The organism is Sphingobium sp. CFD-1 (assembly GCF_024611115.1).
GTDB lineage: Bacteria > Pseudomonadota > Alphaproteobacteria > Sphingomonadales > Sphingomonadaceae > Sphingobium > Sphingobium baderi_A.
In genome coordinates, this window is sequence record NZ_CP084403.1 from 1 (window position 1) to 43698 (window position 43698).

The 43698-nt window shown below is 45.3% G+C and carries 43 protein-coding genes; all 43 read right to left on the reverse strand.

What is annotated here, in order from left to right; genetic code table 11:
- Positions 1 to 330: 330 nt before the first annotated feature.
- Positions 331 to 819 carry a hypothetical protein gene (locus LDB26_RS21150; RefSeq protein WP_257542541.1) on the reverse strand — a complete coding sequence of 163 codons (489 nt, stop codon included), beginning with the start codon at positions 817 to 819 and terminating at the stop codon, positions 331 to 333.
- A 1753-nt stretch (positions 820 to 2572) separates the two neighbouring features.
- Positions 2573 to 2920 (reverse strand): D-Ala-D-Ala carboxypeptidase family metallohydrolase, encoded by a 348-nt coding sequence (locus LDB26_RS21155; protein WP_257542543.1) that lies wholly within the window; start codon positions 2918 to 2920, stop codon positions 2573 to 2575.
- A gap of 34 nt (positions 2921 to 2954) precedes the next feature.
- Positions 2955 to 3254, reverse strand: coding sequence for a hypothetical protein (locus LDB26_RS21160; RefSeq protein WP_257542545.1), 300 nt, complete (start codon positions 3252 to 3254; stop codon positions 2955 to 2957).
- A 24-nt stretch (positions 3255 to 3278) separates the two neighbouring features.
- Positions 3279 to 5126 carry a phage terminase large subunit gene (terL, locus tag LDB26_RS21165; protein ID WP_257542547.1) on the reverse strand — a complete coding sequence of 616 codons (1848 nt, stop codon included), beginning with the start codon at positions 5124 to 5126 and terminating at the stop codon, positions 3279 to 3281.
- A 66-nt stretch (positions 5127 to 5192) separates the two neighbouring features.
- The gene (locus LDB26_RS21170; protein WP_257542550.1) at positions 5193 to 5483 is read right to left on the reverse strand and encodes a hypothetical protein; all 291 of its coding nucleotides are present in this window, start codon (positions 5481 to 5483) and stop codon (positions 5193 to 5195) included.
- Positions 5484 to 5726: 243 nt separating this feature from the next.
- The gene (locus LDB26_RS21175) at positions 5727 to 5921 is read right to left on the reverse strand and encodes a hypothetical protein (RefSeq protein ID WP_257542552.1); all 195 of its coding nucleotides are present in this window, start codon (positions 5919 to 5921) and stop codon (positions 5727 to 5729) included.
- 12 nt (positions 5922 to 5933) lie between these two features.
- Positions 5934 to 6302 carry a hypothetical protein gene (locus LDB26_RS21180; protein WP_257542554.1) on the reverse strand — a complete coding sequence of 123 codons (369 nt, stop codon included), beginning with the start codon at positions 6300 to 6302 and terminating at the stop codon, positions 5934 to 5936.
- Positions 6299 to 8416: a phage tail protein gene (locus tag LDB26_RS21185; protein WP_257542557.1), complete on the reverse strand. Its 2118-nt coding sequence runs from the start codon at positions 8414 to 8416 to the stop codon at positions 6299 to 6301. The genes LDB26_RS21180 and LDB26_RS21185 overlap by 4 nt, the downstream gene beginning before the upstream one ends.
- Before the next feature lie 47 nt (positions 8417 to 8463).
- Complete coding sequence (locus LDB26_RS21190) at positions 8464 to 10749, reverse strand: hypothetical protein (RefSeq protein ID WP_257542559.1); 2286 nt, start codon at positions 10747 to 10749, stop codon at positions 8464 to 8466.
- Positions 10749 to 11504: a hypothetical protein gene (locus LDB26_RS21195; protein ID WP_257542561.1), complete on the reverse strand. Its 756-nt coding sequence runs from the start codon at positions 11502 to 11504 to the stop codon at positions 10749 to 10751. The genes LDB26_RS21190 and LDB26_RS21195 overlap by 1 nt, the downstream gene beginning before the upstream one ends.
- 54 nt (positions 11505 to 11558) lie before the next feature.
- Entirely contained in the window at positions 11559 to 14330 is a 2772-nt protein-coding gene (locus LDB26_RS21200; protein WP_257542563.1) for a hypothetical protein, read from the reverse strand.
- A 2-nt stretch (positions 14331 to 14332) separates the two neighbouring features.
- Entirely contained in the window at positions 14333 to 15013 is a 681-nt protein-coding gene (locus LDB26_RS21205) for a hypothetical protein (protein ID WP_257542565.1), read from the reverse strand.
- Positions 15014 to 15074: 61 nt separating this feature from the next.
- Complete coding sequence (locus LDB26_RS21210) at positions 15075 to 17420, reverse strand: hypothetical protein (RefSeq protein WP_257542567.1); 2346 nt, start codon at positions 17418 to 17420, stop codon at positions 15075 to 15077.
- Between the two features lies 1 nt (position 17421).
- A complete protein-coding gene (locus tag LDB26_RS21215; RefSeq protein WP_257542570.1) occupies positions 17422 to 17979 on the reverse strand; it encodes a hypothetical protein in 558 nt (185 codons plus the stop codon).
- A 415-nt stretch (positions 17980 to 18394) separates the two neighbouring features.
- A complete protein-coding gene (locus LDB26_RS21220) occupies positions 18395 to 19393 on the reverse strand; it encodes a hypothetical protein (protein WP_257542572.1) in 999 nt (332 codons plus the stop codon).
- Positions 19394 to 19405: 12 nt separating this feature from the next.
- Positions 19406 to 20188 carry a hypothetical protein gene (locus LDB26_RS21225; RefSeq protein ID WP_257542574.1) on the reverse strand — a complete coding sequence of 261 codons (783 nt, stop codon included), beginning with the start codon at positions 20186 to 20188 and terminating at the stop codon, positions 19406 to 19408.
- Entirely contained in the window at positions 20189 to 21727 is a 1539-nt protein-coding gene (locus LDB26_RS21230) for a portal protein (protein WP_257542576.1), read from the reverse strand.
- Positions 21727 to 22119, reverse strand: coding sequence for a hypothetical protein (locus LDB26_RS21235; protein ID WP_257542578.1), 393 nt, complete (start codon positions 22117 to 22119; stop codon positions 21727 to 21729). The genes LDB26_RS21230 and LDB26_RS21235 overlap by 1 nt, the downstream gene beginning before the upstream one ends.
- 620 nt (positions 22120 to 22739) lie before the next feature.
- A complete protein-coding gene (locus LDB26_RS21240) occupies positions 22740 to 25178 on the reverse strand; it encodes a DNA-directed RNA polymerase (RefSeq protein ID WP_257542494.1) in 2439 nt (812 codons plus the stop codon).
- Between the two features lie 9 nt (positions 25179 to 25187).
- On the reverse strand, positions 25188 to 25475 hold the full coding sequence (locus LDB26_RS21245) for a hypothetical protein (RefSeq protein ID WP_257542496.1): 288 nt from the start codon (positions 25473 to 25475) through the stop codon (positions 25188 to 25190).
- Complete coding sequence (locus LDB26_RS21250; protein WP_257542498.1) at positions 25468 to 25707, reverse strand: hypothetical protein; 240 nt, start codon at positions 25705 to 25707, stop codon at positions 25468 to 25470. The genes LDB26_RS21245 and LDB26_RS21250 overlap by 8 nt, the downstream gene beginning before the upstream one ends.
- A 110-nt stretch (positions 25708 to 25817) precedes the next feature.
- Complete coding sequence (gene thyX / locus LDB26_RS21255) at positions 25818 to 26474, reverse strand: FAD-dependent thymidylate synthase (protein ID WP_257542500.1); 657 nt, start codon at positions 26472 to 26474, stop codon at positions 25818 to 25820.
- Positions 26475 to 26704: 230 nt separating this feature from the next.
- A complete protein-coding gene (locus LDB26_RS21260; RefSeq protein ID WP_257542502.1) occupies positions 26705 to 28567 on the reverse strand; it encodes a hypothetical protein in 1863 nt (620 codons plus the stop codon).
- A complete protein-coding gene (locus LDB26_RS21265; RefSeq protein WP_257542504.1) occupies positions 28567 to 28875 on the reverse strand; it encodes a MazG-like family protein in 309 nt (102 codons plus the stop codon). Before LDB26_RS21265 ends, LDB26_RS21260 begins: the two co-directional genes overlap by 1 nt.
- Positions 28868 to 29257 (reverse strand): endonuclease domain-containing protein, encoded by a 390-nt coding sequence (locus LDB26_RS21270; RefSeq protein ID WP_257542580.1) that lies wholly within the window; start codon positions 29255 to 29257, stop codon positions 28868 to 28870. The genes LDB26_RS21265 and LDB26_RS21270 overlap by 8 nt, the downstream gene beginning before the upstream one ends.
- Before the next feature lie 16 nt (positions 29258 to 29273).
- Complete coding sequence (locus LDB26_RS21275) at positions 29274 to 30236, reverse strand: hypothetical protein (protein ID WP_257542506.1); 963 nt, start codon at positions 30234 to 30236, stop codon at positions 29274 to 29276.
- Complete coding sequence (locus LDB26_RS21280; protein WP_257542508.1) at positions 30233 to 30433, reverse strand: hypothetical protein; 201 nt, start codon at positions 30431 to 30433, stop codon at positions 30233 to 30235. Before LDB26_RS21280 ends, LDB26_RS21275 begins: the two co-directional genes overlap by 4 nt.
- 2 nt (positions 30434 to 30435) lie before the next feature.
- The gene (locus LDB26_RS21285; protein ID WP_257542510.1) at positions 30436 to 31356 is read right to left on the reverse strand and encodes a hypothetical protein; all 921 of its coding nucleotides are present in this window, start codon (positions 31354 to 31356) and stop codon (positions 30436 to 30438) included.
- A gap of 9 nt (positions 31357 to 31365) precedes the next feature.
- On the reverse strand, positions 31366 to 31791 hold the full coding sequence (locus LDB26_RS21290) for a hypothetical protein (RefSeq protein WP_257542512.1): 426 nt from the start codon (positions 31789 to 31791) through the stop codon (positions 31366 to 31368).
- The gene (locus LDB26_RS21295) at positions 31791 to 34079 is read right to left on the reverse strand and encodes a DNA polymerase (RefSeq protein WP_257542514.1); all 2289 of its coding nucleotides are present in this window, start codon (positions 34077 to 34079) and stop codon (positions 31791 to 31793) included. Before LDB26_RS21295 ends, LDB26_RS21290 begins: the two co-directional genes overlap by 1 nt.
- Positions 34064 to 34519: an HNH endonuclease gene (locus tag LDB26_RS21300; protein WP_306812075.1), complete on the reverse strand. Its 456-nt coding sequence runs from the start codon at positions 34517 to 34519 to the stop codon at positions 34064 to 34066. The genes LDB26_RS21295 and LDB26_RS21300 overlap by 16 nt, the downstream gene beginning before the upstream one ends.
- Positions 34516 to 34689 (reverse strand): hypothetical protein, encoded by a 174-nt coding sequence (locus tag LDB26_RS21305; protein WP_257542516.1) that lies wholly within the window; start codon positions 34687 to 34689, stop codon positions 34516 to 34518. The genes LDB26_RS21300 and LDB26_RS21305 overlap by 4 nt, the downstream gene beginning before the upstream one ends.
- A 426-nt stretch (positions 34690 to 35115) precedes the next feature.
- Entirely contained in the window at positions 35116 to 36078 is a 963-nt protein-coding gene (locus tag LDB26_RS21310) for a hypothetical protein (RefSeq protein WP_257542518.1), read from the reverse strand.
- Positions 36075 to 37331: an AAA family ATPase gene (locus LDB26_RS21315; RefSeq protein ID WP_257542520.1), complete on the reverse strand. Its 1257-nt coding sequence runs from the start codon at positions 37329 to 37331 to the stop codon at positions 36075 to 36077. Before LDB26_RS21315 ends, LDB26_RS21310 begins: the two co-directional genes overlap by 4 nt.
- Before the next feature lie 11 nt (positions 37332 to 37342).
- Positions 37343 to 37834 (reverse strand): hypothetical protein, encoded by a 492-nt coding sequence (locus tag LDB26_RS21320; protein ID WP_257542522.1) that lies wholly within the window; start codon positions 37832 to 37834, stop codon positions 37343 to 37345.
- A complete protein-coding gene (locus LDB26_RS21325; protein ID WP_257542524.1) occupies positions 37821 to 38567 on the reverse strand; it encodes a toprim domain-containing protein in 747 nt (248 codons plus the stop codon). The genes LDB26_RS21320 and LDB26_RS21325 overlap by 14 nt, the downstream gene beginning before the upstream one ends.
- A gap of 369 nt (positions 38568 to 38936) precedes the next feature.
- A complete protein-coding gene (locus tag LDB26_RS21330; RefSeq protein WP_257542526.1) occupies positions 38937 to 39575 on the reverse strand; it encodes a hypothetical protein in 639 nt (212 codons plus the stop codon).
- A gap of 11 nt (positions 39576 to 39586) precedes the next feature.
- The gene (locus tag LDB26_RS21335; RefSeq protein ID WP_257542528.1) at positions 39587 to 40024 is read right to left on the reverse strand and encodes a hypothetical protein; all 438 of its coding nucleotides are present in this window, start codon (positions 40022 to 40024) and stop codon (positions 39587 to 39589) included.
- Positions 40025 to 40440: 416 nt separating this feature from the next.
- Positions 40441 to 40767: a hypothetical protein gene (locus LDB26_RS21340; protein WP_257542530.1), complete on the reverse strand. Its 327-nt coding sequence runs from the start codon at positions 40765 to 40767 to the stop codon at positions 40441 to 40443.
- A gap of 556 nt (positions 40768 to 41323) precedes the next feature.
- A complete protein-coding gene (locus tag LDB26_RS21345; protein ID WP_257542532.1) occupies positions 41324 to 41614 on the reverse strand; it encodes a hypothetical protein in 291 nt (96 codons plus the stop codon).
- Positions 41615 to 41959: 345 nt separating this feature from the next.
- Positions 41960 to 42274 carry a hypothetical protein gene (locus tag LDB26_RS21350; RefSeq protein WP_257542534.1) on the reverse strand — a complete coding sequence of 105 codons (315 nt, stop codon included), beginning with the start codon at positions 42272 to 42274 and terminating at the stop codon, positions 41960 to 41962.
- A gap of 846 nt (positions 42275 to 43120) precedes the next feature.
- Positions 43121 to 43288, reverse strand: a complete 168-nt coding sequence (locus LDB26_RS21355; RefSeq protein ID WP_257542537.1) for a hypothetical protein — start codon at positions 43286 to 43288, stop codon at positions 43121 to 43123.
- Complete coding sequence (locus LDB26_RS21360) at positions 43288 to 43617, reverse strand: hypothetical protein (RefSeq protein WP_257542539.1); 330 nt, start codon at positions 43615 to 43617, stop codon at positions 43288 to 43290. The genes LDB26_RS21355 and LDB26_RS21360 overlap by 1 nt, the downstream gene beginning before the upstream one ends.
- Between the last annotated feature and the right edge of the window lie 81 nt (positions 43618 to 43698).

Below are 43698 nucleotides of genomic sequence, written 5' to 3' on the forward strand. Positions count from 1 at the left end.
AGTGCTGTACGCAGAGTACCTGCACCAAGGCACAAGCTACACATATACCGCTCAATAGCACGGCTCAGCTTCTCGGCCTCTGCATCGGTAATACACTTAGCTCTATTCGCTGAGCTTACAGCCAAGCACATGTAATCGCTTGGTGGGAATGGTTCCTCATGGAGGCCCCACCCCTCGGAGTAGAACCCACCGTCGATAACCGCATCGAACAACTGCTGTACAGTACGTGCTTTCATTATCGTACACCGAATAAGCTACAGATCAGAGGATACACTGCCGCCTTGAGCGGCAATGCTGTGATAGCGCAACCTACAAGCACTAGAGCTTCCATTATTGAACTACCGGAATCTGTACACCATCAGCAGTGCTTGGCTTCTTACTACGCAGCAGCATAATTAATGCGTCAATATCTACGCCTTTCTGGATAGCGGCATTCAGCGAGCTTTCTACACGCTTAATAGCTTGCTCACGTTGTTCAACGTCAGTCAGTACCTTCTGTACCTTGTCTTGCACTTGGCAGACCTTATCGCAGAACTCTTCAAAGGTAGTCTTTTGGAACTCTAGGCCAAAGCGTGCTGCCAGTTCAACAGCCTTCGCTTTATTGTACGACCACTGCTTATCTTTCTTATTGAAGCTAGCTGGCACCAGAGACTTGTAGTCTTTATGCAGCGATGCAGTAACATCCTGAGCTTCGCCATGCAGTGCATCGACGTTACCATTAATCAGGCCGTAGTACGCCAGTGAAAGAGTCACATCAGCCTGAGCTGTTTTAATAGCTTTAAGAGCTTTGTTCAATTGCTTTGCAGAGATAAGTTTCATGTGGTCATACCTATGATCGTTTCGGCATTCTGTGCCTCATCAGTACCGCAGTATCAGCGGTATACGATCTAAGCAGGCGCACCTTGGCTGTTGGCATAGCTAGTGTTGGTTAACTAGCGTCACGGTATCAGCACTACTGGCGCTGTACCATCAAGCCTGCTTATCACTTCCCAAATTGTTAAAGAGTGGTCGCTGTAGTATCACAGCTGGTGTAGCTGGAGTTCTTGCTTGTACTGCCGGTACTTATCTACGCTGGCCTTAGCCTTGTAGCACCCTTGGGCTTTCCCGTTTCAGTGACTCGCATTCTACACTCTTTTACTCGGTTGTCAATACTGCTGTAGTGTAGCACCTATTGCAAGGTGCCGCACGGCTTACGCTAATCGGCGGAGTATCTTACGACCTGTTAGCCGCTCACATTCCGATTGGCTAATCTGGCCAGTCATCCACAGCATACCGATATGATCGTGGTATGCTATTACGTGCGCTTGTGCCTTTCTCATGGTAGTGCTTCCTCAGTGGATACACTACAGCAGTATCGACAAATTGTTAAAGAGTGGCGAAGCATGGAGCGCATTCTACAGTGTTCGTGTTACTTGTCAAGCTATTTGTTCTGCTAGCGTGGTGCATCGCCGCACCCCTAGCTGTAGGCCCATATCCCACTTGACTAGATGTTCTCAGTCTAGCACTGGCCGCCGTGTTAAAGTCTGGCGGTCACTTTATCAGGTTACTACGCTAGGCGCTTGTGATCCTGATGGTTCGCATTCTACAGCTTCTTACTTGGTTGTCAACTTGTTTTGTTCACTTGGTATGCCTGACGGTCTTAGAACCTAGCTACTTAACGTAGAGTACTTCCGAAGGCTCTAGCAGTATGTCGCGTTAGCCTCAAGTCCTACCCGTTGAACCTAGCCAGTTGCCTGACCATGTGGCGCATTCTACAGACTAAACCAACCATGTAAAGCTGTTTATTCATCCAGTGTAATCGTCTGAGCTAGTGTCTTATGTATAAAGAATTTATACGAGGGAACTGAGGATGAATCTTGAGCACGGATACAAACACCGAAACCAAGCAACGCTAAGAGTAATGGTCAGAGTACCTAGGTAAACAGATAGCAGTAAGGAGCAAGGAGGCAAGCCACCTCGAGCGCACACCAGGACACCAGCAGCGCACCTGAGTACTCCGGTAGGAATCCAGAACTGCTATGGATAGAAGTCTGAATCAAGACTTGTATGGGATACAGGCGTGACGCGTCGCGTAAAGGTCGACGGGGGAAGATCGGCGTAATAGAGTGGAGAGACACCCTCGCGTAAATATAATATAATATCTAAGTGAGTAGAACACGCAATTCCACGAAGGAGCACATGGAACTCACTCAGATACTACATCTTAACCCGGATACAATCCTAGGTCTTCTACAGTTCGGTACAGGTACTGCCAAGGAACTACGTACAGCTCTACAGAATCTACTGTTACCTTGAAGTACAACCTGTTGATTAGTTTATCACCCGGAGGTACGTGATCTTGAACTACAGTAACATCTAGGTAGTCTAGTACAGTTGCAACAGATACACCTAGGAGGTTACACAAAGAACTTTCTGTACCGGATCCTAGAACATCATCAATCACAATATAACGGAACCCAGTATCTGAGTCTCTTTCTACCGTAAGTACCGCAGGATAAGCGGCACTCCATTCTCTTAGTCTTGAACTATATGGCCCGTACTGTAGTTCCGGGATTTGTACTTGACCTTCCATTTACCACCTAGCCTTTTGGGGTCTAACATCAAAATGCACAAACGTACTGTACAAACCTACACCGTATTTCTTAGCGTACCGATTGTTCAAGTACTTATAAACAACAGTAGGCGGCACACCCTTCACCTTAATGTCTGCAGCTGTACCATCTTTGTGCTGAGACTTCGGTGCCCCACCAACTGCGCGGTTATGCGCATCACAACGTCTACCAGACGTGATACTGATAGGAACACCGAAGTGTTCCCGTACAGAATCCAACTCTTCTAGTAGTACATCTGAAACCTCAGAGAGTCCACAGCCGCAATGGCAACTGAACTCTTCGGGCTTGAAGTACTTACTCTTGTACATACATCTCCTTAACCAGTTTGAATAGTACCTAACCTCACATAGCTAGAGTCTTAAATATCTTAATTAACTGCTCCACGTCACCGCCGATAGTAATGGTGATCCAAACAGCTATGAACTTCCAATTCTCAGCAACGAACTCTGTAATTGGGTTCTTCTTATCGCGCAATGTTACCAGTAGATCGCGCAGTTCCTCGTCGATATTAGTAGCACGTGTAATCTCATTTACAAGACCTGCTTCCACATGCTGCACTTTATCTTCAACAACCTTCACTCGTTCTTCTAGAGCCATTACATGCGCCTCAACTTGTTGTACAGCAGTTGTGCGTGCAGCCATTTAACTTATCCTTTCCTGACATTATTACCTTCTTCTAAACGTATTCTGCATACGTTCACGTGAGTTCATGTTACGAGACTTCGGTGTACGGTACTCCATAGGATTTTGAATAAATTCCTTACCCGCAGTTTCTCTACGCTTCCCTGCTTCCTTAGCATCATCTACACTGAGCAGACCTGTAAGGAACATAACACCAGCTTGAATACAATCCGCCCGGTCGTCGTGCGCCAAGCAACCTCTATCATAAGTGATGTTTGCTAGCTGATAGAACGCAGATGTTACTGTGCGCTTATCTCTAGGATGTTCGTTGCAGTACTTCAAATCATCTTCAATAGCGCGAGTATGTACTACTAGTTTATGCCTACGAGTCAACGGAGAGATAGTATCAATAATACGTTTCTCTTTCTGACCTTTAGCATAGTAGTCTTCAAAGCCGTAGCCTAACAGACCGCGCTTCTCACAATGACCGATCATAAGTGCCGATACAACACCGTGGCCCATGTTAGCTTCGATCTTAATATCTTTAACACCGAACTCTTCAAAGATTTGCATAAGCGTATCCATGTTCTGTTCAGTCATACCACCACGTAAACCACCTACAGTCATCAAGTGAATATAAGAGTTAGTAGCACCTAGAACAGCAAATGCTACTTCGTCACCACCTGAACCAGCAGGGTCGATAATACCAACTTTATGTTGATACGGCATGTACTCTGGTGAGCTACTAGCAGCCCGGTACAAGCTGTACTCGGATACGTTCGCAGGTAGCTCTTTAATAGCGCACCGTGGCTCCGCTGCCCACCATAGCTGCTCAGGCGCACCCTCGGCTGTGTAGTCGCCCACGATAAAGTCACTGAGGCGTATACGCGTCCGTAGCGCGTCTGAGAGGGTAGTGTCGAGCATGAACTGCAGACTAAAGCCCTCAGGGCCAAAGTCAAGCTCTTTCTCTAACAGCGCATCCTCATCATAGCGCCCAAGGTCAGCCGGTGCGCCTCTGGTGCCGTCAATGCCGTACCCAGTACCCAAGCTCGGATCAGCCTCAAGCGCCTCTAGGATCGAAGGAGCCAAAGCCCCAACAGGGTATCTAGCAAGCTCGTCAGCATTAGGGTAGCGCCCCGGCCATACACGCACATGAAAGCCACGTGATGGTAGGGTCTTATAAATACTATCCTTAGTCTGAGGTGTACCAAGATACAGAGTCTCACCGTGTGTGTTAATCGCTGCGAAGTCTTTAGACAACATCAGCAACTGATCCCGCATGGTTTGAGTTAAACTGTTCTTACTTGTCTCGATATCATCGGGAATAAGAATATCAGCACGTTTACCTTGAAGGTTAGCAGTGATACCTACGCAAGATACACTTGCAGACTTATCTAGAGGTTTCAAATCGCAATGTACATCATAGTTCTCGAAGGATGTTCTATCCCCTCTTGAGCTATCAGGTCGTAACCAGCACAGAAGATGCCAGTTCTCAATAATACGGATAATCAGAATAGCAACATCAGATGCTTGTTTCTCACCGCCAGATACAATGAGTACCCGAGTGCTTTGATCTTGAATCAAACACCATACAGCGTACAATGCAGCCAACGTACTCTTAGCTTCGCCACGTTGAGCTTGAACCATCTTCTTACGACCATAGCTTTTATCTGCCATGTACCGTGCAATGTCAAGCTGCATATCTGTAGTACTAAAACCTAGAACACGCATACCCACTTCCGCAAATTCTGCGAAGTCTTGGAATGTACTCGAAACCATCATGGCTAGTTCTTCCCGCAAATCTTTAGGGATAGCACTGGCCTTTTCATCCCACTCTCTAGTACGCGCCGCAATCAATTGCAAGCGGGAGAGTGTCTTAGAACTCAAGGCCATAAGACCCTCCTTTGTATAAATTCTAGTATGCTCCCTAACATGAGGAAGCATAGTGGAACTTACAATCTACAGTACGCCAGCAAGGCCGTCTGCATCTTCTGCAGTTTCTTTAAGTAGCTCAGCAGCACGTGCAGCACGTCGTTGTGCCAACTCATCCTGAAACTCATCTTTAAGAGACTGCATGTGTTCGTTGTCAATATCAGCAGTAATGTTGTTATCCTTTAGGAATTTAACAATCACACCTTTATCAGACGAACTCATAGGAATACCTTCTTCTTTACAGATTCGGATATCCTCTAAAAACATCTCTGCTAGGGCTTCGTGGAGCAGGCCCAACGCCGACTGTTTAGCCGCCATAACTATTCCTTATCTTTCTTAGGTTTGTAGAACTTCCATCCAAATACCCGAGTACCTAAGTACATCAACCCAGCAGCACCAGCAGCAACGATACCAGCACTAGGTGTAGTAGCAATATGCGCAACACACGTTGCAAGGTCAGCATCTGCAATTGCCCGAGGCACGCCTACTTCGTAAGCTAGGTCATGCGCTTGGCAACAACTAGACCAGAACCCTTCAAACCAAAGGGTGCAATAGTCCATATTAGGTATTCAGTGGTGCAATAGCAGCTACAGCAGCATCAACGATAGCGTCTACCGAAGTGATCTGTGCAGCATTCAATGCAGTGTTTACAGGCAGTGGGCCTTGTGAGATATCCTGCAGTACCTTAGCCAACGCATACACTTTATCGCGTGCAGTTTGTACTTGTGCAGGGGTTGCAGAAACAATACCAGCCATATTTAAATCCTCTTATTCAACTTTATTAAAGAAGCTAGCACGGAAGCTAGCCCATACTTCGTAGAACGCTCGATAGTTCTCTGGAGTTAGTACAAGTACACTACCATTATCAAACTCAAACGCAGTACTGTTACCACTTTCAATCCAAGGAACTACAGAGGATAAACCCCACATATCTTCCTTGGTAGCAGAACACATTACACCTTCAAACTCTACACCTATAAGCTTCAAGTCTACAATAGGTTTCGATAGAATCCAAGTACCATCCATACCCGCCGTATGCTCAGATGATGGACGCTCAGCTTTCATTACTACCCAACCATCCGGGCAGTCGCCGCCGATCTGTTGTAGGCTGCTACCTACTTCTGCGTATACGGTCATGCTGCAGCTCCCTTTACTTTCCAAACACGCACCCTGCAAGGGGCGCTAGTCCTCACGTTGATAGGTGTAAATGGATTCCCGTCTTGGGCAAGCCCCAGCACATAAACACCACCAGTTAATAGTACGATGTTGTCCGCAACTTGGGTGCAAAATATTCCTCGGCTACCAGTAGGACTGTTTCCATTAAATCCATTCCAAGATGGATTACCCCATACGCCTTGCGTCACGTCGAAGACCTGCACGTCTACGATAACATGGTACCCCGGAAACGGGTTAGCCTCCACATATCGGCTATTAATCGTGACGCTGGCTGGGCTACCGACACTACCGCCATTCGGGTAGATGATTGTGAAATCTAATTGGTTAAGTGCAGCTACCAAGTTAGCGTAATCACTTGCCAACTGAGCAGCATCAGCAGAACCAACATTCACAACAGCACCGAACAGCTTAATTACCCAGCAACCTGTTACGTTAAGTGGGCGAGTCTCTGTAGCAGTACGGGCTACGCGAGAAGCATCGAAGTTGATGTCAAAACCGTTGGAGTTCCCGAAGGTAGGGAATAGGCCCTTGGCTGCGCCGCGACCGAACGCACCGGTACTATTTTCGACGCTAGAGCCTAGACCAGAGCCTGAGCTGGGGCTAATAGTACCGGTAATGTTCTGCATCGCATCCTGCTGAATAGCTCCGGCAATGGTAGCTGATAACGTACCGTCACCACGCAGGAACAGCGCACCGAGCGAGCCAGAGAACTTACCGTTGTAGTCTGGAAGGCGGAAGGTACTAGTACCATTACCTACTGTAAATTTACCTCGCTCGGTCGGCGTACTATTCCACGTGGCATCTGCAACAGTTGGTACATTACCAGCCAAAATGCCAGCCCATGCGTCAGGGTAGGTAAGGCGGTTTAAGGTTTGACCATCTGCTGCAACAAACCCAGCAGGGATAGCAGATCGTTGAGGCCACCACATTACAGAGAACAGTGGAGAACCCCCACCTACTTGACCCCAAACACCATTTTGATAACCTTCAAATTGGTTAGTATCCGAGTTATAACGGAACTGCCCATTGGTAGGAGAGCCGGGACGTTGAGCTTCTGTACCTACTGGAATAACTGCTGCACCTGTAGCGCTAGTCTTAGCAACTAACCCTGCAGCTTGCGCAGTACTAATTGGTTTGTCTGCATCGGATGTATTAGATACGTTACCTAAACCAATATTACTTCTAGCAGCAGCAGCATCTATAAGATCAGCCAAGTTCTGACTTTTCTCAAGGTATCCGTCAGCAGGAAGGTACGCTACAGCCCATGCAGTACCCGTATAAACTCGCATCTCCTTAGCTACTATGCTCCAGTACAACGCACCTTCTAACAATGTGTTACCATCATTATCTAAGGTAGGATTGCTGTTCTTAGGGCCAAGGTAACGATCATCAAAAGAATCATAAGCTGCAACAGCAGTAGTAGCAGCATCTTGAGCCAGTACACGTGCTGCATCAGAAGCAGATGCCGAGTTAGCCGCATTGGTTGCAGATGTACTAGCAGCGCCAGCAGAGTTACCTGCCGCAGTTGCATAAGCTACCGCAGTATCTTTAGCAGCTACAGCCACATCTCGGGCAGCTTCTGCCGCGACACGGTTAAAACCAGAGCCGAGGGAATCATTACGGTATTGACCGAATGTAACCAAGTCACCATCTAGTACAGCAGCGCCGTGGTTCCCAATAACGTACCCGTGCATATTTACATTACTGTAGATATCGGATACGCCAGAGCCTTCTTTAGCTTCCTGACTAAGAAACAGTACTTGTTTAAAATTCTCGTCTATAGTTTCATCTTTAAAGATTGCACCTGCATCATAGATATGGTACATAGCATCCATAGGAGTACTACGTTTAAGCATTGCTACCAAACCATTAGGTACGTTAGGTGTAATCTTAATTTGTGAATCTGTGATCCACTCCCATGTATAAGGAGTACTACCACCAGTTAAATCTATTTCAATATCGTTTACATACGCACGAACATCAGTTCGGTCGATATACTCGATGGTTAAGTCTAAAGTACTTAGAGTACCATCTGAGGTTTCACGCTGAATACTAAAAGACATTAGTAACTCCATCAAGTTGCCCTCCGTAGAGGGCGGTTAAGTTCTATTTACATAGGACACTATTCTTCACCAGCTTGACGCACTAAAGCACCTGCTGGGGATAACTTAGCCACTTTCTCAAACGCATTACCATCACCGCCTAGTACACCCATGACAAGCCGCACAGGGAGAGCCACAGCGAGCACAGGGCTGTTCTTCACCATACCTTCAAGATTACCTGTTGCAGCACTCTCTACGAGCTTAGGGATACTGTTGATAATGGCAAATGGTGCAGGCGTACCGCCGAACTCTCCACGCATACCGAAGTTCACTGGCATACTAAAGTAACCGAGTGTAGGTAGGATACTCATAGCTTTGGTATTGATATCCTCGAAAGGGTCTTTACCTGAGGTAAGGTTAACCATACTTGCAGCAATGTACGCTAGAGGTGCCGCTGTGAGCATGTGCATAGCAATACCAGAGGCACCGTTACGCTCATATTCTTTACGTAAAATCTTGTTGTGGGATGCCGCTACAAATGTAAAGTACGGGAACAACACCCGTCCAACAGAGCTATAAGCTAAGAAAGAAGGTGTCTCTCCTTTACGTACTTGCAGTGCTAAGGTATCAATACTGCTAGTTAAACGAGCAGCTACCTCATCAGCCAAGTCGGTTGGCCAGAGACTATCGTACAAACCATCCTTATCAATAGCGGCCTTGAGTTCAGCAATGCGCACGTCACTCATACCAATACCTTTAAGATACTCTACCGATTTAGCATTACCTTTTGGCAAACCCTCTAACAGTTCTCCTTGGATACCTGCAATCATACCTAGATGTTGACGGCGTACAAACTCAGAACCGTTTAGAAATTTAACAGACTGGCCCACAGTGTTCACACCTTGAAGAAACAAACTATTAGTTGTCTGATAACTACTATCAAGGTGAGTGTACACACTTCGCATCTTACCTTCATTAATCAAACGACCTTTAATGATATCAGTAATAGTCTGTGCCTGTGCCGGAGTTATATCTTCCTTTAGTAGTACCGACTTGAAGCCCTTACTAAAGTTCTTCATAATAGCAGTAAAGCCAAATTCACGAATACTGTTAGCTACGTCAATCATGTTGTAGATACCAGAGTTCTTCAAATGCAAGGCGCGTGCAGCAGTGCTTGCTACTTGAAGTGTCGCAGACTCCATATCTCCAACAGGGCGACCTAACAACAAGTTCTGTGTATTAGCTAAGAAGTCTTTAGCTTTACTGTACTGCAAAGGATCACCTTGGTACTGATCCAGAATCTTGTTAAAGCGTTCTGTAATCTGACCTGTATTAGTAAAGCCTTTCTTAGCTAGACCTACCCGAGCACTAATAGTGTTATTGTAAGTCTTAAGTACTTGTTCAAGGTTTGTATTAACGCCGTCTAGGATACGGAATGTACTACCGTCTGGCATACTGTACGGGCGGTTCATATCCCAACCAATACGAGCACGTAAGTGTTTAGATTCGCCGGCCTTTTCCATACTAGGTGCTAGGCTCCGCAGAGTAGTATTAACTACATCGTCGTCAGCACCTGCAGCTTTCAAGATATCCGCAAGTTGTTCTTTAGTTGTACCTAGTACACCACCCGAGCTATCCTGCATACGTCTCTTCATGTTGTTGAGAAATTGTGAACCTATACGTTCTAGTACTGTATCTACAGAATCACCTGCTTTAGTTAGAGACTTCAACAGTGCAGGGTATTGTTCTGCAATCTGATCCCCGTAAGCGCGAGCCACGGCTTTGAACTTATTCTCGTCGCCACCAATAACGCGGAACACTTTATGTGGATCATGTTGTACCGGCAACCAACTACTACTAGTCTTCAAACCTTGTGCGCTATCCATACCAGAATCTTGCATACGCTTAGCTACGTTAGGTGCGTAGTTGGATTCCTGATATACCTTAATTACTTGTTGTACGCCGGCATCATTAGGTAGTGCTGGCGTAGGTAGACCATCCATCTCTGCACGATAAGCGTCATAGAGATAAGCAGCAGCTTTTTCTTGTTGGATATTACGCAGTGCAGTACCTTCTACAATGTTAGTAACTCGGTTAATACCGGTCATACCACTAACGCGGTCTAGTACTGTATGTAAACCATCTAACTCTTGTTCACCAGCTAGCTTAGCACTTGTACCATAAGAGGTTGCACTATCATGTACACCTTTGTAAGTACTGGGTAGCAGCGCGTCTGTAAGTTCATCGTCTTTAGCAATAGCACGGAACTCATCAGTTACGCTCATGTTGGACTTCAAGTAATCAACAGCTTTACCTACACGCCCTGTACCTTGTGTAGCACCTTTAAATATATCTAGTAATGCCATTACGGTTGTCCTTGAGGTTCTGGAGCCTTCTGCACAGCTTTAGCACCTGAGAACGAATCTAGGAGTAAACTACCTGCAGTTACTACTGAGATTTGAAAAGCAATCTCTGCTGGGGAAAGTGCTGTGTATTCATCTGCTGCATAAGCACCTGCAGAAGCAGCGCCTACACCTGTAGCTTTAATACTGGCACGCGATGCTCTTGCAGCTCTAGCTACAGCAGGTATCTTACCCAGCGCACCACCAGCTAACAAGTCTATGTCAATAATGCTACCGCCAATGTAACCTATCAGTTCCTGACCGGCAATTTCCATTTGGGTTTCATTATCCATAATACGTTGTAGTTGGTAATCGTATTCGTCTTTAGAACCTGTACGTAAGAGCTTAGATTTAGCATCGTCATCGAACTGCCTACCTAGTTGTTGCTCCGTACTACGTAGCACTTCTGTAGGTACAAATGTACCATCGTAATCAAAATCTGGCGTTTCGTATGCGTACCATAACGCACCAATCGCTGTGTCTTTAACACCTGCACTTAGACCTTGAAACACCGTGTAGTCGGGTGTATAAGTCAAAGCGTCTGACGGTTGATCGTAGTTCAAAGGCTTTACTTCTGGTAAACTCTTGACTACGGGAACTGCCATTGTGTTACTACCGGTTCCTGTAGGCAGTGCAGCGGCTTTAGTGCCACGAATAACACTGGTATCAGGAACAGTACCTGATGTAGCCTGTACTGCATTCCAATCAATAGACGGCATAGTAACCTCTTAAAAGACGTACTAGGCTCACAAAGTCCTAGTACGTTGTCCAATTTAATAAAGCTCTTCGAGAGCCTGAATCATTTCACGTTGACGCTGTGTACCAGCTTCTTGATAAGCAGAAGTACCTTGCACCTTACGCACCGCATCTTTAAGTTCACCACCTGCTTTAAGCTCGCCCATAGCTTCCGCCATTACTTGCGCAGATGTAATACCGTGGTAGTACGTGCTAGCTAGAACCTCGGCAGAGAAACTATCTGTAAACAACCCCTGCACTTCCAACCCGGAAGTTTTAAGTACACTGGGGAATTGTTTAAAGTGTTCTGTTAGGAAGTCGTTATAGAGCTTACCGTATGCTGCAGATGATGGATCGCGAGCAGCTAGAACAAATGCATCTTTCTGCTCTTTACCAAACATCTTCTCGTACAAATCAACCCGTACACTATGCCCAACCAAAACAGTCCTAGGATCGTTTGGATCGACTTGTGCTGGCGCAGTAAAGTAACCTTCGTCTGCACTAATACGTTGTAGGGCACTGATCTTAAACGAGTTGCTTCCGAATGTACCATCATCCTCATAAGTCGGTGTAGTAGTCACAGCACCACCCGGTTTGTAAGTGGTCATAACACCTACAGGTTTATTAACCCTAGTCTCAATTTCTTGAGTCTGACGATCCATACGCTGCAGGTCTACCATAGGGATAGATTTCTGAGCAATCAAAGTATCATCTTTAAAAGTGTTATTACTATAAATCTTAACAGTCGCACCAGAGGGGCGGTACTCGATAAGAATGTTCTCAGGAGATGCTTCAACACCGGGGCCAAGTTCATTCACCATACTAGTACGGATATCTGTATCTACTCGATCAATAGAGTCTTGATTAGGAATACTACCTGAGCCTAACACAAGCTTAGTACGATTACTCATCATGGCAGTACCGAACTTAGTCTCTGTAAGCAATCCTTCTGCCAACATAGCTTTCATAGCCGACTTATCATCGGAGATACTGTACTTAGTAATCAAGTCTGCCTTGTTGCTATTATACAACATCTGCAATTGGTTAGCTTTAATATCCAGCAACTCAGGATCAGCGTTCTTACCTAACTCAGCACCTAATGTACTTTTAAGACCGAACATCTTACCAAACATACCCGACTCAAGGGAAGCACCATTGAACTTCACATTACCTAAACCACCGGTACTGCGTTGTTCTTTGATCTTATCTAAAGCCATAGGATAACGCTGCATAGCTTCTTCAATAGTTTGCACTTGTGGATCAGCCATAACGGAATCCATAGCTGCAGCCCCGTCAGCACCTAGCGCGGATTGCCACGCCTTGTATTGGAATGAAGAACTTACAGGATCATTATTAACAATGTTATCAGTTGCTAGTTGCTTGTCTTCCAAGAAAGTACGTTGAGCTAACCCATCGGGATTAGCCGCAAACTCTGTAGGATTACGTGTAAGCGCACTAGCATAGCTACCGACTAGTTGTTGGTGGCCTTTAGTAACAGCATCATAGTTCTTAAACTGCAACCCTGCTTTAACTACTAGAGTACCAGCCTTCTCAGGCAGACCTTGAAATGCAGCTTGCTTAGTGAAGTCCTGCTGCCATTGTGCAGTTTGATCCACATCCTTAATACCGAAAGCTCGGCGGGTATTAATATCGGCACCTTTGATAAGTGCTTTATCTCCCATCTCTTTATCAGCTTTCAAACCTAGACGATGTAAACGATCCAGCGCAGTGTTGCCTGCTTGTACCTTCAACTGCCCTAATTGAACCTGCCGCATAATACTAGCAGCACTAGACTGCAACGAATCAGGGTCAACTGAGCCAGTGCTATTGTAGGTAGTTTCCAAGTCGCGTAAGCCATTACTCAAACTAAGTTCATTAGTCTGCATAATCTCTTCTTGCTTAACACCGATAGATGTTAGCATCTTAGCACGGTACTCTTGTGGAATATTGATACTATCTTGTGATCGTAGGTACGCAGCATAACCTGCTATACGCTCTTGATCTGCCACACTAATAGGATTAACATTCGCTAGGATACCATCTAGAACAGCCTTGGTTTTCTTACCTACGTTCTCTGGTGCTTTAACTGGATCGAAACCTTCCTCTACTGTAAACAGTGCGTTTACGTTAGTTCGGAAAGCCTCGGCACTATCTACACTACCTGTAGTAGCAGTCAACAAAGCGAAGCCAGCACTAGCAGTTTGATTACTTGCTTTAGTGTACTGTTCCTCAGCAACGGCTTCCCGTTGTGATTGATATGCTTTCTGAGATACTGCTACATAAGCTAGTAGTTGATCGTGCGCAGCATCCTTAGCTTTACCAGTTAAGCCTAGATTAACAATCTGGCTATTTAGTTTAGCTAAGGTAGGTTTAATCTTTTGAGTAAACACTTCAATGGGTTCACCAGCTTCTGCACTCTTACGCGCTTGGTTGGCAATCTCTTGTTGCGTTTCTAATTGCCCTTCTGTGAACTGTTGTACCTTAACACCTTGTGCATACGAATCTCTAGTAAGCCAAGATGCTTGGTCAATCAATGCAGCAGCAGAGTCTACAGTATTACCTATAGCCAACATATCTGCTGCTTGATCTGCACGGCCTTGCTTAAAAGCATTCTCACGTGCTGTACCCATAACACCCTCAGTAATCTGAGCTAGCGCAGGGATAACATCTTTCATAACACTAAAATCTGAACTACCGATATCAGGTACATTAGGGTCTAGTCGGCTTGCACCTGTACTAAACCCTACACCTGCACCTTGTAAAGCATTCGGAGCCTGTGGCCCCGGTTGACGCACATCTCTACGAGCCATAGTTATCTCCCCGGCCCACGGCCAGCTCTAAATCCCTGTTGTCCATTGACACGTACATTAGTACTGCCATAGGTTCCGCCGGAAGTACCTCGGCCTAAGTTCTGGAACATACCTTGACTGTACGCAGAACCTGCTGCACCTGCTAGACCTAGTAAGGCACTAGCGGTTTCTGCAGATTGGTTCTTAGTACTTACAAGGCTTGCGTATTCTGTAACATCCACCATACCGCGAGCTTGTCTAAGCATACTACTAAGTGAGCTACTAAGATTGTCCATAGTAACTTCTTGCTCTAACCATTGTTGAGCTGTATCTATATCTGCTTGAGCATCTGCAGCACTGTATTGAATCTGAGCACTTGCACCAATAGCATCTGCTGTTGCGTTCTGAACAGAAATATCTGCCTTCTGCATACCAGAGCTACGTTCAATATAGTTCAATGCTTCACCAGTATTGCGGATACTATAAGAGCGTTCTTTCATAATATCCGCAGTAGCCCGAGCCGTTTCCTGCATCAAGAGTTTATTACGCTCTTTCTGCAGTTCACGTTTACGTTCTATAATACTGTTCTGGTAGTCTAGTAGTTTCTTAGCAGCTTTCTCAGCTTTACCACCTTCTAGACCACCAGCAATCGCCCCGACCCCAGCACCAATAAGCGCACCCCAAGGGCCGAACGACATACCCATCTGAGCGCCTTGCGCCGCCCCTTGACCTGCACCACTGCCACTAAAGGCCATACGTTATACCTCAAACTTGTCTACGTTTAGATACACCACGGATAGTGTACTCAATACTAATTACATTCATTTCGCGGGTACTGTCGATACTGAAAGAACAGAGATGTTCCTCTGATTTAGCACGTACCGGAATGATAACCGTACCATAATCAACAGCCTGTTTATTACCTAAGCCTAGCTCAGTACTACTCCATTTTAAACCAGAAGTATCTAGAGTAATATCGTCAGAGTACAGTATATCCACAGACACATCGAACTCGCCAGTATTACGGACGTTAGCCAAGTACTTTAACACGTTAGCATTAGCACTGATAATAGGCTTACCATCTTTATCCCGCACTAGTGGTGGGGAAGGTGTGAAGCTACTACTGTACATCCAACCTACGGCCAAGTTACCACTAGGGAAAGAACGGAACACTTCTACTTCCCAAGTTGTAGTATTGATACTTTTGATACCTATAGGTTCGCCACTAAGCGCACCAGTTAACTGAGCACATCGAATACTTGGTACTAAGCTAATGTTACGTAAATGTACTGGCAATGTGAACTTGTTGGCCACTACGTTAACAGTGGCATAGAAGTCCAAGAAAGGAGGAATACTGCCTGCCTGTTGATAACTAGCTGCCCTAGGGTCAATAGTACCGACTATAAAGGAACCACCGTCTTTCACAATGACTACAATAACACCACGTACAAAGTGCATACTGAGTACATCCAGATTCAATAACCATTTATGGAAACTGTTCTGTACCCGCTCATCACCATTCCAGATGTACTCATTAACTAGTACACTTTTATAATCAGACGCACTCAAGAACAAACCCATATTAGAGCTACTAGAACTTACGATATTACGGCAACGCCCCGGTATGTACCTAGGGATATGTTCTGTAAGATTCTGTGCAATGTACTGAGCTTCACTGTACTGAGATGGAACCAGCTCACCTACACCAAAGAACTCCGAACTAATATCTGTACCGTACATCACAGTACGTCCAATAACTTTAGGTTCTGATAGTGTATCAATACTACTGGTGCTGCTAAGTACAACCATAGCATTACCGGACGTGATACCTGTATTACCTGCAGGAATTACAGCTTGGTGAAAGTTACTGAATAGAAGCAGGTCTTTGTTAAAACCTACAGCGTATTCAAAGCTAGCACTCGCCAATGCACCGGCACCAATCTCAATAGGATCATCAGAACGCAAATCTACAGTAGTGCTACGTAGGAAACGTAGAGGTCTATTGCTAGCACTAAGTGTAGTGTATCCTGCAGCTAATAGTACTAACCTGCCTTGATACGCACCTATGCCTGTAATACCTACAGTGGTAAATGCTGGGTAAGGATTATTCTCCTCGTCACCAGCTAACCGCCCTTCAAAAGTAGGTGCCTCTAATGTAGCCACACCAGCTTCAAACTTCAAACGTAGTGGCATACCGTTAAGAGTATCTGCGCTAGTGAAGCTACCTACTTCGCGCCAAATGCCTTTAGCATCATCCCATTTAAAATAGGAGTACGATCTAGGAGTTTGACCTACGGAGCATACACAGTTATTACCTTGTACTGGTAAGTTTGCTGGCAAGTCTAGTTGTAGAGGTACGTTCATAATACCACTGCCAATCATATACAATTTACCGGCCGCTGATGTGACGGAAGTTGTACCTGCCGCAGTATCTTTATTCTTACGGGTTAAGAATACATAGCCTTGCTCTCGGTAAATATCGTACTTAGCTGTAAATGTAGCATCCGCTAACATAAGGCTAACCAAACCTGTAGCAATACCCTCAGATGTACTAAGGGCCAAATCCCCCGCACCGGCACCATTAGGGGTAGTATAGGTGTACGATTTGGTGAAGCTAGGGCTCGTAATAGTTATTGTGTACGTTTTACTATACGCCCCGTTTACGATGTAAAAGAAACCGTCAAAGTCAGGATTTGTTTTATCAGCACCGGACGTACCGAGGGTAGGTTTAACACTTGTATTTAAGAACCAAGAATACCCACCAACAGTAGTTGTTCTAATCTTGCTAATATCTGTAGCAATTAAGTACGGATTAGTATGTGTGCTGTGCAGAGTAAAGTCTGCGTTAAGTATAGTGATCTTGCCTAACTTAGAGTTCAGGATGATGTGATAACCTACACCATCATACTCTGTGTACAAACCACGCACAGAGTTATTATCTGTATCCTCGGTGTACGCACTTTTAAAAGATACGCCCGGTCTACGCCGTAAGCCTGTGACAACATCTGACAGCATATTAGTCTGTGCTGATAGTTGCCCTTCTTTACGGTGCTGTAACACTTGTTGAGATACGCCCTGTAATAGAGAAGGGTACGCACTATCACCAATCATATTAAGTCCTCAAAGAGTTCAAGTACTTCATACCGGGAGGGGTTCGCATAGCACTATAATTAACTTTGCGAAGGTGCTCACGTTGTAGTAATGCAAATGCCTCGGCTTCCCGCTGCATTAGAACCTGTACTGCCGCAGCTACCCCGTAATCTGGAACATAAGCATCTATACCAGCCCGCCACATTACAGTACGTGCTGCAGATTCAGGTAGTTCTTCAAACGTCAAATCTACCCGGATGCTTGCTTCAAAAGGAGCAGCGATTTGATAAGTACTATTACCTAAATCGTAAACCCTATCTCCACGCACCTCGTAATTAAGTGCCTTATCTTTTGGATACATTGCAATAAGGTTTGTAGGTTTCATCACCTCACCCGCAGGTGTAAGAAAGAACTTCTTATTCTCAGTGTTAAACCAATAACCCTCAGATAGAATCTTCTCGCGGTTCAAATCAATCTTGTTCAGAATCAAAGCTACAGTAGGATGTTTAGTATCCACAGTTGTAACAGTGTTCTCTTCCATCCAAGGTAGGATGTTATTTACAGCAGTTAGTAAATCCACAAAGGGAGTCTCCAATTACAGAAACTCCCTTAATTGAGCTACTAAGGGAGTTCCCTAGTTATGTTACGGACTAGGAACAGTAGCACCAGATGCACCGGCTTGCTTTGCAGCAGCACGAACAGCAACCAACGCAACTTCACCAGCAGCGCCAACGGTAGCGACTACAGCCATGTTTATTCTCCAGTTTATGTTACAGGAACAGCGGGAGTAACTAGAGCTGGTGGAGTACTTGGAAGTACTGGCGTCACCGGAGCTGCAGCAGTTACTACAGGTTCTTTAGCAGGTTCTACGATAGGTGCCGGTACAGCAGCTACAGCAGGTTTGTTAACTTTAGCAGATACTGTTTTAAGTACAGCCATTTGAATCTCCATACAAAAAAAAAACCTACACTCCGTTAAGAATGTAGGTTCTGGTATTATGCGTAAACGCAGCTGATAACTACAGCAGTGTCAGGGCGACGTTGGCCCACGGTGTACATAGCGTAGCAATCCAGTACGTTGCAGAACTCACCCTCGTCATCCCAAATACGGGAAGTGAAAGGTTTAGCTTCTACAGTAACCAGAGTCTTCGACTTGGAGAATACAACCATGTGGCAGGTAGCATCATCAGCAGTTACGTTGAAGTTCGGGCCGAGTGGATGTGCGGTATCTACTGCAATTGGGAACTCAGTCGATTCTACAACCGGCAGGGAGTTCATACGAGTAACACGACGACCAGCGTAGTTGTTAGCCTCAGTACCTGAGAAGTCCAGATTCAGCAGCTTAGGATGTTCCAGCAGAACACTGTACTCATCGGTGTAAACCAGAGTGATAATGTCAGCCAGCGGTACTTTGCGTTTAATCAGGGTATCAACTGCAGCCTTGTGAGCAGCAGCCAGAGCAACAGCGTTAGCCTCTTTCTCAGCCTGAGTATCAGCAGCCAGAATCAGGTTACATACAACCTCAGCACCATCATTGAAGGCTGGCTTCAAGTGCGCAGGTGCAACCCAATCACGGCCTTTAATAAGTTGGATCAGGTGGGCTTGGTCAAAGACTTCTGCAAACTCCGAACCGTTGTTCTGACCCATCTCACGGAGGAAGTCAGGTGCAGTCCAATCATCTTGGTAGTCGATCGGGTTGCGGATGTACAGAACAGTATCAACAGTCAGTACCAGTTTATCGTTGGTTACTTTAGTAGCATCGAGCTTAACACCCGAAGTACGGCCCTTGACGGACGAAGTATTCAGACGGTCAATACGGTAAGTGTTAGAACGATCAGCAACACTACGTTGAGTGCTCAGAGCACGGAACATAGCCATGTATTGAAAGCGAGTATCGAGTTCACCATCGTAAACTTCAAGATGGATATCCACATCGGAGTTAGCACCGCCCCAGTGGGCGCGAGTAGTGTTGCCAGCGTAATCATGTGCAGCCATTATTTAATATCCTTAAATGCCGAGTTTCTTGCCAGCAGCGCGCCGAGCAATGAGAGAGTTATATTTAGTAGCCACAGGGCCAGTTTCAAAAGACCGATTACCGGCCTCGGTACGCAGTGTAGCTAGTTCCGCTTGGAACTGAGATGCTGTAAGAGCACCAGCCGCACCAGATACAGCACCACCGCCTTGCAGCGTGGGATTTACATTAGGCAGCAAACCAGAGTCTTTTACTGAGTTCAGTAGAAGTTCTGCGCCACCAGCAATATTACCTTGATCCATAAGAGCCTTCACTGCTGCTTTAATTGTAGGAGTTGCAGAAGTATTGAAAACACTTACTGCTTGGTTCCATTGTTGTTCACCGCCAGCAGCAGTGTAAACAGTTTGTTTGTTTTTGGTAATGTTCTCTTGTTGAACACGTACATCTTCTTTAACAGCAGCCTCTGCTAGAGATAGAGCTTGGTCAGCGAACTTACCAAACTTCTCTTTAATAAAGGCACGATCAATAAGATCAGGATTACCATACTCCATAGCCTTAGCCACAGCACGGTCTAAGTCTGCAGGTTTAGCACCTGTTACAGAAACAAAGGCAGTAATAGCCGTATCTAATGCGGTATTACCTGTACCAATATCAAACTCTTCCGAATCAGAATCCACTGGTGGTATAACTGCCGCCGGTGTAATAGGTGTGTCAGGTAAACGTGGTGGCGCACTTGTACTAGGTACGCCGGGTGGCAGTGCTGTAGGTTCTACAACTGGTGCCGGTGTCGGTACTACAGGGACAATTGGATCACTCATTTAAATAATTCCTTGAACAGTTTCAGCGACGCCGGTTAGACTACCGCCCATTGCAGCTTCTTGTTGAGCTTGTGCTGCCGCTTGTTGATCCTGTTTAGCTTTAAGAGCCTCAGGGGAAAGCATAATATCTTCTAGGTTGATACCTCTCGCTTGCAAGATCAAATCAATAACCTTCTCAATATCTGCACGTGCTGTTAGCTGTTGCAAAGACGGGATGATTACACTTAACTCTTGTACGGCTTGTAGCAGTTGAGTAACTACAGTACTTCGACCTAAGGCCGGTAGACCTGTGATAACTTTTAACTCTACATCCCCAGCAATGATACCTGTAATGAAAGTACTATCTACTTCACTACACAATAGATAACTTAGAGGAAGGTGTATACCTTGACTGAGTTGCGAGTACACACCACCTAGAGCAGACTCCGCCTCTCGGGCATTCATCTGCAGTTCTTCGGCAGTTACACGTTCTGCATCTCGGGTATTCCCTTGATACATAAACGCCATACTCAAGCGCTGGAAGATAGTTTGAATACTGGCTGCAAGTTGTTGAATCTTACCTGCATCGCCGCCTTCGTGTGCATTAATGTTACCGGGATCACCTTGTACCCATTCACCACAATAAGCGTCATTCATCTTATCAACATCGACAGTGCTACCCGGCTTAACCAGATTCACTACACGACAAGCGTTGATTTCGTAAACAGCTAGAGCACGTGAAAGGTCTGACAGTTTAGCAAAGTCACCTGCATGGTCTTCAACCAAGCCACGACCATTACTATCACCATTTACAAGGTTCCAAACTACAATGCGATAGGGGCATAGGTTCTCAGGGTATTCACTAGGAAGCCCTACATCTACACCTTCTACTTGTTGGGATACAACATAGATAACATTACCATTACGGACTTCACGTTTGATACGTGTGTACACACTGATAGCATCTGTATCTTTCATACCCGGACGCTGCACTTGCAGTCGGATATGTATGGGAAGTGAACCGTATGCCCAGTCCTCACGTAAGATAACATCTAGTACAGTACCTTCGTTGTCTCGCAGTTGTGCGAAATTACGTAGGCTATAAACTGTTAGCTTGCCATTGATACGTTTGAACATAGCGTTACCTGTAATGATAAGGTAGCGCAACATCTGGATAAGTTGAGCATAGCTAGCATTCTCAAAGAGTGCAGCACATGCGTCATTCTCCAGTTTTACAATATTGTTCTGTACTTCTGTTTGTTCAACACCCCACACCTCAGTAGCCATTGTAAGCAGCTGGTCAGTGGGCTGAATCTTAAAGAAACTCTGTGTAACCGGAAACAAAAGACCTGCCAACTTACTAGCTAAGAAGTTCACAAGGATTGCACCGATACTTTGGTAGTCATGTTCAATAGGCATGTTACCTTGCATCTGCACATCTTTATTAACATCGGGGAACGCACCGGGAATAGTCCACAGTGCGTAGGTCTTTAGTTTCAGTAGGCTACGATCATCTTCGTACTCTTGGTACAAACCTTCATAACTTACTGGTGCATTCATTAAACAATCCCGAGTTGTGAACTAGTAGCGGATCTACCGCGACGTTTCCGCATATCGTCTAAGATAGTGTCAGGTGAATCCATACCACCAATATCAAACTTAGTTGTATCGTTAGCAGCGTTAGCGCCGGTCAAACCAGCTTGGTTAGAAGCCAGGCGTTGTGCTTGTGCATCAAACTCTGCTTGTTGGCGCATAGCATCCTCACTAGCTTTAGTAGCTGCGTCCATTTGCTCTTTCTGCAATTTGGCGTTCTGTTCTGCCGGCGTAAGCACTTTATCACTACCGTACAGTGCATCACCTGCAGGATCAGGAAGGCCCATACTTTTAAGGACTTGGCCACCAAGATCACCTTTAGCCAAAACCTTACGAATCTTTTTCCAAGCTTTACTCACATTAATTCCTCAGTTCATAGTACTGTCCTTTGTAAGCGTATTTACCCACCCGTTTGGTTAGGTACATCCAACTCTGCTTTTCAGGAACTGACTTAGCCAGTCTCTTAACTACAGAGAGTAATCGTCTAGTTAAGGGTGGGCTGTTACTAATCATAGATTGTATAACAGTACCAAGCCCTACTACATGATGGGATTCTTGTGAGTACGCTAAACAGCAGACAGCGTATTCTTCTGTACTGTTGAAGACCACAATCATATCACAACCTTCAACAAGTACTTTCAATTCTGTGTAAGCTTTCTCAAAAGGCACTAGCTTTTGCTCAGGTACTAATTCAGTCCTGTAGGCTACCTCTAGTGCCTTACGGAGCCAGAACAAGTACTGTACAGAACCTTCCTGTAAGTATTTAAGTTCTGTCATCTAGCTTACTCTGTTGTATTCTTAACCTATTACGTACATAATCCACTACAGAACGCTTACCACTATTAAGAAGTAGCTTGTTAGGTTCATGCTCATCTAGTAGCTCAGGGAAGTTATTTTCTAGATCATCTAGGTGTGCTTGTGTCCATTTTACAGGAATCATAATGAATTTCTCGTATCGTATTACATCAGACAATGGGAATTAACAGAACATAAAACGACTAGATTTTACATCCTGAATGTCAAGAGTACCCTTCGGAGGTACAGTAATATCGTATCCTTCGCGGATAATAATACTACTGGCGAGGTTCCCCAGCACATCTACTTGGTACATTTCTACGAACTGTTCACGCAAGGTGGCGTGCATCTCGTCCACATCACAAGGGTGTGTAGCGAAAGAATCGTGGATAGGCACGATCTGAATAGTGCTCTTAGCCAGTACCATACAGAGGTGAGCACTGTCCATACTATGCACGAAATTAGGTGAGATACCATTGCAAGCAGCGCGTCGATTGTATTGCCCGTTGTACAATTTAAACACTGCACTGGTGCGCCCCATGCTACGAATCTTGATATCGCGAGTCTCTAGTTCCTCTACCCAATTCACAACAGGCATACCTACAGGCGTAACCCACTGAATAGGGTTAGTGCTAGCACGTACAAGACTTTGAAGATAATCCATACCCTCAGCTGCAGCCGGTACAGTTTCTTCAACAGCTTCCCGTAGAGCTTTACCTACAGGTACAGCCAGTTTGTGTAAGCTGTACATGATCTTACCGTTACTGTCCTTGATATCCGGCATACCCGCTTCCTGCATATCTAGACTAACGTAATCCATAGTACTCTTGAGAGTGCTACCGTACACATAGGTCATTACAGGGCGCTTAGCCATTTTACGTGTGATAGGTTTATCTTTCCAGTAATCAACTACTACCGGATCATTGTCACTATATAGTTTCTTACCGTCCGCAAGCTCACCCACTTTCTTGTAAATATCTGACTTTTGGTCAAGCCCCGAATCAACAAGGTTAGTATAGTACCCGCCAACAGGATCACGTAACATAGCGCTAAAATGTTGAAGACCGCTGCAAGTTGCATCCATTGCGATAGGGACGTGGCATACATACTCATAAGGATTAGGTAAGAGCATAGCATCGCGATAAGCGCACATGGCAGTATAAAGAGTGAATGCAGTATCAGGCTCAGGCGGTTGTACTTCCAGTGGGTTTTCACAGAAGTCCATAAGCATTGCCATGTTGTCTTCTGTCCACTTAGCTTTAATAGATGGATCATGTTTATCATAACCTGCACAGTTAGCAATATGTACTTTCAACCAGAACATACCACGTTCACCTAGAGGCTTACCTTCTGCAAGCTCCAAGCAAGATTTAACAGCATCGTTGCTTTGTGGGTTCAATGTACTACGGAAGTACATACGACCACGCCAGTCTACAAATGTAGGGAAGTACAGCTTCTCTTGATTCTGATATTTTTGCAGCTCTTTGATTTTACTCAACAGACCTACAGATTGACCAATGCGAGTACATTCCCGAGTATGCCACAAGTGCATAAGATTTTTCCACTGCTTGAACTCCTGCAGTTCGCCGGGGCTGCACTCATCTTTATTGAACTTCTCAGCAGGGACAAACGGGAACTCTGGCTTAGGTTCCGGGGCGCTACGAGCCAAGCCCATCAGCCCTTCACCTGAGGCTACAGCGGCCTCCAGAGCGCGCAGGGTGCCCTTGTTCACACGGTACGGGACGTTCTGTGCGTTGGTCAAGGCTTGCTTCAACAGCTCGCCCTTGCCCTCAGCAAGCCCTTCCAACACCCACCGGCGAATGCTCCTTGGAGCGCGTAGGCTCACCATGCTGGCACGTTGCTGATACCAGTCAGTGAGATACCCACCGTTGTAGGGATCGACCCACGGACGCGGAGGGACAAGCATAGGGGGGAATCTGACGATACTCTTGCTAGCATCCACAGCCTGCTGTACGTGCGATGCTAGTACATCAGATGGGCGTAGAACTTGGATAGGTTTGATACGGCCCTTACCTTCGTAGAAGTCTTCCCACTTGAACAGACCAGTTTCATACAGTGCGGTCATAATCAAACGTCCTACACCGATACGCTCATCTGCACCCCAAGGTTCCCAATCAATACGCAGTGCATTAGCTGCAGTTGTAAATGTACGATTACGATGACGAATATCTGTGGTTCTACTGTTGTTCAGATAAGCTAGAGTCTTCTCAGCATAAGCACTGTTCTGCTTCGATACAGCTTCGATCAGTACTTCTGTCTCAACCATCTGACCAAGACCACGGCACACGTCTTGCAGAACCGGAGACTTCTCTTTAACACAATGACCTAGTACAAGACGCAAAGAAGCGATAGTTATAACGTCAATGTCACCACGGCGAATGAATGAGCGGTACTTACCACCTGCACCACTTTTAGGGACGCAGATACGGGCAAGCTCTTCCTTCGCTACTTCAAAAGCCTTAGCTACAATACGTTTACCAATACCAGTATCTGCCGCACGTCCCTCGTTGATTGCATCTTGTGTTTGTTTAATACTAGCAATAATGCTGGCATGGGAATACTGTTCTTCGATAGCTACTTGGCGTTCGTACAAGTCTTGCATTGTAAATCCTTAGAAGAATGTAGGTTGTGCTACTGCGCGAGTGAGGTACATCAAACCGGTCTGGAACTCGGTCTTAGCTAGAGCTTGGAATCGGTAGGGTGTTGCATCGTCTACACGATCTTTAACATTCTGCAAGTTGTTATTTACAGCCTCTGTAGCTTGATCTGAGAGGTGTTTATTTACTTTCATAAGTACAGCTTCGATAACAGGCCCGAGCAATTTAATCTCGTTCATCAAATCAATTTCAGCTGCAGTTAGTTCACGATAGCCTACAATACGTCGATGTTGGTTATCCATTAATTTGCTCCAATTTCTCAAGTCGTTTGATTTCAGCTTCTGCGTAGAATTTAATCTTCTTAGCATCGCGCAACATCTCACTGTGCGCAACCTCACCATAACGGTAACACGCACGGAAGATTTCACCAATCTGCGCATTCATGTTCTTATGGCTGATGAGGTCTTGCAGTTGCTTAGCGCCTCTAGGTAAGACGTAATAACTTGCGGTACTACCATCACTCTTAACTTGCATTAGCTTTCCCCAACATCAAATCTACTTGGGTACGTGCGCCGCTGATAATACTATCAAGCGCTTTACGCCGTGCAATAGTTTTAACAATACTACGTACCTTAGGATATACTTTAAGCACGTGCAGCCTCCAAAGCTTTAAATGAATTAGGATACAGTGGTTGCACAACATCACGTAGCTTCTTAGCGAAGTCTTGTGCAATCAGTTGAGCGTGCCCATCAATACGTTGTGTAATAACTCGATCCATAAACAACAGTGAACCAGTCCAGATAAAGTTAGTCATACTGTTCAGAGGGAGAATCATACGCGCCTCTTCCGGTGCTACACCTTGAGTAAGTAGGTAGTTATATGCGCTGTAAGAATCTTGCGTCATACTAATCATATAACGTAATATACGCGCAGATTTGTCATGTACACCACCTGAACCTTGCTTGGCATTATCAGGTTTACTGTGCAGTTCTTTAGGTAGATAGAACTCTACTGGCCCATCAATGTAACGACGAGATTCTTCATTCCAGTTACCCCCTACTTGGTGTTTAACCAACTGGCGAGCTAGGAAGATTGGAACCTTACATCGTACACTGATACAGGTATGTGCAAACGGCGACCAGTGATTATGTTTAGCTAGGTAGTTCAGAAGACCTTGATCTTTCTCAGTGAACTCTTGTACCCCTTTAGCAAAGGATACTCGCGCAGCATTAACTACGTTCGTATCATCGCCCATGTGAGATACGTACTCTACAGAAACATCTGCAATTGGAAGACTCATTCTTCAATCAACTCCTTAATAGCCTTGCGGTTACGCATACGTTCAATACCGTTAGTAATCTGCTTGCTAAATCTACCGGGTACGCAGCAAGAATAAGCCCGTTTGCTCCAGTAGTCATAACCACTAGCTTTAGAACCTTTAATAGTCCGACTCATTTCTTATCCTTAAATAGAGCGCACTGTTTAGGTACGCTCCAAAGATTAATAGGTGGGAATTTTAAATCAGGCCAATCACATGATTTCGCATACACCACCTGCACAGGCAAGTTCCCCGGCAAGGTTGATTGATTTGCCATTAGACTCAAACACCTCATCAATGTTGATTGCTTCTAGAGCAGGCAGCATAGCCAAGTACTGTTCTTCTGTGCAATCTTCAAATGGCAATTGTGGGTATGCCTCAGCACCGTAGTAAGGGAGTACACTGATACCATTGTAGTGCTCACGGTTCAACCACATCCACTCGGTAAGACCTTCCCACTCATCGTTCTTAACACTAATAGTGCAAGATACGTTGTGGCGATTCTGTCCAGTGTTGTGACCGTTAGCAACCCAGTCGATAGCTACATGCTTAACACGTTCCAGTAGATCATACATACTCTCAGTACGTACACATGCACCAGCTGGTGCTTTCTGAGGGAAGCTAAGTACTACTTGGTGCGGAACCATAACATCTTGTTCAACAAGGCTTGGTGCCACTCGCTGCATGTACTGCGCCAACTCTTCGTCTTTACCGGCTCGCATCCGTCGAATGTAGTAATCGTTATGCCAAGCATGGATGCCAGAACTGCAGCCAAGTACCAGACTAGTAGTACCTTCAGGCTTAACAGTAGTAATACGCTCACAGCTACGGATGCCAATAAGAGCAGCGATGTACGCATTAGTATCTTTAGCAATCTGTGCAGCCTCTTTCATATCTAGTTCTGTGACAGTCTTACTAGCAATGCCAGTCATACTAACACCAAGCAAAGCACCACGCTCACAAGTCTCTTTCCATTTAGGATTAAGATAATGGAAGTCAGTGTAACCAGCTTGAAGAGTACCTAGGAAAGAAGCAGCTTCTGCAGCACCATTGAACTCTTTCTGATTGGTAATCAGGCTAGCGTTAATCGCAGTGAGGTTACACATCTGGTAAGGTTCCAGAGCAATCTCACAACATGGGTTAGTTCCCCAATCAGGATTATTGTTCCAGTACACACCCGGTTCACCACAACCAGACTCTTCTACTCGTTTCATCAACTGGTAGAACTCACCAACACTAACTTGACCGCGAAGCAGTACAGCACTGTTATTAGCACGCCCACGGTACGGGTGAGTCTCCCACCAGTTACCAGCCTTACAAGTAATCATTTCTTCGTCGTCACGATCAAACAAACTAATCATAGCTGCACGACGAATACCGCCTGCAAGTACAGCATCTGCGATAACACAAGCAGCATCATGTACTTCAATAGGTCGCATCTTACGACCAACAGCCTTACCGAAAATCTTTGTGAGTTCTTCGATACAGATACGTAGAGGTTCCGGGCCGGGGGCCAACCCACCGGTAGTTACTAACTCACTACCTTTCTCACGTACATCGCGGAAGTCGAAAGCAGGAAGATTACCGCCAGTCAAGAATGCTTTGGTAACAATCTTAACAGCATCAGACCAACCTACAATACTGTCTTGTACTTGGTATTTGTAGATACCGATTGATTTAGGGGAGGTTACAACAGGCAGCTTCTCGGTGTGAATACGTTGTACAGAGTAACCCATACCAGTACCACCAAGTAGCAGGAACATAAGCTCACTAAAGAAGTGGTAGTCTTCTGCAGGCATATAAGCACAGTTGAAGATACGATTCTCAGACAGCTCAATTGGACGCCCACCAAACTGCAAGCTACGCATACTAGGTAGAACACGTTTAGTCTCTACGTAGTTCCGGTACAACAGCTCAATACGTTCATGTAATTGCGGGTACTTACGTTGGTGCATCTCTTTGTTGCGGGTGACAATTTCTAGATAGTTCTCTCGCCGGCCTTTATCTGGCAGGAACTTAGCGTACTTGTTGAAAACCGTGATATCCGATAGAGCGCGTTTATCCGGTTCCATCATTACACAGCTTCCTTAACGAAAATCCCGTCTACCATCTTACCCTTACGATCTTTAATTTCTTCGTAGGCGCTATGGATACAGTCGATCAGACGCAGGCCGTTCTGTTCAGCGATAATAGTAAGAACTACAATCACATCACCCAGCGCATCAGTAATCTCACCTACATCCCCAGCCTGCAAACCATCAAACAGTTCAAGGGTTTCTTCTTCGAGTTTAACGAACTGGCGGAAACTATCAGAGCCTTCGACTAGGTTACGATCCTTAGCCCATTGTACAATTTTTTCTTGGAGTGTATTAAAGTCAAGCATTATCTTTAGCCTTGAGTTTTAGTCGTGCTTGGCGAACTGCTGCAGCACGTGTTGCTTTCTGTTTAGTTATGGCAGCTTTCTCTTCTACCGTTTTATGGTCAGGGTATATCAAACCTGTACCGGGCTTCTCAAGATACTCTAGCATGTTCTTGAGCCAAGGAATCAGCTCTTTATAAGACATACTCTTAGCACCCCAACGGCCAGCAGCATTCGCTACTTTACCCTCTGCCGCATTACATGACCGATGCAGTACACCACGTATCTCACCAGTTTCGTGACAGTGATCTACTACATAGTCCGACTTGTTACCCATAACCTTTAAGTTAATAGGTTTATTGCACAGAGAACAGTTACCTCCCTGTACTGTCTTCAAGTGCCCCATAGCCCAAGCACGTAGGCTACTCCTTGGAATCTTCCGCATCATCTTGCAGCTCCTTGTACTCGTCATCTGTTAGTTTGTACTTACGATTGAAACAGTCAAGGATGAATTGACGATTACGCTCGGTTAGATCAAGTGACCAAATATAGCTAGCAGCAGAATCATCAGGGGTTCTAGCTAACCACAAGGCTTCCGCCTCAGGTAATGGATTTTGATTTATGGCACGGTACGCATTCAAAACCAGATTAGCGCAGTGGTTCTCGCACTCAATACCTTTTAGGGCTGCGAGTGCAGCGACCTCCCCGCACAACTTACCGTCGAACTTCAAGATACCTTTTACGTTATCTGCTGTGTCGCCCATAAGCATCTGCAACCAGAAGAATTTAGTTCCCCGACCGTCTGCTTTTAGTTTACCTGAATCTGTAAAGCGTTCTGCTGTCCAACCAAATCTAGTACCGGGAGCTAACATCAAAATACGCCCTGTACTGGTACAGTACTTAGGACAAGGTACAATGTTCAAGTCTTTATCCTCAGACCACACGATTGAGTTTTCAACTGTGTACGCATCCATCATAATAGCATCATCTGCTTCTACTTGGTATTGCGGGAACACTTGGATGTTCTCATGTGGTTGGAATAACCCACTAGCCATAGATCGTAGAGGTTCAAGTAAAGGAGGTTTAGGTTTACCACCTCGGTTCGCTTGGTACGGTTTGGCACCTAGTAACAGATGCCTCCCGTTCTTGTAGCAACCTTTAGGTGTAAGATGAACCCTAGCAAACTCTGCTTTGGTAAGGTACATAGCTTCGTAGATTAAAGTAGTGAACCTGCGAATAGCAGTATCCATTTTCTTAGCATCTGCTGTAGCTTTATACGCTGCACCATCACCATCCATGATGAGAGTTCTACCTACTACACATCCCTCAAACTGATCCTCTAGATCGTCTTGGCTTACACCGAAACGATCTAGAAGGGTACTCATTCTACAAGCACCACATCAAAGTACCAATCTTGATTAGCTGCCTCACCTTTAGCGTACTCCATATCATTAGAGGTAACGTAATTTTCATGATCGGGATGAGCAGCCCCTAATGCAGACCGCCAATCCGCAGCCTCTACAACCTTAACACTAAGGGCATTCTCAAACGAGGTTAGATAACCTACTGCGAACTTAGCCATAATTACACCGCCGGTACAGCAGGTACATTCGGAAGGTTAGGTACTGTCAGTGCTGGTACAGCTACTGCAGCGGGTACAGCAACAGGCGCTGGCTCAGCAACCGCCGCTGGTACTTCCGGTACAACCATCGTACTAGGTACACCACCATCAAAAGGCACATCAGGGAGAGCAGGTGTAGCGACAACAGGAACACCTGCAGGCTCTGGCTGAGCACTGGGCACAGCAAGACTAGGAATCCCAGCAGAGCCACCACCAAGCAGAGCCTCAAGAGCGCTACCGGGGAAGTCAGTTGCTTTAAGAATCTTTTCTTGAACATAGTTCTTTGAATCTCCATTGTCGAACTTACCATCTACAAACAGACTATCCCATTGTGCCTTAGTAGGTTTCTGCCACAGGAACAAACGGAACACATCATCAGGTGCATTCGGGATTGCATACGGTTGTTTACTAACTGGATCAGTTGGGGGCAAGAAGCCCTCAAGATCAATAGTAGCACGTGGTTTGCTATTAGCATCGGCTGGTTTAGTATGCACGATCTTCAACAAGAAACCTTCATTCAGTAGCTGAGCAAAGCGCTTAGCAGTACCTTTGTAGTTCAGTTTCTTAAAGAGCTTGAATGCTTTAGCTTTCTCGTTAGTACTCAGAGCGAACTCATAAGTACGAATCATACCCGGCGAACCATCTTCTTGCTGATAGCCTTCACCCCACAGAGCAAAGCCCAGCTTAGCCATAGGTTGTGCAGCTTTAACCTCACCTTTGTACTCGGTACGATGAGAACCCATCTCTACGTACTCTACCAATCGGGCGAAGGCGTAACCCTCAGGATACAGAACACCACCACCACCTTTGGTAGCAATGTTCATATCTTGGTTCAGTTCAGCGTCTTCATTAGCTTGTTGTAGCAGGTCATTTACAATTGACATATATCTCTCTTATACGAATGGGAAGTTAGATTGAGGATTCATTTTAGCGGTTACGTTAGTACGATCCCCGTATTTAACGAGCATAAAGAACATAGCACGATCTTCTTTATTCTGGATGTTTATTTTAGTAGCCCATTCAGTAGCTAGTCGATACCGTTCAAACAGAGCATCATCGCAGGTGACGATAAGATTAATCTCGCCCTTACGGAATGTGCAAAACGAGTACTCGGCACCCATCATAACATCATAGTGTAGTGGGCAAGGCACATAACCTAAACCCTCCAGAGTACCAAGATCAGCCTTGTCGTGTAGTAGTACACAAATATCTAAGTCGGTGTCCGTTACAGGTGGGTTACAAATAACACGCGAACCTCCAGCAAAGCAGTCCTTAACGAACTCTTTAAACTCATAAGGTATTTCAGTATTGACAGTCATTAGCAATGTTCCTTACTCATCATGTTCAGGCCGAACTCAGGTACAGCCGGGAAAGGTGTAGTGTCATAACCCCATTCTTTATACGCAGGAATCAACTCACACATATAACGTGGTGTATCGGCCATAAGCCAAGCTACGTACTTACCAACGTACCGTGCCCACTCTTCGTTTATACAGTCTAGATAGATTGCGTCGTGTACAGTGTTAATACAAAGTACAGCACCACCAAAGAAGTCGTTAGCAACGAGCCAGCGAAGAACCCTACCACAAGCTGATTGAACAATAAACGAGCTTTCACCTTGGATTGGGTAGTTACTAATCTGAGTATCTTTGTAATCCATAGTCTGCTGCCCGTTCTTACGGGTAGCGTACTGGCGGAAACTATAGCAAGTACCACCGGGTGCACGGTAGTAACCACGGCGGTAAATACTCCACATACCTTCGTCGGTACATTCACGATGTAACCCCTCAGGCAGCGAACCTGTAATCTCTACCTCTTTACGAATGAGTTGCTTAAACGCAGTGGCCTGTGGGAAAAGAGCCGCTTCTGTATCCAAGAACGCTTGCGCATCCTCGATACTACAACCAGTGGCGAATGAGATGCCGTGGGCACTAGCACCGTATTGGGCAGCGAACGCTTGTGGCTTAATTTGAGTACGTAACTCTTTATACTCTTTGTAAGCTGGGTTCTCCTTATTAGTAGCTTTATCAAGTACCACCTCATACGGTTCTTTGAGCTTACCGGCTAGTCGATAACAGTGCATATCTGTACCACTGAGCAACTGATCTAGCAGGTTCCTATCACCAGAGGCAGCAGCAATATCTACTACTTCCAATGCAGTATAATCTACCTCGACAATGCGCCCGTCTTTCCCGAATCGCGACGAGAACATTTCTTTAACGGTACTTGTCCCTTCACGTGGAAGGTTCTGTAGATTAGGAGTACTACTGCTAAGACGAGTGGTAACAGTTGCACAACCATTAAGACTATGATGAATAATTCCATCAGGCCCAACATATTGCAACATCCCCTTAGTTTTCTTTGGTTCACCTTTAGCGTTGTATTCTTGAACCAAGTAGTAAGTGCTGTTGTCTTTGTCTAACTGAGCTAGCTCTTTAAGCGGCTTAGCAAACGCAACAAAGTTCGCGAGTAAGTCGAGGGAGTCTTTGCCAGTCGAATACACAGGCGTGATTCCATCGGATAAGGTTTGCTTACCTCGGAACTCGGCTCGCTTGTCCAAGTACTGAGATGAAACGTGACTAGGAAGATCAGCAAAATCGACCAAGCCTTTAAAGTTGTAAACATCATCGCCCCACTTGAGCTTAGGTACATCAGAGTCGATTGGGAATACCTTAGGTATACCCTTGTTCTTACCTGACTTATAGATTGTAACATTCATCATCTGTGAAGGTTCAATCTGATCTACTGGAATGAACTTGCCTAGTACTTCATAAGAATCAACCTTCTCGAACTTAGGTGGATCATAAGGTACTTTCTTATCATATTTAACAGGGCCACCAAACAGGAAGGCACTCATATGATAACCACTGCCGAAGTTAAATTCAAACTCGGTTGGTAGATCAGCGGGTAGCATTGCTTTAATCTGCTGACGGATTACATCAGCACGTACTAGCTGTTCTTTGTGGTTGCGTTCTGCAACTTCCATATCTACATACAGACCGTGGAATGTACTGACAGCGTTGAAGACTAGTGAGTCCATACGCAACCAGAACATCTGTAACATACCACGTTCTTCTAGCAACCGGTACTGATTGAAGCACGCGATACGTGTGTTCTCAATATCACCCTCAGGCCCAACAAGGTAACGGATAAGCAACTCAGGATCAATCTCAGAAGTCTTTACACCCTGTTCCCAAAGTATCTTAACTTCGTCAATCTTCTTAGTGCCGCCGTACTTAACTGCTGTGTCTTCAAGACTAGGGTATTGATCTACTTGGTGAGTCAGCAGGTACTCAGCGTACTGCGTACAGAACACCTTACCACCTCGCTTAATGAAAGCAAGGAACGCCTCTTTATGACGACCAAGGAACCAATGAATCTCAAACGTAGCGTTATGTGCTACGAGGATTGTAACGTCTTTAATGAACTCATCGAACCACAAAGAGCTGTCAGCTTCTTCACGACTGTTGAAGTAGCAGTGACCTACAGGCCCATCGTTAATAGCCCAACCCGGTGCAACAATGTAGTTCTGTTCGCAGTGCGGAGAGCTGAGGTGGCCTAGGTGCGGATTGTTCTGAGTCTCAAGATCGACTACGCCGAACGACATAAGTATGTTCCTTTGATAACCTTAGTAATTACAGCAGGGTCTACACCGTACTCCCTAGCTAGAGCTAGAGTACCATTAGGGTTAGGTTTAGGAGCTGTGCCTTTAACCCAGCGTGCCTTAATAACTGTAACATCTTCAGCAGACAGGCGTTGCCTACTAGGCACTGATTTAGCTGAGCGCCCTTTATTTGCCCTATCCTTGTTGTTATCAGCACGTGTTCCAAGTATAAGGTGTGTAGGCTCAATGCACCTAGGATTGTCGCATGTGTGCATAACTACTCCGGCCATAGTATGCACGTCTAGCCCATTAGCTTCCGCATAAACTATACGATGGGTTGTTGTTAACTTACCAGCATACTGCTGCATATGGTAACCTTCAGGCCGTAAAGATTTAGTATAACCGTGATCTTTGCACTCAAGGTCAACGATACCAAAGCTCATAAACCCGCCTCTGCCTTCTCGACACTGTTGATAATGCTGGCGGCTTCTCTCAAATCGCCCGCAGCTTCTTTGTACAAAGATTCTAGAACATAATCCTCTTTATATTCTGCCAACTTAGCACGGTGTATATAACCATCTGCCATAAGTTTCAAGAGGTCTTTTATATTCATTTCAGCGGCCTCACATAAACAAAGTAGAACCAAGTTAAGGCTATCATACAGGAACCTCTTTACGTCCGTGGGTAAGCTGGATTAGCTTACCACCACGATCTTCATACCATGTACTAACCCAAGGCCCACGAAAGGTTAAGGCCCATGTAGTACGCAGCGCTTCAATCTTATGAAAACAATTACGTGGTGTGTACTTAGGGATTAGACTAGGACTCCACCACCGCTTACTATAAGGTCGAATACATCGCTCAAGCACTTCACCCCACAACCACCAAGTCAAAGCATTAAAGGCATGTGAGTGAAAAGCATCACGACTTCCTTTATCGAAGCGCAACAATGCAATACTACCGAACCGTTTACTTTCAAACAAGAAGTACGCACGTACACCAGACTTCACACCGCCATCAGGAGCAGACTCTAGCAGTCTCATGTTACATCCTCCACGAACTTATCAATACGTAGCTCCATTACCTTAGGTAAACGAAGCACACCCTTACTGGATTCTTGTAGAGCTTTCAGATGGAAGATTTTACCTATCGGGTTATGTGGGTGATCCATCTTGAGCGCATTGGTTGTGGCTAGTTGCCAACACTCTGTAAGAGCAATACGTTTCTCATCAGTCCACCCTTCACCAAGATCAGCCCAAAACAATTTACCTTTGTACTTGAATTGCAGCCGTGCAATCTGACCGGTACGTTTACCCTTACCAGTCTCTACAGCAAGACACTTCAAATCCACATGCAGATCACGTACCTTCTTAACTACACGATAGCCTTTGTGACCAGCTTCGTAGTTAGCATCCAGCTGCTTACCTACAATACCTTCACCACCTGCAGCAATTTCCTCAGCTGCGTACAAATCAAATTCAGCTTGTGAGTGCAGCATCCGGCCTTGGGCTTTGTACGTGTTGTAAGGTAGTGCTTGTACCTTCAAGCGACGTTCAATAAACGGAACTGGGCTGGAACCACGTAGTACATCAGCGAAGGTCAGTATATCATGAAAGATAATATCAATACCTTTCATCAAATCACGTTGGTCAATATCCCATGCTTGAACACGATTAGGATTAACCAAACCACTAAGTACCTCAAGACTACACTGTGTGTTAATCAACTCACCAATCAGCACAGTCTCTTCCCTGTCGTGCGGGATGTACGGGTACAGTAGATCATTCACTTCGTCGTAGAATTGTTTACCAGTACGCGAGATAGCTACTTGATTACCTCGATGCAACAGCACAGCACAGAACACACCATCATATTTCTTTTCACCCCACATAGGGTACTTGATCTTGTCGGTAGGCACATCATCAATATGCTTTACCAATTGAAATGGTTTATCTGTGTGACTTAGATGTAGCAGTACTTCTTGTAATGGGCACATGGTCATCCCCAAATATTCTTTTCAGGTGTGAAATAAACCTCAAGCTGGTTTGTACTACTGCAACCAGTCCGAGCTAGTTTGTTCTTAGGTGTACTGATACCACGCAGGTTCTGCACTTCTACGTTGTTCAGCGCACCCATCATAATACACAAGTCCAAAGTAGTTTGAATACCCACCTTAGAGTTCTGCATTGCGCTAAGGGGCGGGTACAACATATCCATACCTTCGCCAGATACTTGAGTTGTACCAATGTGCAAGAAGTCTTGCATTGCAGCCAGCTCTCGCATAGTGTTCCATGCTTCCTCAAGCTGAGCTACATCATTAGCACCTGTGCTGTTACTACCACTACGAATACGGCCAGTCATATCAGTGACTACACAGTACGGCTCATGTGCTTCAATGATACGAGCTACTTGCGACGTGTTCATACCGTGAATGTTCACTAGTCGAATACTATCTCTAGCACCAACTATACCAGTGTATGCCGGTACAAGCTTCCCTGAACGTGCTTGGGAAAGTAGCTCGTCCCTTGTAAGACTAAGCGCAGTTTGATATACCCTTGGGGTAAGAACTTCTGCGGTACTCTCATTGACACAATACAGTGCGCAGCGGTTAGGGTACATGGTCTTAGCTTGTTTAGCAAAGTCAACCAGCATTCGTATAAGGAGACTTGATTTACCTTTGTCAGTCGGTGCGGATACACAAATGTTATGACCACCTCGCAAACCTTTAATGCGAGAATGTAAGGTTGGAAAGGTGGTGAGTTGTAGCCCGGAGTTGTCTGCATCAGCTTCGATATAAGCGAGTACATCACCGTCTGCCCATTTAGCCCCGGCGCTGGTATCAATCCTTCTACGGGACTCTGTAGCCATTCGACTGAGTTCAAAGGTAACATCAACATCATCGCCATTATTGAATGCAGCTAGAACCGCACCAGCCTTACCAGCAAATGCCAGTTCCTCTAGTTGGTTCTGAGTCTGCAAGATAATTTCAGGTGCTACAGGTTCTCGCAATTGATTCAGGATTGCAGACGTTACAGCTAACTGAGGTGCATCTAGATTAGCACGCAACCTCATCATAGTTAACAGTGCGTCTAGGTCTACACGTTCTGCATCGGGATACGCTTGAAAATACAAACCGAACCAATCCAGTAATGAACTAGTATGGCCGACAACCATATCTCTAGGTACAGCACTGATGAGTGCTCGGTATTTCACTCGCGGCATCAGCGCCACTAATATATTCTTATCGAGACTCAAGAGCTGTATCCTTATTCTACAATCAGTTCGCCGGGGATAACTTGCTCTGGTTTCTGTACTAATGTCTTATACAACGTATAAATCTCTATGCTTCGACCCGGTTCGTTCTTAGCACGTGCAGCAGCCTCTCGCATAGCGTCGGCCTCATTAGCATAGGTGCGCGGCATATATCGACTACCCTCTGGCCCAAATACCTTATAGGCCACCCGCTTCGACGTGGTATTAACAGACTCACCACATTGTACTTTAGAAGCCGTGTAACGATTGAGTGCATCAACCAAACCCGGCGAGCTATACCAAGTAACGTAAGCTGAACCATCGTTCACTGTTGAAACATAACCGAGTTCTCGGAGCTTCAACAACTCAAACGAAACATCAGAAGGTGGTACACCTACCTGCACTGCTAGCGCATCAGTCTTACGGCCCGCATTACCACGTACAATCAATTGATTAACAAGGCGCAATTGCAGAGTATTGAACGGATAGATTTTAGAGCTGGACATTACTATTTCCTTTAATGATTGTACGCCACCACTCAGGTGACATATCTTTAGGGTCTTGATCTTCTGGTACAACTACAGTGTAGCAGGGTACGCCTACTAATCGGAGTGCTCTAATAACGGAATGCGTACCAGCCCGGCCAGCATCATCACCATCTAAGAGCATCACAACTTCTTTAGCTTGAAGTAACTGTACTAGCAAATCGTTATACAACGACGTGCCCATTAGCGAAATAAATAACCAGTCATCAGGTGCGAAAAATTGTCCCTTACATGCGCTGAACAAATCCTCTGTGAGTACCACAGTCTTAGCTTTAATGGGTGCAGGATTAGCTCTAACGTAACTGCAATCTCCATAGTACTTATACCACTTGCTAGGAGAGTGTCCGGTAATATCTCTACCAACACATTGATCTTCTGTAGTTAACACAATACGTTTGTCTTGTGCCGACCACTGAGGATTCAAATGCTGTATGTAATCTAGGGTCATGTGCTTGCTGTGCAAGAACATTACAATATCTGAGTACGGTATATTTAAATCAGGTAATGCCAAGTTAATTGAACGAAGAAAGCCGGGATCACCAGCTTTACGATTAGTAGGTCGTACATCATCTAGAACCTTAACAAACTCTTTCTGTACAACGCCACCCTTATGACAAGCATGGCACCAGCAAGTATATTTATCTGTTAGGTTCTTTACTACAAGGTTAGGCCGTTTCTCTGCGCCGTGGTACACCCGCTGTGTTCTACCAATAGGCAGCTTCTTTGCAAGATGCAGCCATTCGGACGGGTGTAAGCAGCTCATTAATCAGGCACCTCTGTAATAACCACCAACTCATTAGTGTACCGGGAAGTATCACCAACCTGCAGCTTTACATTCTCACTCTCAGATAGTAAGTACTCTGTAAGAACCTCTACAGTACAGTACTGCATACCTGTATCTAGTTTCTTGTACCAAGTTCCATCTACTAAGAACTCAGCGTTAACCTGCACATCTTTTAGGTAGCACTCTTGTAAGAGTCTCATAGCTAGTACCTCTTTGTGGTTGATTCACTGGAAAGGGCTGCGAGTGCAGGCCAGCCCTTTCTATCAAGCAACTACATTGTTACTCTTGAGCGTCCGCTTGAGTGCTAGTACCTTCACTTTGCGGTTGTTCCTCTTCTTCCTCTTCGGCAGGTGCATCAGCCAGTACTACACGGCGGATACCAACTACAACAACCTCAGCACCGAAGCCTTGGCCGTAGAAGAACTTGAATTGCTTGGTGCCATCTTCGTCTTCTGCTTGACCCAGCAGGACAGCACGAACTACATCAGCAGTTTCACCCTTACCTACTTTCAGGTCATAGGTTTGACCATCTACCAGTTGCTCACGCAGTGCTTGTGCTTCCAGCTTAGCGGCAAGACCATCACGTTTGGTTTCAAGACGGCTGATGTTCTTAGCGATGGTAGCGGAAGTCACTGTACCTTCCGGCAGATCGAGAACAACCTTACCGTAGGACACATCATAGAAGCGAGCATCGAAACCTTCGCCAGCACTAAAGCGGAACTCAGCGCTACCGTTCTCACGAACACGTTGGCCCATCAGAGTAGCTTCAATAACTCGGGCAGTCTCGCCTTTACCAATATGGATGCTATAGGCTTGACCTACAACCAGTGTTTCACCAGCGATAGCAGCAGTCAGTTCAGCGCGCAGTACTTCGATTTCAGCGTTGATTTTGTCAGTCAGGATTTGTACTTTGGACATTATAAGGAACCTTATTTAGATTTGGATTTAAGTTGTTTAGCTTGGACAAGCAATTTGTAGTCACGCAGTACGTTCATACGAAGTACATGCTGACACGCTACATACACAGCCTCAAGGCTACATACAGCGGGTGAAGTCATTGCAGTCTTTCGATCTACAGTAACGACAGGATAGCTATTCCCGTCTACTTCAAGGCGCATCTTCAACAGGGCTTCAAGAATATCTTGAGCCTTCACACCTTGCAAAGCGCAAGCACTCCGTACATCACTACGCAGATCAATGTCAGTGCTTAGTACATGATAAGTACCAACCATAACTGCAGTATGTGGATCAACAGATTGCATATCACGCAATGCAAATTCAGTACTAGGACTCTTAACAGGACTCAAGAAACCTGCAAGGAATGCACGTACAGTGTTTTCAAGTTTTACATCTAGAGCGTAGCTCATCTTCTTCTCATCATTTCAGGGAACACACGTTGTAGCACTTAGTGCGCTCTTATATTAATGTAGTAAGCTAGTCTTCCCACCTAAAGGGTGAGACAGCTAACTTCTATGCTCTGAACAGCATCCGTGATTTATAAATATAAGAGTCTCAGTCTTATACTTCTTATCCACCCTATAACCTACGTGTTCTAAGCTAAGTACTACACGTCTATACCCTAAGCAGTACAGATACAGAAGAATGCTAGGTAATCATCTGCTAGGTACTCTTGGAACTCTAATTGATACAGATACAAGCTCATACAGTTCTCTATTGAAATATCAATATACATAAGACAATCACGTTGTCTTTATCGGGATCATTATACTACAGACATAAAGAACCTATTAAGATCAGAGTCCTAATAGGTTCTCTCTATCACCTAGTACTCAGGGTTGAAGCTAGGAGGTGTAGCATAAGGCATACCTGCACTGCGAGTACCAAACCCAATCCACTCTGGCAACCGACTAGGTACACTGTACATCAACAGATCGTATTTCTGCGCCAACTCTTGCAACTTGCCCAACATCTCAAAACGAGACACACTACTATCATGTGCTCGCTGAACATCATTCAAGAAATAATCTACACCTTTTGGCGGATTATCCAGCAGCATGTGTGCTCGTTTCTTTTCGATGGTTGGATGATACAGCTCATCTGGAATCAAACAACCTACAAGACACATACCACCTTTACCGTCACGGTACATACAAGCTGTAGGGTCTTTGTCGAAGACTTATTAGGCATTGTGATAGCGTGCTTTACCATCCTATCAAACAGCGCTTGCCGATCACCTGTAAGGATAGGTGAAATAGCTTTAACTACTTGTACAGGGGATACCGTTTTCGGTTACTGCGGGAGTAGTGCCGTCGATGTTGTGATCTATATTCATGCGAACCTCTAAATTGAGTTGTGAGTGTAGCTTAGTGCCAACGGGTAGCTCGGTTAGCTTTACGTTGTCCTTTACCTTTCTTAGCGCCTTTACGTGTAGGTATACCATCGTAGCTAGGTGCTGATGCTACTTGTATACTGGCAGCGGCTAGTAGCGCCATAGCCACTACGCCGAGCTTACGCACCGAACACCAACCATAGTGCAGCAACTACACCTAGAACAATACTAATTAATACTGGAGTGGTAAAGCATTCCTTTTCGTAGAACTCGTATACAAATTGTCGTTGATCTGTGCTATGCCAATATACAAACGCATAGGTTCTCATACCGCCGATGAACACAGCCCACAAGATAACAACCCAAGCCAAAGCATTTAAGAACATAAAACACCCTCTGGATTATACCAAGGTAAAGTTAACCACACTACATCAGCACTAACCTGTAGCGGCCCAGCGTAGTTACGCTTCAACCACTCAATAGCCCTGCGAAGTACCTGCACCTCAACTTGATTACCAGCTTCATGACTGATCTGCACAGCCTCTGCTAGCTCAAGCTCAAACAGGTGTTGGTCTACTACAATACCAGAGCTAGCTGCAGCATACACTGCGGATGCTTGCCCACTGTGCCACTCATACAGTAGCTGACGTATCTCATTCTGATTCATCTAGATTATCCTGTACCCATTGGATCATGTGGCGCAGATAAGCTCTACGGGAGTTACCGTACTTACCTACCCAAAAGGCATTGCCGTTGTTCTCAGCATTACAATAAGCACCAGTAGCACTACCACCATCGGGGCATGGTACGGGATACACTACATCACCGCTATAGTGCTTCCAACTTCCAGCACATACCCACTTCTCATCTTCGCTGTGTAGTACACAAGATACAGTAGTACTGGCAGTTATAGTGTAGTTACAGATGCTAGTCTTTGGACGTTTACTTTGATCTTTGTGTAGAGACTCTTTAAGCAAACGGTTCAACGCGGTAAGTACAATCTCTTTACGATTCATTGCCAATCCTTTACAGTAACCCAGTTACCGTTCCAAGGTTTATTGTTAAGGAACCATTCCCAGTTCTTCTGGTGCACAGATACACCGCACAAACCGTTCAAGCGTTCCTTCGTTGTATTACTAGACCAACCACCATCACATACCTCTAGAGTATCGCTGTAGTTGCCCTTATCATACCGTGCAATGGCGTTGCCGTGTAACTTCAACACTACAACATTGCCACTAGGGCTGAGTTCTACAGAAGTATTGTCTTTGTGAAAGGTACGGCCATTGCGGAACTCACGTACAGCCTCTTGAGTAATCTTTCGCATTTAACTCACCATTGCTTGATTGAATAATTGTACCGGGCTTATAGCGTGCGCTCTAGTAAACGACTCACCCCGCATGATTTTGAAACTGCTGTACTTATAAGTTCCGCACCAGTCTTGAGCGATAACGTACTGCGAGTGCAGGCTCTCACGACCATCAAGGATCACTACACCTCGATCACCACACACCGGCTGTGTGCCTGCTGCATCTCTATAGAATTGAGCAAAGTACATCAGCGCACCTCATTAGGTTCGTAGTAAGAAGCGCTACACAAGGAGATAATATCTCGCAAGTCCTTAACGCTATCCTTACGAAAGATAATACCAGTGCGGCATTCAACTACCCAGTACTCACCTTCCCAACCAGACCACCTACCTACAGTATATGCTAAACCTCTGTGTGTAACATCTACCGCCCGTTCTTTAAAGAAGCTCCACTTAGTGTATAATTCTCGATTGGCTAGATCGGATACCTCAGCAGCGCACCCCATAGCTATAAGCTTTTGTAAGTTTGCTTTCTTCAATTCTGAAATATACATCAGTACCTCCACATGGCTTCTATGCCGTAAGGATAATTAGCATCTCTTATCGCACTATATACAGCTAGTGCTAATCGTTGTCTGAAACTCATAACACCTCCGTATCAGATGGATTACATAAACCCTCCGATTGAAGGGTTTAAATTATACATCTAGTTCTTGTTAGCTACGTTAGACTCAGCAACGCTAACACCTACACCGTGGTCATCCATCAACAGATTCGCATGGTTCACAGTGATAACATTAACAGCGCAACCACTGAGCATTACAGATGCCAGCACTACAGCTACGAACAGTTTACTAGTTTTCATTATTTAATACCTGCATTAGATTTAAACACTTCGGTATCAAGATCAAGTTGATCCGCCCGAGCTGTGTAGTACTGAGATACAGAGTGCAATGCACCTGCTGCAGCTACTGGTACTAGCGCCCAACCTACAGCTTGAATAAAGTCTACAACTTCGTAAGCAAATTCCATTACTGCACCTTCGGTATGTTCTTGAATTTACGTGGGCGCTTAGCCCAGTTCTTGTAGATACCTAGACGCTGCTCAAACGTACTAAGCTCACCAGTTGCAGCAGTCAGCGCTTCGATAAGAGTACAACCTTTACCAGCACGTAAGTACTTCGCCATGTACTCTGCAATAGCACGCTCAGCACGCTCAGCTTCTTTCTCTGTAATAGTACCTTGGTACACTTGATAACCCAAGGCATTACACATAAAGGAACTTGTAGTAAAAAGTACCCACTGATCCTGATAACCACCTGCTGCTATCACAGCATCAAAGGTTTGTTGTATAGTTCTCATTTGACTTTCCTCGGACGGTTCTTCCAGTCACGGTAAATGGCTAGCCGGTCGTTGAACACTGTAAGCAAACCTACAGCACTG

Coding starts and splice junctions, on each gene's coding strand:
- LDB26_RS21150 (WP_257542541.1), bottom strand. CDS start 819: ATGAAACTTATCTCTGCAAAGCAATTGAACAAAGCTCTTAAAGCTATT.
- LDB26_RS21155 (WP_257542543.1), bottom strand. CDS start 2,920: ATGTACAAGAGTAAGTACTTCAAGCCCGAAGAGTTCAGTTGCCATTGC.
- LDB26_RS21160 (WP_257542545.1), bottom strand. CDS start 3,254: ATGGCTGCACGCACAACTGCTGTACAACAAGTTGAGGCGCATGTAATG.
- terL (WP_257542547.1), bottom strand. CDS start 5,126: ATGGCCTTGAGTTCTAAGACACTCTCCCGCTTGCAATTGATTGCGGCG.
- LDB26_RS21170 (WP_257542550.1), bottom strand. CDS start 5,483: ATGGCGGCTAAACAGTCGGCGTTGGGCCTGCTCCACGAAGCCCTAGCA.
- LDB26_RS21175 (WP_257542552.1), bottom strand. CDS start 5,921: ATGGCTGGTATTGTTTCTGCAACCCCTGCACAAGTACAAACTGCACGC.
- LDB26_RS21180 (WP_257542554.1), bottom strand. CDS start 6,302: ATGACCGTATACGCAGAAGTAGGTAGCAGCCTACAACAGATCGGCGGC.
- LDB26_RS21185 (WP_257542557.1), bottom strand. CDS start 8,416: ATGGAGTTACTAATGTCTTTTAGTATTCAGCGTGAAACCTCAGATGGT.
- LDB26_RS21190 (WP_257542559.1), bottom strand. CDS start 10,749: ATGGCATTACTAGATATATTTAAAGGTGCTACACAAGGTACAGGGCGT.
- LDB26_RS21195 (WP_257542561.1), bottom strand. CDS start 11,504: ATGCCGTCTATTGATTGGAATGCAGTACAGGCTACATCAGGTACTGTT.
- LDB26_RS21200 (WP_257542563.1), bottom strand. CDS start 14,330: ATGGCTCGTAGAGATGTGCGTCAACCGGGGCCACAGGCTCCGAATGCT.
- LDB26_RS21205 (WP_257542565.1), bottom strand. CDS start 15,013: ATGGGTATGTCGTTCGGCCCTTGGGGTGCGCTTATTGGTGCTGGGGTC.
- LDB26_RS21210 (WP_257542567.1), bottom strand. CDS start 17,420: ATGATTGGTGATAGTGCGTACCCTTCTCTATTACAGGGCGTATCTCAA.
- LDB26_RS21220 (WP_257542572.1), bottom strand. CDS start 19,393: ATGGCTGCACATGATTACGCTGGCAACACTACTCGCGCCCACTGGGGC.
- LDB26_RS21225 (WP_257542574.1), bottom strand. CDS start 20,188: ATGAGTGATCCAATTGTCCCTGTAGTACCGACACCGGCACCAGTTGTA.
- LDB26_RS21230 (WP_257542576.1), bottom strand. CDS start 21,727: ATGAATGCACCAGTAAGTTATGAAGGTTTGTACCAAGAGTACGAAGAT.
- LDB26_RS21240 (WP_257542494.1), bottom strand. CDS start 25,178: ATGCAAGACTTGTACGAACGCCAAGTAGCTATCGAAGAACAGTATTCC.
- LDB26_RS21245 (WP_257542496.1), bottom strand. CDS start 25,475: ATGGATAACCAACATCGACGTATTGTAGGCTATCGTGAACTAACTGCA.
- LDB26_RS21250 (WP_257542498.1), bottom strand. CDS start 25,707: ATGCAAGTTAAGAGTGATGGTAGTACCGCAAGTTATTACGTCTTACCT.
- thyX (WP_257542500.1), bottom strand. CDS start 26,474: ATGAGTCTTCCAATTGCAGATGTTTCTGTAGAGTACGTATCTCACATG.
- LDB26_RS21260 (WP_257542502.1), bottom strand. CDS start 28,567: ATGATGGAACCGGATAAACGCGCTCTATCGGATATCACGGTTTTCAAC.
- LDB26_RS21265 (WP_257542504.1), bottom strand. CDS start 28,875: ATGCTTGACTTTAATACACTCCAAGAAAAAATTGTACAATGGGCTAAG.
- LDB26_RS21270 (WP_257542580.1), bottom strand. CDS start 29,257: ATGGGGCACTTGAAGACAGTACAGGGAGGTAACTGTTCTCTGTGCAAT.
- LDB26_RS21275 (WP_257542506.1), bottom strand. CDS start 30,236: ATGAGTACCCTTCTAGATCGTTTCGGTGTAAGCCAAGACGATCTAGAG.
- LDB26_RS21280 (WP_257542508.1), bottom strand. CDS start 30,433: ATGGCTAAGTTCGCAGTAGGTTATCTAACCTCGTTTGAGAATGCCCTT.
- LDB26_RS21285 (WP_257542510.1), bottom strand. CDS start 31,356: ATGTCAATTGTAAATGACCTGCTACAACAAGCTAATGAAGACGCTGAA.
- LDB26_RS21290 (WP_257542512.1), bottom strand. CDS start 31,791: ATGACTGTCAATACTGAAATACCTTATGAGTTTAAAGAGTTCGTTAAG.
- LDB26_RS21295 (WP_257542514.1), bottom strand. CDS start 34,079: ATGTCGTTCGGCGTAGTCGATCTTGAGACTCAGAACAATCCGCACCTA.
- LDB26_RS21300 (WP_306812075.1), bottom strand. CDS start 34,519: ATGAGCTTTGGTATCGTTGACCTTGAGTGCAAAGATCACGGTTATACT.
- LDB26_RS21305 (WP_257542516.1), bottom strand. CDS start 34,689: ATGAATATAAAAGACCTCTTGAAACTTATGGCAGATGGTTATATACAC.
- LDB26_RS21310 (WP_257542518.1), bottom strand. CDS start 36,078: ATGACCATGTGCCCATTACAAGAAGTACTGCTACATCTAAGTCACACA.
- LDB26_RS21320 (WP_257542522.1), bottom strand. CDS start 37,834: ATGTCCAGCTCTAAAATCTATCCGTTCAATACTCTGCAATTGCGCCTT.
- LDB26_RS21330 (WP_257542526.1), bottom strand. CDS start 39,575: ATGTCCAAAGTACAAATCCTGACTGACAAAATCAACGCTGAAATCGAA.
- LDB26_RS21335 (WP_257542528.1), bottom strand. CDS start 40,024: ATGAGCTACGCTCTAGATGTAAAACTTGAAAACACTGTACGTGCATTC.
- LDB26_RS21340 (WP_257542530.1), bottom strand. CDS start 40,767: ATGTACCGTGACGGTAAAGGTGGTATGTGTCTTGTAGGTTGTTTGATT.
- LDB26_RS21345 (WP_257542532.1), bottom strand. CDS start 41,614: ATGAATCAGAATGAGATACGTCAGCTACTGTATGAGTGGCACAGTGGG.
- LDB26_RS21350 (WP_257542534.1), bottom strand. CDS start 42,274: ATGCGAAAGATTACTCAAGAGGCTGTACGTGAGTTCCGCAATGGCCGT.
- LDB26_RS21355 (WP_257542537.1), bottom strand. CDS start 43,288: ATGGAATTTGCTTACGAAGTTGTAGACTTTATTCAAGCTGTAGGTTGG.
- LDB26_RS21360 (WP_257542539.1), bottom strand. CDS start 43,617: ATGAGAACTATACAACAAACCTTTGATGCTGTGATAGCAGCAGGTGGT.